Below are 57,671 nucleotides of genomic sequence, written 5' to 3'. Positions count from 1 at the left end.
ACCGCGCGGCCGCGCTGCACCGGCTCGACCGCGCGCTGGCCGACACCGCGTTGCTGGGCGTCGGCACCAACACCGCATTCCTGCGGGGCCTGCTCGCGGACACCGACGTCCGCGAAGGGCGTCTCGACACCGAGCTGGTCGACCGCCGGCTGTCCACTTTGGTCTCTTCGGACGTCCCGGCGGAGTTCTTCGTCGCCGCCGCGCTGGACCGGTTGCTGGAGCTGCAGCCGTCGGGGTCCGTTGTGGACCCGTGGGACATCCCGGACGGCTGGCGGATGGGCGGTTCCGGCGGGGTCACGTTCCGGCTGAAGTCCGGCCAGGCCACGGCCGTGGTCCGGGTGCAGGGCACGCCGTCGGCCGCGGTCGTCCAGGTCGACGACACCGCGCCGGTGGAGGTCTCCGCGCGTCGCGAGGGTGACGTCCTGGAGGTCCGGCAGGCCGGTGGGTTCCACCGCTACCGCCAGGCCTGCGGTCTGGACCGGACGGTCTGGCTGGCGCGCGACGGACTGAGCTTTCCCTTCGGAGAGCAGGAGTTCGTGCTCTCGGCGCGGGGTGAGGCCGCGGGCGCCGGGCCGGTCACCAGCCCGATGCCGGGCACGGTGCTCGTCGTCAAGGTCGCCGCGGGTGACGTCGTGAAGGCCGGGACGCCGTTGCTGGTCGTCGAGGCGATGAAGATGGAGCACACGGTCACCGCGCCGATCGACGGTGTGGTCAGCGAACTTCCCGTCCGGGCGGGCCAACAGGTCGCGCTCGACGAAACCCTTGCCATAGTTACGCCCCAAGAGGAGCAGCAGTGATCGACTTCCGCCTGGACGAGGAGTACGAGTCCCTTCGCAAGACGGTCGAGGACTTCGCGCACGCCGAGGTCGCGCCCGTGATCGGCGAGCTGTACGAGAAGGAAGAGTTCCCGTACGAGATCGTCGCGAAGATGGGCGAGATGGGCCTGTTCGGCCTGCCGTTCCCCGAGGACTTCGGCGGCATGGGCGGTGACTACTTCGCGCTGTGCCTGGCGCTGGAGGAGCTCGCCCGGGTCGACTCGTCGGTCGCGATCACCCTGGAGGCCGGGGTTTCGCTCGGCGCGATGCCGATCTTCCGCTTCGGAACGCAGGAGCAGAAGGAAAAGTGGCTGCCGTCGCTGTGCGAAGGCACGGCGCTGGGCGGCTTCGGCCTGACGGAACCGGGCGGCGGCTCGGACGCGGGCGCGACCCGCACGCGTGCCGCGATGGACGGCGACGAGTGGGTCGTCAACGGCAGCAAGGCGTTCATCACGAACTCGGGCACCGACATCACGAAGCTGGTCACGGTCACCGCCGTCACGGACGTGATGGAGAACGGCCGCAAGGAGATCTCGGCGATCCTCATCCCGTCCGGCACCCCGGGCTTCGAGGTCGCGCCGAAGTACTCCAAGGTCGGCTGGAACTGCTCCGACACGCACGAACTGTCCTTTTCGGACGTCCGCGTCCCGGTCGAGAACCTGGTCGGCGTGCGGGGCCGCGGTTACGCCCAGTTCCTGTCCATTCTGGACGAGGGCCGCGTCGCGATCGCCGCGCTGTCGGTCGGCCTGGCGCAGGGTTGTGTGGACGAGTGCCTGCAGTACGTGAAGGACCGCGTGGCGTTCGGCAAGCGGATCGGCGAGTACCAGGCGATCCAGTTCAAGATCGCCGACATGGAGGTCCGCACGCACACCGCGCGCCTGGCCTACTACCAGGCGGCGTCCAAGATGTTGCGCGGCGAGCCGTTCAAGAAGGAGGCGTCGATCGCGAAGCTGGTGGCGTCCAACGCGGCGATGGACAACGCGCGCGACGCGACGCAGATCTTCGGCGGCTACGGGTTCATGAACGAGTACCCGGTGAGCCGCTTCTACCGCGACGCGAAGATCCTCGAGATCGGCGAGGGCACGAGCGAGGTCCAGAAGATGCTGATCTCGCGCCACCTCGGAGTCGCCTGAAAGCGGCCCGCGCGTGCCCGCCGTCCGGTAGACAAGGGGCATGGACAACACCGTCATCCGATCGGGTGACTCTGGGGACGTCGGCACGTTGCTGCGCTTCTTCGACGAAGCCGTCGAATGGCTGGTCGCCCGGGGCAGCTCCGGGCAGTGGGGCACCGAGCCGTGGAGCGGTGTCCCGAAGCGCGTCGAGCGCGTCACGGGCATGGCCGCCGACCCCGGCCTGCGGATCGCGATGGTCGACGGCGAGCCCGCCGGCGCGCTGATCGTCTCCGAAGAGCACGACCCGCACGTGCCCGCCGTGGACGAGCGTGAGCTGTACGTCCGGTTCCTGATCACGTCGCGGCGGTTCACCGGCCGGCGTGTCGGCGCGCGGCTCGTCGAGTACGCGCTCGACGAGGCGCGGCGGCGCGGCATCGACCTCGTGCGTGTCGACTGCTGGGCGGGTGGCGACGGCGCCCTGCAGCGCTACTACGAGGGCCAGGGCTTCAAACCGACCGTCCGGTTTTCCGTGGACGAGTGGGTCGGCCAGGTGCTGGAGCAACGCGTCGGGTAGCGCGATCGGGCTTCGCGAGCGACACTGTTGACGCGGTGCCAACAGACGAAGGAGTCGCCATGGCCGAGACGCTCGCGGGCAAGGTCGTCGTCATCACCGGCGGCGGGCAGGGGATCGGCGCGGCGACCGCGTCGGCGCTGGCCCGCCTGGGCGCGCGGGTGGTGATCGGCGACCTCGACCAGGTCCGCGCCGAGAAAACCGCCGGGGAGCTGGACGCCGAGGCGCTGCCGCTGGACGTCACCGACACCCGCGGCTTCACGGAGTTCCTCGACGAGGTCGAGCGCCGCCACGGCCGCATCGACGTGCTGGTCAACAACGCCGGGATCATGCCGCTGGGCCTGCTCGAAGAGGAGAGCGACGCGACCACCCGGCGTCAGCTCGAGATCAACCTGCACGCGGTCATCCACGGCACGCGCGAGGCGGCGAAGCGGATGCGGCCGCGGCGCAGCGGGCACATCGTCAACGTCGCGTCGTTCGCGGGCAAAGCGGGCTTTCCGGGCGCGGCGACGTACTGCGCGACCAAGCACGCCGTGGTCGGGCTGTCCGAAGCGGTGCACCTGGAGCTGCACGGCACCGGCGTGCACGTCTCGTGCGTGATGCCCGCGATCGTGCGGACGGAGCTCGCGAGCGGCCTCGGCGAGGCGAAGCTGTTCAAGTCGGTGCGCGCGGAAGACGTCGCCGACGCCGTCGTGGCGACGTTGCGGAAGCCCCGGTTCGACGTCTTCGTGCCCCGCTCGTTGGGTCCTATGGGCAAACTCACGGGACTGCTTCCGCGGCGAGCCGCCGAAGCGCTCGCGCGAGCCCTGAAGGCGGACCAGCTTTTGGCTTCAGCGGCCCATTCCCCGGCTCGCGCGGACTACGAGGCGCGCGCCGCGGAGAGCGCTCCCGGGACGGCCCCGGAGTAACTCGGACGGCCTAGCGTCTGTCCGAATTGGACGGGGCGGGTGTTGAGTCCACCGGCCTGACCCGGCAAGATTGGCGGGAAGTGCCCGGGGGACGTCCAGGAGGACCGAGAAATGGCTTCACCGCCCGCACGGCTGGCCGCCGCGGCGTCGAACGTGGTCGGCAAGGTGCTGCACGGCGGCGTCGCCGACCTGCGCCCGATGCCGCGGGTGCTGATCGACCAGGGGCCCAACCGCTCGGTGTACCGGATGACGCACAGCGGCGGGAAGGTGTCCGGGCCGCCGGTGCTGCTGGTGCCGCCGCTGGCCGCGCCGGCGATCTGCTTCGACCTGCGCCGCGGGTGCAGCCTGATCGAGCACCTGGTCGAGGACGGGCGCAACGCCTACCTCGTCGACTACGGCATGGTCGCCTTCTCCGACCGGCGCCTGGGCATCGAGCACTGGATCGACGAGGTGCTGCCGCGCGCGATCCGCAAGGTCAGCGCGGACAACGGCGGGCAGGCCGTGCACCTGGTGTCGTGGTCGCTCGGCGGGATCTTCTCGCTGCTGGTGAACGCCGACCAGCCGGACCTCCCGATCGCGTCGATCACCGCGATCGGCTCGCCGGTGGACTTCACGGCGATCCCGATCGTCGCGCCGTTCCGCCCGCTGGTGGACCTCACGGGCGGCCACCTGCTGACGCCGATCTACCGCGCGTTCGGCGGCGCACCGTCCTATTTGGTCAGCCGCGTGTTCCGCGCGACGGGCATCAGCAAGGAGATCACGAAGCCGATCGCGATCCTCTCGCACCTCGACGACCGCGACTACCTCGCCCAGATCGAGGCGGTCGACCACTTCATGAGCAACATGTACGCCTACCCGGGCCGCACGTTCGGCCAGCTGTACCACCGGTTGTTCCGCACGAACGACCTGGCGGAGGGCAAGGTGGACCTCAACGGCCGCATCATCTCGCTGTCGTCGGTCCGCGTGCCGACGCTGGTGGTGGCGGGCGAGAACGACACGATCGCGCCCCGGCCGTCGGTGGAGCGGGTCGTCGAGCTGCTGGACAAGGCGCCCGAGGTCCGCTTCAAGACGGCCCCGGGCGGTCACCTGGGCGTCCTGACCGGCCGCAAGGCCCGCGGCACGACGTGGCGCTACCTGGACGAATTCCTCGATGACCGGATCTCAGCCGACTAGGTCGATCTCGAACGGCTCCGCCGCGCTGTAGCGGACGTCGGCCCACACCGCGCCGGGTAGTTCGTAGCGCCGGTGCGACGTCAGCTTCGCGTCGTAACCCGCTCTCTGCGCGGGGTCGTGGCCGATGCCCGCGTGGTCCGAGCCCCACGCCAAGATGCCCGGCACCCACATCGGCCGCGCGGTGCCGTCGCCGCCCAGCCGCGGCCGGACGACCACCGCCGCTCCGGCGCCGCCGGACAGGAAGACCCGGACGATGTGCTCGCCGTTGTCCGGCGGAGTGACGGTGACGCGCTCCAGGATCTCGACCTCCGCGCGTCCGACGGGCCCGGCGCCCGACGGGTTGGCGGCCCGCTCGCGAAGCCACGCGGTGTCGATGCCGACGGGGTCGATCTTGCGGCCGGGCGGAACGCAGACGTCCTTGTGACCGGCGTAGCGCTCGACGCCGCGAGACATGTACCGAAGCAGCGCGCCGACCAGCCTCGGATAGGCGTCCAGCTGCGCTTCGGTCCAGACACCGGCGCCCGCGGACTCCGCTTCGATGCCGAGGAACTCGTCGTTGAGGTCGTAGAACCCGAGCCAGCGCGACGCACCGGCGTGGTACGCGCACCCGGCGGCGACAACGTAGATCGTCCCGCTGCGGCCGAGCCCGAGGTTGCACAACGGCCCGGCGAGATCGGGGCGGCCGTGGGTGACGACGCCGAGCGAGGGGTAGTCCCCGGGCGCGGAATCGGCGGTGGCGGTGTGGTGCCCGACCACCCCTTCGACAACGCGCATCCCGCCGTGCCCGCGCGTCTGCCACCCGGCGACCTCGACCACGGGATAGCCGGTGCTGCGAGCGGCGTCGACGAGCCAGGGGACGTACAGGGCTCAGCCCTCCAGCGCGTCGTAGGCGCCGGCGTCCGCTTCGGGCGCGTCATGTGCGGCGATCCGGGCTGCAAGCGCGGCGCGGGCTTCTTCGAGAGTCTTGGGCTGCTGCCGATCGGCGTCCCAGCCTTCGGCGTCCCACTCTTCGGGCGTCTTGATCGGAGTGACGTCGCCAGGCTCGTACACCATGGCGACCTGGGTCTCGACGGGTTCGGTCACGATCGGCCTCCGGACCGCGAGAGTACCGGAGGCCGACCGCCCACCGCTCATTTCAGTTCGGCGCTGGACTTCCCGAGGATGCGCCTCGCGACGATCAGCTGCTGGATCTGCTGCGTCCCCTCGAAGATGTCGAGGATCTTCGCGTCCCGCGCCCACTTCTCGAGCAGCGACTCTTCGCCGTAAGCGCCGGTTAACTCGACGCACTTCAGCGCGATCTCCACCACCGAGCGGCCCGCCTTGGCCTTCGCCATCGACGCCTGCAGCGAGTTCGGCTTGCGGTTGTCGGCCATCCACGCCGACTCCAGCGTCAGCAGGTACGCCGACTCGTAGTCGGCCTCCAGGCGGAGGAACTCGGCCGCCGCCGCGTGCTGGGTGTTCGCCGGGCGGTCGTAGTCGATCGTGACGCCGGCTTCGGACAGGATCCGCCGCGTCTCCTCCAGCGCTGCCCGGGCGACACCGATCGCCATCGCTGCCACCAGGGGGCGCGTGTTGTCGAACGTCTGCATGACGCCGGCAAAACCCTTGGCGGTGTCGATTTCGGGTGTGCCCAGCAGGTTCTCCGCCGGGACGCGGCAGTTCTCGAAGCGCAGCACCGCCGTGTCGGAGGCGCGGATGCCGAGCTTGTGCTCGACGCGCACCACCTCGAAGCCCGGCGTGCCCTTCTCCACCACGAACGACTTGATCGCCGCGCGGCCCTTGGTCTTGTCGAGCGTCGCCCACACGACCACCGCGTCGGCGCGCTCGCCGGACGTCACGAAGATCTTCTCGCCGTTCAGGACGTAGTGGTCGCCGTCGAGGCGGGCCGTCGTGCCGACCGCCGCCGAGTCCGAGCCGAACGCGGGCTCGGTGATCGCCATCGCCGCCCACATGCCGGAGAAGCGCTCGAGCTGCTCGTCCGTCGCGACCGAGCCGATCGCCGCGTTGCCGAGACCCTGACGCGGCATCGACAGCAGCAGGCCGACGTCACCCCAGCACATCTCGATCGTGCCGAGGACGACGTTCAGGTTCGCGCCGTTGCGGTTGCCTTTCTCCTTCTCGTCCTTCGAACGCCGCACGCCCGCCGCGCCCGCGCCGCCCTCGCCGGAGGAGTTGAGCCCGTCCAGCAGCGCCGCGAACATGTCCAGCTCGGCCGGGTAGGTGTGCTCCGCGCGGTCGTACTTGCGCGAGATCGGCCGGAACACCTCGGCCGCGGCCTGGTACGCCTGGTTGATCAGGGCACCGGCCTTCTTGGGAGCTTCCAGGTTAATCATCGTTAACGCCTTTCGCGAAAGCCTAGAGAAGGACGGCGCCTTCCATGACGCCGATGGCCCGCAGGTCCCGGTACCAGCGCTCGACCGGGTGCTCCTTCACGAAGCCGTGCCCGCCGAGCAGCTGCACGCCCGCGCTGCCGATCTGCATGCCCTTGTCGACGGCCAGCTTGCGCGCCAGCGCGACCTCCCGGGCGTAGGGCTTGCCCTGCTCGGCCCGCGCCGCCGCGCGCAGTGTCACCAGTCGCAGGCCCTCGAGCTCGATCGCGATGTCGGCGACCGAGAACGCCACCGCCTGTCGGTGGCTGATCGGCTCGCCGAACGCGACGCGCTCGTTGACGTAGGGCACGACGTAGTCGAGGACGGCCTTCGCGGTGCCGGCGGCCAGCGCCGCCCAGCCCAGCCGCGACAGCCGGACGAGATCGGTGAAGACGTCGAGCTTGCCGCCGCCGAGCAGCGCGCCCGCGGGCAGCGACACCTTCTCCAGGTGCAGCTTGCCGGTCGCGGCGCCGCGCAGGCCCATCGCCGGTTCGCCCTCGATCGTCACTCCGGTGTTCGAAGACTCGACGAGGAACAGCGCCGGTCCGCGGCCTTCGAGGTCGGCCGAGACGATGAACAGCTCGGCCTGCGCCGCGCGCGGGACCAGCGACTTCACGCCGTCGAGCTGGTAGCCCTTAGGCGTGCGACGCGCCTTCGTCGCGGGCTTGAACGGGTCGTACAGCGCGCGCTGTTCCTGCAGCGCGAGCGCCGCGGCCGGCACGTTCTCGCCGACGAACGCGGGCAGGTAGTCGGCCTGCTGCTGCTCGTCACCCCAGCTGACCAGCGCGGTGCTGACCGCGGACGGCGCGAGCACCGCCACGGCCAGGCCGAGGTCCCCGTGCGCGAGTGCTTCCGCGACGAGCGCGTTGGTGACGACCGAGCGTTCGGTGCCGACCCCGCCGAGCTCCTCGGGGATGCCGACCAGGCTGATGCCCAGCTCGGCGGCCCGGCTCAGCAGTCCTTCGGGCGCCTCGAGCTTGGCGTCGGCGTCCGCGGCGGCCGGGCGCAGCTGCTCGGCGGCGAACTCCGTGACCGTCTCGACGATGAGCTGCTGGTCCTCACTCGGCGTGAGGTCGAACAGCCCGGTGTCGGCAGCCTGCGTGAGCCGGGCGGGCTTGCCCAGCTTCTGCACCGACTTGAACGACCGGGTCGCCGCGCCGGCGACGCGGAAGCCGTTGCGCGTCCCCGCGGTGACCAGGCCTTCGATGGGCTTTCGCAGCCCCGCCCGGTCGACGACCCTGCTCCCGGCCAGCCGGGTCAGCGCGGAAAGGCCCCAGCCCATCGCGTCCCGTTTCCTTGGCGCAGCCATGTGGCCCTCCATCCCGTTACCTACTCGCGAGTAGGTTAACGCGGTATCGGGCTGCGCGCCAGTGTGGGCTCACTTACGAGTGGTCGGCGTGCACCTGCTTGCGCCATTCCGCGAACTGAAGCCGTTCGAAGGTGATGAGCCCGAGCACCACCGCGGCGACGATCAGCAGCAGCACCGCGGCCGGCACGTGTTCGAGCAACGGCGTCGCCGCGACGAGCAGGACGCCGACGACCAGCCGCTGGTGGTTCCAGCTGCCGAGGTTGCGCTTGCGGAGGGCGCTCAGCGCGATCAGGTAGAGCGCGAGCCCGCCGGTGAGCGTCCAGATCGGCACGCCGTGGAGCGCTTCACCGGGGGTGTGGTGCTCGGTGTCGGCGATGTAGAGGAAGGACTTCTTCAGCCCGAGGGCGACGAGCACGATCCCGGCGATCAGCGGCAGGTGCAGGAAGGTGTAGGAGTCCGTGGCGAGCTTCGCCCTTTCGACGCCGGTCGCCCGCGTCAGCCGGTGCTCGGACACGCGCGCGACGACGTCGAAGTAGGTCCACCACATCCCGGCGGCCAGCGCGAGCCCGCACACCGCGGCGCCGGTGACCAGCCACGACATCGGCAGCGCCCCGATCCCGATGCCGATCGCGACGATCGACTCCCCGAGCGCGATGATCACGATCAGCCCGAACCGCTCGGCGAAGTGCGCGGGCGAGTTCAGCCGCCAGCCTTCGGGCCCGGCGAAGTAGACGTTGAGGTAGTCGGCCAGCAACGCGACGCCCCACAGCGCGAGCTGCCACGGCCCGCTCAGGAAGGCGGCGATCCCCAGCAGGACAACGCTCGGCAGCAGCCCGACGAACATCCGCAACAGCACCTTGCGCAACCCGGGATCGTGCTTCGCGGCGCCGAGGTAGGCGACGAGGTGCAACAGCCGCACGAGCGCGTAGCAGACAACGAAGAGCACGGGCGCGTACAACCCGCCGGGGAAGTCGACGAAGGCCTCGGGGATGGTGAGCGAGACGAGGAACATCACGGCCATCGCCCCGAACATCGCCAGCCGCGCGATCCCGTGGTCGACATGGATGGTGGTCCCGAGCCAGGCATAGGAGCACCAGCACCACCACAGGACGGCGAGCATGGTCACCCCCTGCCCGACCCCGAGCGGGCTCAGGTGGTCGGCCATCAGCTGGGTGGTCTGGGTGATGGCGTAGACGAAGACCAGGTCGAAGAAGAGCTCGATGGTCGAGACGCGGTGGTCCTCATCCGCGCTCACCAGGTGCAGTCGTCTCGTGGGCACGCCGAATTATGGACGAAACAAGGACAAGGAGCCCCGCTTTCCCGGTAACGCTGTCCGCGAACATGGCCGGGCGTGCATGTGTCTGGGACAATGGGACCGGGACGTGGGGAGGTGGGTCGTGCATCTGACTCCAGCTGCGCTGCACCGGACCATCATGGCGGTGGACGTCGCCGGCTACAACAATCCGAGACGGACGATGCTCCACCTGCACGAGGTGCACGAGGGCTACTGGAACGTCCTTCGGACGGCTTTCGCGGAATCGGGCGTCCCGTGGGACGTCTGCTTCGTGGAGAACACGGGCGACGGGGCGATGATCCTGCTGCCGCCTCAGGTCGCCAAAGCGGATCTCTTCGCGCACCTGCCGGACCGCATGCTCGGCGAGCTGCGCCGGCACAACGCGGTGCACGCCGACGAGGCGAGGATCCAGCTGCGCGTCGCGTTACACGCGGGTGAGGTCCAGCAGGCGAGTCACGGTGCGGTCAGCAAGGCCGTCAGTTTCACCTTCCGGCTGCTCGACGCGGCCGAGGCGAAAGCAGCGCAGAAGGTGTCCGGTGCCGACCTCGCCCTGATCGCCTCCGACACCATTTACCGGGAGGTCGTCGCGCACGACCCGGCTGCGATGCCTTCGGCTTACCAGCAGATTTCGGTTTCTGTCAAGGAAACGACGACGACGGCCTGGCTGCGTCAGCTCGGCGCTGTCGTCAATGGCGCTGTGGCTGTTGTTTCTTCGACGCACGATGCATTACCTGAGCTCGTGGACGCCCTTCTCGACGTGCCGTGCGTCCGCAGCGCGGAAAGCCGTCGCCTGCTGTTGGAAATGTTCCCGCGCCGGGAGATCGCCGATATCGTTCCCTATCACGCCCAAGATCGGCTGCACGTGATCGCGATGGCCCTCACCTGCCTGCGCTTCGAGCGCGGACTCGGCGACCTGCTCGCGGCCGTGCGCACCCTCGAACCTCGCTCTCCACAGGTCGAACGGTTGGCCGAACTGATCGCGGCCTGGTTGCGGAACGCGGCCGTCTGAATTGTGTCCACCTTTTGCCCTTCAGTGGCGGTTTCGGCTCGGTACAATCACGATCTTCGTTGTGCTGCCGGGAGGTGGTTCGTCAGGTGTCTGCGGGCGAAGGGTCCTACGGGCACGGTCGTGAGTTCCACGCTTTCTCCGGGGCCCGGGTCGCGGTCCGGGAAGCGATCGTCAACGTTCTGGCCGCCGCCGGTCTGGCCGCCGACCGCTCGAGCCGGTCGCTGCTGCTCGAGCTGATTCACGACAACCTGGGCTTTCCGCTGACCATTTCGGATCACGCGACAGGTCGTGATCATCTGATCGAGGTCGTCAACGCCTGCGCGAAGGCCGACGGCGGGATGAACGCGCTGGCCCACGTGGTGCGGATGATGCGGCCGAACTCGCCGGAATCCGACCTGGTGCGCCAGCTGGTGCACGAGCCCCGCATGCACGACTTGCTCCCCGAACAGGAAACGGTCTGGCTGCGTTCGGTTCTGACCGGGTTCACACCGGCCCGGCTGGTCACACTCCTGCGCCGGGCTGCGAGCCCAGCGGTGGTTCCGGTCGCCGAACCGAGGGACGCGTGGGAGGCCTTCTGTTTGTTGTCCGAGCTGAACACGCCGGCGCACGGTCTGCCTCCGGCGCTCGCGTTCGTCGAGCTCATCGCCGGGAAGTGCGCTCGCGCGCTGGGGGACGAGTTACGCGACTGGAACACCGGCCAGGCGCGGCGGCTGCAAGGTGAGAAGCGGCTGCGAGAACTGCGGGCGGAACGGGAACCGGGAGCGCCGGTCGGCAGCAGGCTGCATTTGATGATCATGGTGGAGCTCGACGGCATCGATCCCGGCCGGCACATCGTTTCCTATTGGCGGCAGGAGGACGCAGCCGAATGGCCGCCGGTCCGTGGCGGGATCCTCACCGTCGAAGGCGGTGATCTCGAAGCTTGCGTCGACCGGCTGGTGGTCGACGCGGAGCGGGCCTGGTCGGAATACCGCGGCGAGGTGGCGCTCGAGTTCGTGCTTCCCCGGACGCTCTTGAACCTGCCCGTGCACCGTTGGTGCAAGGAGCGCGAAACGGGAGATCCGCGTCCGCTGTTCCTGGATTATCCGATCGTCGTCCGTTCTCTGGAAAGGATGTTCTCCCGGCAGTGGCACCGGGCCTGGCGGATACGGTGGGAAGCGATGGCCGACGATCCATCGGCCGAACGGGTGTATTACTGCCGGCATGAAGACACTGCGGAACGTCACTTGCTCGACGCCATACTCAGTGATGAACAGTGGGTGATGATGGTGCTCGCTTCTCCGCCGCCGAAACGGCCACGCCCCGGAGAAGACGGTCTGGCAGCAGGATTGCGGTCGGGACTGCCGGCACTACTATGGCATCCCGAGGCTTCCACGGAAGTTCTACGAGAGGTGGTCGCGTGGCTCGTCGACGACGGTGGTCTTGGCGATCTTCCCGCGCGGGCGCTGGCCTCGCGCCGGGCCGCATTCCGGCAGGAGACAATTCCGGTGGACATGCGTATTGCCCGCGACTTGGTGCTCTTGTGGGACGATCCCGGCCGGATGGTCTTTCTCGACGAGGCGCCGTATCAGCCGGGAAATCCCGATGAGCGCGACCGGGCTTCCTGAAACGCCGGACTGGTGGATCTACCACGGCACGGGCCGACCGGGCGGCGACGATCGCGACCTGGCCGAGCGCCTGCCCCCGGCGCCGCCGTGGCGCTCGTTCGACGGTAGCCCGCTTCCCGAGGCCGAGGCCGAGGCCGTTCCGGACGACGAAGGCGAGAGCTTCCGGCGGTTGGGCTCCCAGCAGTACCTCCCCGCCGAGCACGTCGACGCGCACGAGGTCGACATGGTCAACGCTGCTCTCTACCTCCGGCGACCACTGCTCGTGACCGGACGCCCCGGCAGCGGGAAGTCCAGCCTCGCCTACCGGATCGCGAGGGAACTGAACCTGGGACGGGTGCTGCGCTGGCCGATCACCTCGCACACCACGCTCAACACCGGGCTGTACAGCTACGACGCGATCGCCCGTGCCCAAGCTGCCGGCGCCCGGTTCGCGGTTCCCGCCGAGGACGGCGCGAGGCCGGTCGAACCGCCGATCGGGGAGTACCTGCGGCTCAACGAGCTCGGGACCGGCTTTTTGGCCCGGCGGGTGCCCCGCGTCCTGCTGATCGACGAGCTCGACAAGAGCGAAGCCGACCTGCCGAACGACCTGCTCAGCCTGTTCGAGGACGGCGAATTCCTGATCCCGGAGCTCGCTCGCGTGCGCAGCCGGACGCCCGAGGTGGAGGTCTTCACCGCCGACCCGGACGCCACGGCGACGATCACCGCGGGACGGGTGCGGTGCCGGGCGTTTCCGGTGGTCGTGATCACCAGCAACGGCGAACGGGACTTCCCGCCCGCGTTCCTCCGCCGGTGCCTGCGGCTGGAGATGCGCAACCCCGACGTCCGGCAGCTCACCGCGATGGTCGCGGCGCACGCGCTCGATCCCGCGGACGAACATCGCTCCCGCATCATCGAGGACTTCGTCAGCCGCAGCGAGGCGCACGGTGGACTGCCCGCGGACAAGCTGCTCGAGGCGGTGTACTTGGCGACTTCCGGGGCCTACGGCCAGAACACCGAGTCGTGGCCGCGGCTGGTGGACGCGTTGTGGCGGCAGCTGAACTCGATGGTGCCCTGAAGTGGTGGACCGGCCACCGGGGAATCCGGACGAGGCCGCACTCTCCTGGACCGAACTCGGAGACGCACTGTGGCTCGCGGCCGTTCGCGGACATCCCGACCGTGCGTCACCCGCCTCGGCGACGGTCGAGATCCCGGCCGACCCGGAACCGGCCGTCCAGCCGGACAGCCCACCGCCCGGACCTGCCCCGGGGCCCCTGCCGGAACCCGATCCCGCGGAGGCGCCGCCGCCCCAGTTCGCCGCGGGTTTCACCCGTGAGGGGCCGGGGACCGGGCGACCGGGAGCTGCCGGGCGTGCGCCACCGCCGTCGTTGCCCGGCGCGGCGGAGATCCTGCGTGCGCTTCGGCCGCTGAAGCAGTTGCGTCCCTCACCCCGTGCCGAGGACCGCGTCCTCGACGAGGAGCTCACCGCCGAGCGGGCCATCGAGGAAGGGCTTTGGCTGCCGGTGACCAAGCCGGCGCGAACACGGCGTCTCGACCTGACCGTCGTCGTCGACGCCGGACCGTCGATGGCGCTGTGGCAACCGGAGGTCTCGGCCTTCCTCGCGCTGACCGAGCAGCTGGGCGCGTTCCGAGCCATCCGCACCCAGCTCTTGGAGACCGAGAGCCGAACCGGGAACGGACACATCGCGCCGGTACTGCGCGGTGGTACGCCCGGCGCGCCGGAACACAGCACGGGTGAGCTGGTCGATCGAACCGGCCGGCGGTTGGTGCTCGTGCTGACCGATGGCGTCGGTGAGGCCTGGCGCCGTGATCTGGTGTCGCCCTTGCTCGCGAAGTGGGGCCGGACGATGCCGGTCGCCGTCGTGCACCTCTTGCCGCAGCGGATGTGGAACCGCGGGGGACTGCCGTTGCACCGCGCACTGCTGCGCACTCCGGGTGCGTTCCGGCCGAACCGCCATTACGGCTTCGAGCTGCCGGACGCCTGGATGACGTTCCCCGACACGGAAAGGGCGTTCGCCGGAGCGGTCCCCGTTCCGGTCATCGAACTCGCGGGGCGCTGGTTCGCGTGGTGGGCGCAGTTGCTCACCCGGGTCAACACCGAACCCCTGCACGCCACGGTGCTGCTCGCCCGGGACCAGCCGGCGCCGGAGGAAGCCCGGGCGGCCGAGCCCGGCGTACAGCCGACCGGAGAAGAGCGAGTACGGCGGTTCCTCGGTGTGGCGTCGCCGCCGGCGTTCCGGCTCGCCACGCTCCTGGCGGCGGTGCCGGTCAGCCTGCCGATCGCCCGGTTCGTGCGAGCGGAACTGATGCCCGAGGCGGATACGGCCCACCTGGCCGAGGTGTTCACCAGCGGACTGCTGGAGGCGCCGCCGGTCGATCCGGGAAAGTACTGGGACGACGTCGTTTTCGAGTTTTCGGGCTCGGTGCGGGAGGCGCTGCTCGCGGCGGGGCGGCGGGCGGAAACGGCTGAGGTTGTGGTCACGACCCGGCGGAGGTTCGGCGGCCGGCACCCGGCGTTGCTGCGGATCAGCGACGCCCTGGACGATCCTGACAACACTCCCTTTCCCGAGCCACACGCCGATCGAGCCTCGGAAGTGGCACTGGAACGGGCGGTGATGCGCGCGCTCTCCGGCCCGTACGCCCTGCGTGCGGACCGGTTGCACGCGCTGGAACAAGAGACTCGGACCGGGGAAGAGGGTTCAGGAGGCGATCAGGCACCCCTCGACGCGGTGGAGCCGGTGCCGGAGAGGCCGGGTGGAAGCGCCGAGTACCCCGGGGGATCACTGCTGCCGCGCAAAGAACTTGTCACGGACGCCCGGGACGAAGCCGCGAGACCGTTGCGGCAGATCCGTCAGATCGCCACCGACGCCCCTGACGTGTGGGGCTCGGTGCCCGCGCGAAACTCCGAGTTCGTCGGCAGGCAGGCGCTGCTGGATCGCCTCGCGGCCGGACTCCGGGAGGGGACGAGCGCCGCGCTCTGCGGCTGGGGTGGCATCGGCAAGACCCAGATCGCGGTGGAGTACACCTATCGGCACCTGCACGAATACGACCTGGTGTGGTGGGTCAGAGCCGCCCAGGACATGCAGATCCGGGCATCCCTGACCGAACTCGCGCGGCAGCTGCGGTTGCCGGGCGCGGAGGAGACGATCACCGCCGTGCCCGCGGCCATCGAAGCCCTCCGAACCGGAAAGCCTTATCGCCGGTGGTTGCTCGTACTCGATTCGGCGGAGACCCCCGATGCCCTCGAGCCTTTCCTGCCTCTCGACGGTCCGGGCCGGCTGCTGGTCACTTCTCGCGACCCGACGTGGGCACAGGCTGTCCCCGGCTCCGTGGTGGTAGGCCTGTTCGACCGGGCGGAGAGTGTCGAACTGCTGCGGCAGAGGGATCCGGCGATCACCGGTGAGCAGGCCGCCAAGCTGGCGGGCAGACTCGGTGACCTGCCGCTCGCGCTGGCCCAGTCGGCCGCGTGGCGAGCGGAAACCGGGATGCCGGTAGAGGAATACGTGCGGCTCTTCGACGAGAAGGTCGCGGAGATCGTCGACACCTTCGCGCCGACCGAGTACGAGATGCCGATCGCCGCGGCCTGGAACGTGTCCTTCGACGGGCTGGGGACCCGGAACCCGGCCGCCAACCAGCTGCTGCAGGTTTGCGCGTTCTTCGCGCCCGAACCGATTTCGCGCAACCTGTTCTCCGCCGTCCGCGGGGTCTCCATCGCGCCTGAGCTGAACACCGCCATGCGCAACCCGACGCAGCTCGACCGGGCACTGCGTGACATCAACCGGTGCCAGCTGGCGAAGCTCGACCATCGCAGTGGCACGGTGCTCTTGCACCGGCTCGTCCAGCTGGTGCTGCGCAACCGGATGAGCGAGAAACATCGCCGGGTGATCCGTCACGGCGCGCACATGCTGCTCGCCAACCGAGACCCGGGTGACCCGGCGGCGGCGAGGCAGTGGCCGCTCTACCAGATGTTGCTGCCCCACGTCCAAGCCTCCGAGCTCGTCGAATGCGATGATCCGTGGGCCCGGGAACTCGTCATCAACGTGTTGAGGTTTCTCCACTACTGGGGCGACCACGCCGGAGCGGTGACGCTGGCGAAAACGGTGGTCCGGATCTGGATCGAGACCCACGGCGAGGCCGATCCCCAGACCCTCGAGGCATCCGAACGGCTGGGCTTCTTCCTCTGGGTGCTCGGCCGGTACGAGGAGGCCGCCCGGATCAACCAGCGGACGTTGACGCTGTACCAGGAAACCATCGGCGACGACGCCGAGCAGACACTGAACGCCCAGCTCTCGGTCGCCGTGACCTTGAAGGCACGGGGCGACTTCGCGGCTGCTCGCGACCTCAATTCGTCGACCTACACCAGGGCGAGGGACCTCCTCGGCATGGACGACCCGAAGGTGCTGACGGCCGCTCATGACTTCGTCGTTTCGCAGCTGCTGACCGGCGAATACGAAGCGGCTCGCGAACTGGCCGAGCTGACGTACGAACGCTGTTCGGCGTCACTGGGCTACGACAACGCGGCCACGATCAGCACGTTGAACATCCTGGTGATCGCCGGCCGTGAGCTGGGGGAATACTCCTGGGCTCATCGGGAACAGCAGAAGATCGTGGAGCGGGTCCGTCGGCTCTTCAGCGCGGACAACAGCGGCGTCGTCCGACGTGAATACCACCTGGCGGTCGCCCGGCGGAAGGACGGGCACTACGAGTCTGCCTTGGCCCTCTCACGCGGCGCGCTGGATTGGTTCCGGCTCCGCTACGGGCCCGGACACCCCGACACCGTTCCGTGCGTGCTCGCCCACTCGATCGACCTCAGGCACGCGGGGGACCTCGATGCGGCTCGCGACCTCGGCTGGGAGGCAGCCGAGCTGTACCGGGCCGGCCTCGGCGAGACACATCCGCATACCCTCGCGGCTCGCGTCGACGCCGGCATCACTTCGCGGTTGCTCGGAGATGTGGAGAGCGCGCTCGGCATCGACGAGCCCGCCTACCGGGAGCTGCGAAGAAGGCTGGGTCTGGACCACCCGCACACCCTCGCGGCGTCGATCGGCCTGGCGAACGACTGGTTCGCTCTCGGCGACGCGCAGCGCTCGCTGGACCAGGACACCGAAACACTGGCCCGCGCCCGGCGGTCGCTTGGCGAAGACCACCCGACGACGTTGGCAGTGCGCCTGAACCGAGCGCTCGACCTGCAGAAACTCGGCCGGATCCGCGAGGCGGTGGCTCAGCAGCAGGAGGTGCTCACCCGGTATCGCCGCACGCTTCGCCCTGGTCACCCGGCGACGCTGGCCGCGGACAGCGCCCGCCGGGCCGAATGCGACATCGACCCGACCCCGCTGTGAACGGCGTTAGGTCAGGCCACCGGCGAGCCAGCCGGCGACGTCTTCCGGCCCGGCCGCGGAGCCGGACCGGATCCCGCGATGTACCGCGCGCACCAGCTCCGGCCGTTGAAGCAGCGCGCGCGCGGCCGGCTCGTCGCCGCCACGCAACGCCAGGCCGAGGCCGATCAGCGCGCCTGGGCTGTCCGGATCGGCGGTCAGCGTCGCGCGGTACTCCTCGGCCGCCGCCCGGACGCGGCCCTCGACCAGGGCGTAGTCGCCCGGCAGGGCTCTGGGCACCTGCGACCAGACTTCGGCGAGTCGCTGGGCGCCGTTGACTCCGAGCCGGACCCGAACGAGGTCGGCTCGCGCTTCTTCCCACTCACCGTCGGAACAGGTGTCCAGGTCGCCGGAGTCGTCGACCGGCGGGCAGGCGAGCCCTGCCCGCCAAGCGTCGACGAGGCCGGCGACGGTGGCCGCGGGCGGGCGAAGGTGCCGGAGCCGCCAACCCGCGTAGTGATCGGCGGCGAGGGTTCCGGCCCAGGCGGCGGACCGGTCCGGAACGGGTTCGAGCTGCCACTCGGCCAGCCTCGAGGCGATTTCGTCGAGGAAACTGCGGCCGTCCTCGGTCAAGTTCGCATCGTCACGGATCACTCTCAAGGTGCGCCAGACCTGTCCGCGCCAATGCGCGTACTCGAACGAGGCCAGTTCGTCGTCCGGGTGGCCGGCCGAGAAAGCCCGCCAGAACATCGTCACGCCGTAGAACGCGTAGACCCCGTGCAGCACACCGCCGATCGGCCGCGGGTCGTCGCGCCAGGGCGCGTAGAGACGTTCGCTGCGGTCGTCCGAGTGCAACGGGATCAATTGCAGCAGCGCGCCGAGCCGGATGTGCTGGAACTCGTGGACCAGCGCGGCGGCGAGCTGAGCCGGGTCGTCCGGCCGGCATATCACGGCGCTGCCGAAAGCCTCGCCCGTCGACGCGCTCGGCAACCGAAATGGGAACGGGGGGTCCGGCACTATCGAATCCATTCCGGCGGACAACGCGTCGGCGAACTCCGGGAGATGCCCGGCGATCAGCTGCCAGGCCTGGTCGATCATGGTCCGCCAAGTGGCCAGGTCCTGGTCGCTGAGCCTTTCGGGTGCTCGGGGACCGAAAAGGCCGCGATAGGGATCGAGATCGTCGATGCTCAGCTCGAGGTTCCGCTCCGCGGATCGGAAAGTCAGCCGGCGCAGGCCGGACCAGCCTGGCGCGTCGTCACGCGGATTCGCGGGAACCCGCACGATTTCGTCCGAACGGACGATTTCGACGCCTTTGCCGGTGCGTCGCACTTCCGCCGAATCGAATTCGGTCGAGCTGGGGAAGAACGCGAGTCCCAAGGTCGGCAGAACCGCGGAGCCGGCCCACATCGGTATCCGGATCGAGAATTCGATTTCGGCGTGGATGGCGGCCGCGGCGGCGACCGCGTTCAGATATCCGAGGTGGAACCAAGTCGGTCCCGGCGGATTCATTTTCTGATGGACTATTCGCGTCGAATAACCTGCCCATGACCCGGTGTAGGGGTGGGCCAGAATCAGATCGAGGGCTTCAGGCGCCGCTTCTTGGCTGCGAACCATCAAGTTCCACGCGGCTTCCGGTGACGGCAAAGGCCCACTGGACTCAGGACCGGCGGCAAGGTCGACGAGGGCGCGAAGCAGCAGGAGGCGGCGACTGCGTTCTGCCGCGCGCAGTTTGCCCACCGTGACCGGGCCGTCTTGCGCACGGGCGAGAAGGCTGAAGTCGTCCCAGGGCAGTTGGTGCCGGAACAGTGTCGGTTCGTCACTGGTGGTGGGCAAAGTTAACCCTTCCGGTGTGTCAGTCGACCCGCTTTGCACCCTGGCTGCCGCTGGCGGTGACCAGAATGTGTGCGGTTCGCTCGACCGCGTGACGCAATGAGCGGTGAAGTGTCACATCATCGAGTTTCCGCAACGCGGAGAGCGGCACGTTACCGAGATCGACGAGTTCCGATTCGATCCCGGGCTTCCCGCTGCCGCCACGAGATCGCATCAAATCCCTCGCAAGGTGCATGGTAGGACAGAGGCGACGATCCTACTGCGGGTGCCGGTGCTGCCCGGATCCGGGGTCCGGCGACCGTGTTCGTAAGCCGCCGACGCTACCCTGCGTGGCCGACTCGCCGTTCACTGACCGGTGTCAGCCGCAATTCGTGGGTTCTCGACAAAGAGGTTCGTCTTCAGAATGCCCGGATATCGGTGAGATTCTCTTCGTGCAGGTGGCCGGTGGTGGCGTAGAACGCCATGACCCGGTTGACCCGGGAATGCGTGTGCCTTACGCTCGACCACCTTTTCGGCCGCAGGTGCACTCCTTTGAGCATTGTGCGCTCCGTGGCCGAACCGGAATAGGGAGATCGCCCGATGGGGATCATTGGCCGGGGACTACTGTGCGGCCGGTGAGTGCCACGACGCCGCCGAAAGGCGAACAAGCGGATTGCGTACCTCGAACAATCACCGTCCACCGTCTCGTCCGGGTCGATGGACAGTCATCCGATGGGTGGTGGTGAAAGATGTCTGGCAACGGGCAGGGCAACGGATCCGGTGAAGGATTGCCGCCGATCTGGGGGAGCGTGCCGCCGAGGAACCCCAACTTCACCGGAAGGCACGAGCTGCTCGACCAGCTGACAGAGCGGCTTCGCGACAGCACCACGGCCATGCTTCCCGCAGCACTGTACGGAATGGCCGGCATCGGTAAGACCCAGATGGCCGTGGAGTACATCTACCGTCACCTTCAGGACTACGACATCGTCTGGTGGATCCAGGCGACGGAGCCGACCGAAATCCGTGCTTCGCTTACCGAGCTGTCGCAACGGCTGAAACTGCCGGGCTCGGACGCGGTGAGCACGGCGGTTCCGGCGGTCCGCGAGGCGCTGCGGCTCGGCCGGCCCTACCGGCGCTGGCTGCTGGTCTTCGATTCGGCGCAGGATCCCGATGTAGTTCGCCGATTCTTCCCGGGGACCGGCTCCGGTCAGGTGCTGGTGACTTCCCGGAACCCGAGCTGGTCGGGTGCCGCCAGATCGTTCGAGGTTCCTGTGCTCGGGCGCAAGGAGAGTAAGGAACTCCTCAGCCGTCGTGTCCCGAACCTCACGGACGGGCACGCCGACTTGATCGCCCGGACGTTGCATGATCTCGCGCTCGCCATCGAGCAGGCTGCAGCCTGGTTTCTCGCTACCGGCATGCCGATTCCGGAGTACGTACGCCTGTTCAACGCGAAGTCGGCAGAAATCCTGGACACGTCCGCGCCGACGGGCTACGAGCGGTCGGTGGCCGCGGCGTGGAACGTTTCGCTCGATGAACTCGAACGCCGGAACCCGGCTGCCTACACGCTGCTCACCCTCTGCGCGTTCCTCGCGGCCGGGCCTGTCAACCGCAGCTGGTTCGGACAGGTGCGAGCCGGCTCGATGCCCGAGGTCCTCGATCGGCTTCTGCAAGACCCCGTTCGCCTGGGCCAGGCCATCGGCGACATCAACCTGCTGGGGCTCGCGAGGCTCGACCACGGCCACGACACGCTGGAGCTGCATCGGCTGGTGCAGCTCGTGGTGCGGAACCGGCTGGGCGAAGAGCGGCGTTCTCAGCTGCGTCATCAGGCTCAGCGGCTGCTGGCGAACTTGGAACTGGGCGACCCGGCTTCTCCCTCGCAGTGGCCTCGGTACCAGGAGCTGCTGCCGCACGTGGGAGAGGCGGACCTGGTGGCCTCCGTCGACGCGGACGCACGCCGGCTCGTGATCAACCTGATCGAGGTCTTGTGCCGGTGCGGTGACCACGACGGGGCGCTCACGCTCGCGGAAAGCGCCTTCGGCTCGTGGGAAGCCGAGCGACTGGCGCGGAAGTCGCGCGGCGACGCACCGCTTGAAGACTCCCCGATCCAGGAGTTGAAACTCGCTGAACGTGTGGCTTTCCTGCGTTGGAGCGTGGGGCGCTACGCCGACGCCGAGGAGTTCGGCCGGCGGACCCTGGACCGCTACCGGGAGTTGGTGGGGCTGAACTCGGTGGACACGGTCGACGCCGAACTCACCTATGCGCTGATCTTGAAGGCCCGTGGTGATTTCGGCGCCGCGTGCCGGCTCAACGAGGAGATCTTCCGTAACGCTGTCGCACGGTTCGGTCAGGACGCCCGGATCACGCTGGCCGCGTCGCATGACCTCATCGTCGCGCTCTTGCTCACCGGCGACCATCAAGCCGCCGCGGACCGTGGCCGGGACACCTACGAGCGTCGCTGCGAAGTGCTCGGCCGGGACAACGCCGGCACGATGAGCACTTGGGTCCTGGTGATCCTTGCCTGCCGCGAACTCGGCGAATACGGCTGGGCTCGTGCCGAGCAGGAGCGTGTCGTGGAGCTGTGGTGGGGACGCCAGGGCGATGACGATCTGGGAGTCCTGCGCCAGCAGTTGCACCTGTCGATCGCGTGTCGCAAGGACGGTGCTCGCGAGAAGGCCCGGGACCTGTCCGGCCGGGTCTTCGAGCGGTCGCTGCGCCGGCACGGCGCCGACCATCCGAGCACGCTTGCCGCCGCACTGGGACATTCGGTGGACCTTCGCCTCGCCAACGAGTTCGAACCAGCTCGAACGCTGGGCGAAGACGTGCTCGAGCGCTATCGGCGGAGACTCGGAGAGAATCACCCGCACACGCTCGCCGCGGCTGCCGATCTCGGCGTGACGCTGCGTCTGAAGGGTGATCCGGCGCGCGCCCGCGCGTTGGACGAGCACTCGTTCGAAGAGTTGAAGAGGCGGCTCGGCGAAGACCATCCGTTGAGCATCGCGTGCGCGATCAATCTCGCGAGTGACTTGTTCGCGCTCGGCAGGATCGAGGCGGCCGCGAGGCTCGATGCGGAGCTGGCGGCGCGTTCTGAGCGCGTACTCGGTGCAGGCCACCCAACGACTCTGGCCGTCCGCCTGAACCGGGCGCTGGACCTGCGAGAGCTGGGCAGCGAGTCCGACGCGGACGTGCTTCTCGAAGATGTGCGGAGGAGCTACCGTCGCGTGCTCGGAGAGTCGCACGCTGCGACGGTGTCGGCGGTCGCCGGCGTGCGGGCGGATTGCGATCTCGACCCCCTGCCGCTGTAACCGATCAGCCGCGTTCCTGCACACCCAAGGCGGTGTGCAGGAGCGCGGTCAGCTCGGCTTCGAAGTTCGGCCGGGCCGCCACTCGCCGTGTCCGGGCCAGGTCGTTAGCGATCGTTAACGCCGCGTGCACGGTGATCTTCGCTTCACGCGGGGGTAGTGCAGGGCGCACCTCCGACAGCAGCGTCACCCACTGGGCCACGTAGTCCCGCTGCACCCGCAGCAGGTCCGCCTTGTCGCGGTCCGGCATCGTCACGCGGTCCGCCGAGAAGGACACCAGCAGCTCCGGCGTGTGCAGAATCGTGTGCACGTACGACGCCGCCAGGCGGCGCAGGGCTGTGCGCTCGTCCGGGGCCTGCAGTGCCCGCTCGGCCGCCAACGCCAACCTGTCTGCCGCGCGATGTCCGATTGCGACCATCAGGGCCGCCTTGCTCGGGAAGTGGCGGTACACGCTGGGGCCCGCGATGCCCGCCGCCGCTCCGATGTCCTCCATGCTCACGTCGTGGAAGCCGCGCTGGGCGAACAGCGTCGTCGCCTCCGCCAGGACCTGCTCGCGGCGGGACGGGGTGCCGAGGCGCGACAACGGCGGCTCCGACACCGCCGGTGGCGGGAGTGTGGTGTCGAGCACACCCAGGGCCAGTTCGACGAGCAACTGGGCGAAGCGGCGGCGCGCCACCGACGTGTGGTGGACCGACACACTGCCGAACACGGACAGTGCCGCCCAGCAGAGCAGCTCCGCGTCCTCGCCCGGTAGATCGGGGCGCCGGACCTGCAGCGCCTTCGCCCACGCCGTCAGCGCGAGCGCCGACCGGCGGGCGATCTCCCGCTGGTCCTCCTTCGGGAGATGACGCCCTTCCCAGCGCCACAGCGCGGCGATCTCGCGGCGTTCGACGGCCTGCGTCGCCAGCCGGCCCAGGAGCGATTCCAGCTGCTCAGCGGGCGAAACGGAGTCCGACAGCGCCTCCGCCGTCGCAGACTCCAGGTCTTCGAACCCGCTGAGGACGACGTACGCCAGGATCGCCTGCTTGTCCGCGAAGTGGCGGTACAGCGCCGGCCCGGTGACGCCCGCCGCGTCCGCTATGTCCTTGATGCCGACTCCAGGGAAGCCGCGGGCGCGGAACAGCTCCGCCGCCACCGCGGCCAGCTGGGCCTTGCGGTCGCGGGGGCGCGCATTGCGGACTTCGGTCATGGTGAGTGAACGATAGCGGCTAACGGCACACCCGCAACCCATTGACACCATGGGGTTATCCGGCGATATGTTAATGGCCATTAGCACTACCGGTCGGTATCATCGGCCACGGAACGACGACGTCCACCGCTCGCGAGGAGAGGTTCTGTGAGTAGCGAGGCCTACATCTACGAGGCGATCCGCACGCCTCGCGGCAAGAACAAGGGCGGTGCCCTCCACGGCACCAAGCCGGTCGACCTGGTGGTCGGCCTGATCGAAGAGCTCAAGGTCCGCCACCCGAACCTCGACCCCGCGGTGATCGACGACGTCGTGCTCGGCGTCGTCTCCCCGGTCGGCGAGCAGGGCGCGGTCATCGCGCGCACCGCCGCGCTGAACGCCGGCCTGCCCGAGACCGTCGCCGGCGTGCAGCTCAACCGCTTCTGCGCCTCCGGCCTGGAGGCCACCAACACCGCCGCGCAGAAGGTCCGGTCCGGCTGGGACAACCTGATCATCGCGGGCGGCGTCGAGTCGATGTCGCGCGTGCCGATGGGCTCCGACGGCGGCGCGCTGTTCATGGACCCGGCCACCGCGTACGACAACTACATCGTCCCGCAGGGCACCGGCGCCGACCTGATCGCGACCATCGAGGGCTTCTCGCGTGAGGACGTCGACCGCTGGGCCGTGCGCTCGCAGGATCGCGCCGAGGCGGCCTGGTCCGGTGGCTACTTCGCCAAGTCCGTCGTCCCGGTCAAGGACATCAACGGCGTCACGGTCCTCGACCACGACGAGCACCGCCGTCCCGGCTCCACCGTCGAGGGCCTCGGCAAGCTCAAGCCGGCCTTCTCGATGATCGGTGAGATGGGCGGCTTCGACGCCGTCGCGCTGCAGAAGTACCACTCGGTCGAGAAGATCAACCACGTCCACACCGGCGGCAACTCCTCCGGCATCGTCGACGGCGCCGCGCTGGTGCTCGTCGGCTCCGAGCAGATCGGCAAGACCTTCGGGCTGACGCCGCGCGCCCGGATCGTGGCCACCGCGTCGATCGGCTCCGAGCCGACTATCATGCTCACCGGCCCGACCCCGGCCACCGAGAAGGTCCTGAAGACCGCGGGCCTCAAGCCCGAGGACATCGACCTGTGGGAGCTCAACGAGGCGTTCGCGTCCGTCGTGCTCAAGTGGATCAAGGACCTGCACCTCGACGAGGAGAAGGTCAACGTCAACGGCGGCGCGATCGCCATGGGTCACCCGCTCGGCGCCACCGGCGCGATGCTGGTCGGCACCGTGGTCGACGAGCTCGAACGCCGCCAGGCGCGCCGCGCCCTGGTGACCCTGTGCATCGGCGGCGGCATGGGCGTCGCCACCATCATCGAGCGGGTGTGAGGACACTAATGGCTGAGAGCAAGACCATCCGCTGGGAGCAGGACGCGGACGGCATCGTCACGCTGACCCTCGACGACCCGAAGCAGTCGGCGAACACGATGAACGCTGATTTCCGCGAGTCGCTGGGCGTCACGGTCGACCGTCTGGAGGCCGAGAAGGACTCCATCACCGGCGTTGTCATCACGTCCGCGAAGAAGACCTTCTTCGCCGGCGGCGACCTGAACGACCTCATCCAGGCCAAGCCCGAGAACGCGGTCGAGTTCACCGAGTCGTCCGGCCTGATGAAGGGCCAGATGCGGCGGATCGAGCAGCTCGGCAAGCCGGTCGTCGCGGCGATCAACGGCGCCGCGCTCGGCGGCGGCCTGGAGATCGCGCTGGCGACGCACCACCGCATCGCCGCGGACGTCAAGGGCAGCCAGATCGGCCTCCCCGAAGTGACGCTGGGCCTGCTGCCCGGCGGCGGTGGCGTTGTGCGCACTGTCCGATTGCTGGGTATCCAGAGCGCGCTGCTGAACGTACTTCTGCAGGGTCAGCGGCACCGTCCGGCAAAGGCGCTGGAGCTCGGCCTGGTGCACGAGCTGGTCGGCACGGTCGAGGAGCTCGTCCCCGCCGCGAAGGCGTGGATCAAGGCGAACCCCGAGGGCGGCGTCCAGCCCTGGGACGTCAAGGGCTACAAGATCCCGGGCGGCACGCCGTCCAACCCGAGCTTCGCGGCCAACCTCCCGGCGTTCCCGGCGAACCTGCGCAAGCAGATCAAGGGCGCGAACATGCCGGCGCCGCGGGCGATCCTGGCCGCCGCGATCGAGGGCGCGCAGGTCGACTTCGACACCGCGATCCTGATCGAGACGCGCTACTTCATCAGCCTCGCGACCGGCCAGGTCTCGAAGAACATGACAAAGGCGTTCTTCTTCGACCTGCAGACGATCAACTCCGGCGGCTCGCGGCCGGACGGCTTCGAGAAGTACACCGCTAAGAAGGTCGGTGTGCTCGGCGCCGGGATGATGGGCGCCGCGATCGCGTACGTGTCCGCGAAGGCCGGCATCGACGTCGTCCTTAAGGACGTCTCGCAGGAGGCGGCCGAGAAGGGCAAGGGCTACGCGGCCAAGCTCGAGCAGAAGGCCCTTTCGCGCGGCAAGACCACGCAGGAGAAGTCGGACGCGCTGCTGGCGAAGATCAAGCCGACCGCCGACCCGGCCGACTTCGCGGGTGTCGACTTCGTCATCGAGGCCGTGTTCGAGAGCGTCGAGCTGAAGCACAAGGTGTTCGGCGAGATCGAGAGCGTCGTCAACGCCGACGCGGTGCTGGGCTCCAACACCTCGACGCTGCCGATCACCACGCTCGCCGAGGGCGTGCAGCGGACCGAGGACTTCATCGGGATCCACTTCTTCTCGCCGGTGGACAAGATGCCGCTGGTCGAGATCATCTGCGGCGAGAAGACGTCGCCGGCGACGCTGGCGAAGGTCTTCGACTACACGCTGCAGATCAAGAAGACCCCGATCGTCGTCAACGACAGCCGCGGCTTCTTCACTTCGCGCGTGATCGGCACGTTCATCAACGAGGCCGTCGCCGCGCTGGGCGAGGGCGTCGAGCCGGCGTCGATCGAGCAGGCGGGTTCGCAGGCCGGCTACCCGGCGCCGCCGCTGCAGCTGATGGACGAGCTGACGCTGACCCTCCCGCGCAAGATCCGCAAGGAGACCCGCGAGGCGATCGAGGCGGCCGGCGGCACGTGGAAGGCGCACGCGTCGGAGGGCGTCATCGACCGGATGGTCGACGAGTTCGACCGCAAGGGCCGTTCGACGGGCGCGGGCTTCTATTCCTATGACGACGAGGGAAAGCGCGCCGGGCTCTGGCCGGGCCTGCGTGACGCCTTCAAGTCCGGTTCCGCCGAGGTCCCGTTCGAGGACCTCAAGGAGCGGATGCTGTTCGCCGAGGCGCTCGAGACGGTGAAGTGCTTCGACGAGGGCGTGCTGACGTCGGTGGCGGACGCCAATATCGGCTCGATCTTCGGCATCGGCTTCCCGGCGTGGACGGGTGGCGTCATCCAGTACATCAACCAGTACGAGGGTGGCCTGCAGGGCTTCGTCGACCGGTCGCGTGAGCTGGCCGCCCGGTACGGCGACCACTTCGAGCCGCCGGCTTCGCTCGTGGAGAAGGCCGCCAAGGGCGAGATCTACGAATAAGGCGTGAACGACGAAGGCCGTCACTTCGGTGGCGGCCTTCGTCATTTCACGACGAGGTCGACCTCCTTGGCGGCTTCGGCCTCGGTCTTCCAGACGGTGGCGCGGGTGTTGTCCCCGGCATGGAAGCCGTAGCGCGCTGCGCCCTTCTCGATCCCGGTGAAGGTGAACGTGAACGTCCGGTTGTAGACAGCCAGAGCTGCCAGATCGGGGTCGTCGAGCTTCACCAGCTTGAGAGTGGTGACGCCGATGATCTCGTTCTTCTCGTTCGCGACGGTCACTTGGGCGCCGTTGAGGTCGCCGCGCCGCACTCGAGCGTCGCCGAGGTGATCTACTTGTTACTGCGTTGGGCACGGGCGCCAAAGTGCGTGTCCGCCTGTTTGTCCGCTCCAGTTCGCCCGAAGGCCATCGAACGCGGGTTAATCTCCGCCCATGCGCCGTCCCGTCACGGTGGCACTGGCCGCCGCCCTGTTCGCCTCCGCGTTGACAACGATGTCAGCCGCCGCTGATCTGAGCCCTGCCGACTTCGTCGATCCGCTGATCGGCTCCGCCGGGGACGGCAACACCTATCCCGGCGCCACCGCGCCCTTCGGGATGCTCGCTTGGAGCCCGACCAGCACTCGCGGCGACCAGACATCCACCGGCGCCGCCAACGGCTATCAGTACGACACCACCCGGATCCGCGGCTTTGCGTTAACGCACGTTAACGGTGCGGGCTGCAACCCCGGCGCCGCTGGCGACGTGCCGATCCTGCCGTTCGCCGGCGACGTCACCTCTTCGCCGACCGCTGACACCACCGATGCGATCTACGCGAGCAACTTCAGCCACGCGGATGAGGGAGCGTCGCCGGGACGGTACCGTCTCGGCCTGGCCAGCGCCGTGACGACCGATGTCGCCGCCACCGAACGGACCGCGATCGGCACCCTGCAGTACCCCGCGCAGAAGCCGGCCAGTCTGCTCTTCCGCACCTCGAACTCACTCAACGGCAGCGAGGACGCCGAGACCCACATCGACGCGGCGAACCGCAAGGTCACCGGGTCCGTGCTCACCGGCGCCTTCTGCGGCCGCCGCGCGAACGGCGGCGTCAACAACCGCAAGTCCTACTACCGCCTCTACTTCACCGCGCAGTTCGACCAGCCGGTCACCGGCACCGGGACCTGGAAGGACGCGACCCTGCAGCCCGGCGGCACCGACCAGACCGGCGGCGAGGGGTACGCGACCGGCAACGACCGCGCCGGGCGCGGCTCCGGCGGCTACGTCACCTTTGCGCCGGGCAGCAAGGTCACCATGCGGATCGGGATCTCCTACGTCTCCCTCGACGGCGCCGAACGTAACCTCCAGGCCGAGCAGCCCAGGAAGTCCACGGTCGACACGATCGCGGAGCGGACCAAGCGAGCCTGGAACACCGAGCTGAGCCGCGTCGACGTCGGGGGCGGCAGCGCCAACCAGCGGATCGTCTTCACCACCGCGCTTTACCACAGCCTGCAGCAGCCGAACCTCGTCAGCGACATCGACGGCCAGTACCTCGGGATGGACGGAAAGCCCCACAGCGTCGAACGCGGGCAGGACGCGCAGTACTCGAACTTCTCCGGCTGGGACCAGTACCGCGCACAGATCCAGCTGCTCGCACTGCTGGAACCGCGCGTCGCCGGGAACTTCGCGCAGTCGCTCTACAACTACGCGAAGCAGAACGACGGTGTCTGGGACCGCTGGGTGCACGTCAACGGCGCGACCCACGTGATGACCGGCGACCCGTCGGCCGCCACGGTCGCGACGTTCTACGCCATGGGCGTCCGCAACTTCGACTACCGCGGCGCGTTCGACTCGCTGTACAAGCAGGCGACCGTCCCGCGGCCGGAAGGTCTGCAGGACGGCGGCTGCCCGGGCCAGTGCGTCGGCCAGCGCCCGAACCTCGCGCAGTACCTGACCTCCCACTACGCGCCCAACGACGTCTGCCATTGCTGGGGCGGCGCAGCCGAGACGCTCGAAGACGCTGTCGCCGACTCCGCAATCGGACATTTCGCAGAGCTGCTGGGTCGCACTCGCGAAGCTGCAGAGCTGCAGGCGCGCGGGGAGTACTGGCGCAACGTCTTCAACCCGGCCACCGGTTACACGCAGGCGCGCAACGTCGACGGCGGCTGGGTGACGCCGTTCGACCCGGCGAGCGACCGCGGTTTCGCGCAGGGCAGCGCGGCGGCCTACACCTGGATGGTCCCGCAGAACGTCTCCGGGCTCGCCGATGCGATGGGCGGCAAGACCACCGCCGTCACCCGGCTCGACGGCTTCTTCCACGACGCGAACGGCAACTGGCAGCTCAAGGGCGGCGGCCCGCTGAAGTACGACCCGACGAACGAGCCCGACATCCACGCGCCGTGGCTGTACAACGAGCTCGGGCAGCCCTGGAAGACGCAGGAAACCGTGCGCCAGCTGGTCAGCTCCGTCTACACGACCGGGCCGTCCGGCCTGCCCGGCAACGACGACCTCGGCACGATGTCCGCCTGGTACGTCTTCGCCGCGCTCGGCCTCTACCCGCGGACGCCCGGCTCCGCGGAGCTGCTGCTCTCGAGTCCGCTGTTCTCGAGCGCCGTGATCCGGCCGGCGGGCGGCGCGCCCATCCGGATCACGACGTCGGGCAGCGGGAAGTACGTCCAGGAAGTCCGCCGCGGCGGACGGCCGCAGCGGGACTGGAAGCTCGACGCGTCCTTCCAGCGCACCGGCGGCACGCTGGACTTCCGCCTGTCCGAGACGCCGACGACCTGGGGGAGTTAGGGCTCCAGCGCGACGTGCGGGAGCCGGCGGTCCAGCCACCGCGGCAGCCACCAGGCCCGTTCGCCTAGCAGACGCATGATCGCCGGGACGAGCAGGCAGCGGATCACCAGCGCGTCCAGCAGCACCGCGACCGCCAGGCCCAGACCGAACTGCGCCAGCATCCGCGACGGGTCGAGCAGGAACGCGCCGAAGACCAGCACCATGATCGCGCCGGCCGCGGTGATCACGCCGCCGGTCGACGCGAGACCTTCGCGCACCGCCAGCCGTGCGTCGCCGGTGCGGCGCCATTCCTCGTGCATGCGCGAGACCAGGAAGACCTCGTAGTCCATCGACAGCCCGAACACGATCGCGAAGATCATCACCGGCACGAACGCCTCGATCGGGCCGGGCTGCGCGCCGAACCAGCCGTCGCCGAACACCAGCGTCATCACGCCGAGCGAGGCGCCGATGCTCAGCAGGTTCAGCAGCGCGGCCTTGAGCGGGATGAGGATCGACCGGAACACGACCATCAGCAGCAGCGCCGACAACCCGACGACGACCAGCACGAACAGCGGCAGCCGGTCGGCGACGGCGTCGGCGAAGTCCGTCGCGGCCGCGACCGAACCGCCCACCAGGTAGTGACCGGGCAACGTCGGCAGGACGTCGGTACGGAGGCGTGTCACCAGTTCGGCCGTCGCTTCGTCCTGGGGTGACGTCGTCGGGAAGACCAGGACGGTCGGGCCCGTCGGCGGCAGCACGCGCGCGATGCCCGGGGTCGACGCGAGCCGTTGCTGCAGCGCGCCGGGGTCGCCGTCTTCGGTGACGATCGCGAGCGGGCCGCTGAAGCCCGGCCCGAAGCCCTCGGCCAGGAGGTCGTACGCCTGGCGCGTCGTCGATCCGGCCGGGTCGGTGCTCGAGTCGGCGAAGCCGAGCCGCATGCCCGCGGCCGGAAGGGACAGGCCGATGAGGACGGCGAGCCCGAGAGCGAGCGGAGCCAGCGGACGCCGCTGGACGCCGTCGGCGAGCCGGCGCCACGCCTTGCCGTGGTCGCGCTTCGCGGCGTGACGGCGAATGCCGCGTTCGAGCCGTTTGCCGAACAGCGACAGCAGCGCGGGGAGCAGCGTCACCGACGCGAGCATCGTCATCAGGACGGTCAGCGCGACGGCCACCGCCACCCCGCGCAGCCCGCCGAGTCCGAGCGCGAGCAGGCCGAGCAACGCGATGATGACTGTCGTCCCGGCGAACAGCACCGAGCGGCCGGCGGTGTCGAGGGCTCGCCGCGCCGCGCTGTCGCGGTCGTGTCCGGCGAGGATCTCGCCGCGGTAGCGCGAGAAGATCAGCAGCGCGTAGTCGACGCCGACACCGAACCCGACCAGCATCATCAGCGGCGCGGTGTAGCTCGCGATGTCGACGTAGCGCGAGACGAGCGTGATCACGCCCAGCGTGCTGCCGACGGCGAACACCGCGGTGATCACCGGCAGACCGGCGGCGAGCAGAGAGCGGAACAGGAAGACGAGGATGACCAGCGCGGCCAGCAGCCCGACGCCCTCCGCGGGGCCGCCGCCTCCCGAGACCCGCTCGACCGGATCGCCGGCGAGCGCGACCTGCACGACGCCGGTCTGCTTCGCGACGTCGGTGAACTTCACGAGGTCGTCGTACGGGAGGTCGGCCGACGCCGCGTCGAAGGTGACGGTCGCGTAGCCGATCCGGCCGTCGGGCGACAGTGTCTCGAACGGCTCGGTCACTGCCCTCACGTGCGGCTGCAATCGGACATTTCCCAGAACTGCATCGACTGCAGCGCGCTGACCTGCGAGCCCGTTCTCGGCTTTGAAGACGATCTGCGCGCTCGCGCCCGATTGCGCGGTGTGCTGCAGCAGGTCGACGACCTGCTGGGATTCGGTGCCCGGAAGCGAGTTGTCGTCGTGGTAGGAGTCGCCGGCGAGGCGAGAGGTGAACGTGACGCCGATGAGAACCAGCGCCCAGAGTGCGACGGCGAGCCACCGGTGACGCTGCGCCCAGCCGGCCAAGCGCGCCAGCCGTCCCCCGGTGGTGCGAGTGATGGTGTCCATGGGCGACAAGGATTCGCCGGTGAGGCCCTACTCCGCGTCGCGCGGCGGAGGACACTTGACGTGCTCCCGGCGGTGTCCCTTAAGGCGTTTCCCGTACCCCCGCGGGAGTACGGCTAGGGGGTGAGCCAGCGCGGCGTCACCGCGCCGGACTCGTACGCGAGGACGACGAGCTGTGCGCGGTCGCGCGTGCCGGTCTTGGTCATGATCCGGCTGACGTGCGTCTTCGCCGTCGCGGGGCTGAGCGTGAGCTCCCGCGCGATCTCGTCGTTCGACAGGCCTGCCGCGACCAGGGAGAGCACTTCGCGTTCGCGGTCGGTGAGCCGGTCGAGCGCCGGAGCTGCGGCCGGGCGCGTGACCCGCGCGGCGAACTCGGAGATCAGCCGCCGGGTGATCGACGGCGCCAGCAGCGCGTCGCCGCGGGACACCACGCGCACCGCGTGGATCAGCTCTTCGGGCTCGGTGTCCTTGACCAGGAACCCGCTCGCGCCCGCGCGCAAAGCGCCGTAGACGTCCTCGTCGAGGTCGAACGTCGTGAGGATGACGACCTTCGTTCCTTCGAGCGCCGGGTCCGCAAGGAGGTGCCGGGTGGCGGCGAGGCCGTCGAGCACCGGCATCCGGATGTCCATCAGGACGACGTCCGGGTGATGGTCGTGCGCGGCCTGCAGGGCTTCGCGTCCGTCGGCGGCTTCGGCGACGACGTCGATGTCGGCCTCGCCGTCCAAAATGGAGCGGAAACCGGCCCGGACGAGCCGCTGGTCGTCGACGAGCAGGACCCGGATCATCGGCCCATCATCGCACCGGCAGCCGGGCGCGCACCCGGAAACCGCCGCTTTCGAGCGGCGCCGCCGTCACTTCGCCGCCGAGTGCGCGAGCGCGTTCGGCCATGCCGCGGATGCCGTTTCCGGGCTCCGCCGCTCCGCCGCGGCCGTCGTCGTCGACCTGCACGGACAGCTCGTCGGCGCCGTAACGGAGCCGGACGACGACGGTCTTCGCGGCAGCGTGCTTCGCGACGTTCGTCAGCGCTTCCTGCACCACGCGGAACGCGGCGTGCTCGACGTCCGGCGGCAGGTCGCGGGCGACACCGTCGATCTCCGTGCGGACGGTCAGCCCGGACGCGCCCACCGACTCGGCCAGCTCGGCGACCCGCGAGAGACCCGGTTGGCCGGTTTGGCGGAGCATGCCGAGCGTCGCGCGCAGCTCCTGGAGCGCGGTCTTGCTCGCGTCCTTGATGGTGCCGAGCGCTTCTTCGGACTGCGCGGGGTCACGCCGGTGCAGCGCCGCACCGGCCTGGACGTTGATCAGCGCGAGGTGGTGGCCCAGGACGTCGTGCAGCTCGCGCGCGATGCGCAGGCGTTCGTCGGTGGCGCGCGCCCGGGCTTCGGCCTCCTTCGTGCGCTCGGCTTCCGCGCGGTAGTGCGTGACGGCGCCGCCGGCGACCAGGGCCACGAACCAGCCGGTCATCAGGAAGAACGCGAAGTTGTCGACGTGCCGCCCGGTCCGCGAGCTGATCTCGCCGACCACGACGCCCGCCATCGCCGCGACGACGAGCAGCGCGGCGCCGCGGATCCTCCCGGCCGCCGCGGCCGCGTACAGCGCGTACGCGAAGGCCAGCAGCACCAGGCCGTCGGGATCGGTCAGCGGGTAGTAGAGCGCACAGCAGAGGAGCGCGAACCCGGCGATGCCGAGCGGGTGGCGGCGCCGGAAGAACAGAGCGGCACAGCAGAGAACGGTGAGCACCCAGCCCAGAACGGCGTGGTGGCCTGGCTCGTCGTGGTCGCTGAGCACGGCGAAGAGCGTGCCCACGAGCACCGCGACGGTGACCGCGAGCTCGGGTAGGTAGCGCCGCATACGCCGAGTTTAGGGCGCTTCGCGCAGCTTGCGGCCGGGGCCGTGCGCGAAGGGCGGGATTTGCTCACAGCGTAATCGCCGTCCGCGAACGGGATTTTCGTTTGTAACAAAGGGTTTCCCGCCACCGACCAGTCGGCATTGATTCGCGTGGCCAAGGAGTGCGAGTGAGCAAGAAACTGGGGTTGGTCCTGGCGGCAGGCCTGCTGGTCGCGGGCTGTGGTGTCGGTTCGGTGCCACCGAAGGACGTCGGAAACGTCGGTGTCCTCGAAACGCCGACATCGACGTATTCGACGCCGACGTATTCCGTTCCGGTCACGACCGAAGCGCCCGCCACCACTTCCGAAGCGCCGGTTGTGACCACCCCGCAGGCCGTCGCACCGGCGCCGAAGACGACCGCGACCAAGCCGAAGGCCCCGAAGACCACCGCGCAGGCCGCGCCGAAACCCGCCGAATGCGGCGCCGACTACTACGTGAACTCGAGCGGCAACTGCGTCCACCGGCCCAGCGACAACCCGGCCGGCGCGACGGCCCTCTGCAAGGACGGCAGCTACAGCTACAGCCAGCACCGCTCGGGCACCTGCTCCGGACACGGAGGCGTGCGCACCTGGCTGTGACAAGAGCACCAATCGAGACGAAACCCGCCATCCCGTAGGTACAGTGCATGAAGTTGCATGATGTGTACTAACTACACACCGGGGGTGTGCTGGTGTCCCGTCCCGGGCGGTCCGCGCGCGCGATCGTCGTGGTGCTCGCTTCGTGCGGGCTGGTCGCGTCGTTCATGCAGACGCTGGTGGTGCCGCTGATCCCGGTGTTCCCGCGGCTGCTGAACGCCTCCGCCGCCGACGCGTCCTGGGTCGTCACCGTGACGCTGCTCGCGGCGTCGGTCATCACCCCGGTCAGCGGCCGGCTCGGCGACCTCTACGGCAAACGGCGGATGATCCTCGTCAGCCTCGCGCTGCTCATCGCCGGTTCGGTCGTGTCCGCGACGTCGAGCGAGCTGGCGCTGCACATCCTCGGCCGCGGCCTGCAGGGCTGCGCGATGGGCGTGATCCCGCTCGGCATCAGCATCATGCGCGACGAGCTCCCGCCCGAACGCGTCGGCGGCGCGATCTCGCTGATGAGCGCGACGCTCGGGGTCGGCGGCGCGATCGGGCTGCCGGTCGCGGCGATCGTCGCCGAGAACGCCGACTGGCACGTGCTGTTCTGGATGGCCGCGGGACTCGGGCTGTTCTTCGTACTGCTGATCGTCAAGTTCGTGCCGGAGTCGCCGGTGCGCACGCCGGCGCCGTTCGACTACTTCGGCGCGTTCGGGCTGGCCGCCGGTCTGCTCTGCCTGCTGCTGCCGGTGGTCAAGGGCGCCACCTGGGGCTGGACGAGCGCGCCGACGCTCGGGCTCGCCGCGGCGGCCGTCGTCATCCTGGTCGGCTGGGGCGCTTACCAGCTGCGTCGCCGCGACCCGCTGGTCGACCTGCGGGTGTCCTCGCGCCGGCCGGTGCTGTTCACGAACCTGGCGTCGATCATGGTCGGGTTCTCGATGTACGCGATGGCGTTGTCGTTCCCGCAGCTGCTGCAGGCGTCGGCGTCGACCGGGTACGGGCTCGGTCAGACGATGGTGGAGTCCGGGCTGTCACTGGCGCCGAACGGCCTGGTGATGATGCTGCTGTCGCCGGTGTCGGCGCGGCTGATCACGCGGCTGGGCCCGCGCCCGACGCTGATGAGCGGCGCGCTGGTGATCGCGGTCGGGTACCTGTTCGCGATCGTGTTGATGGACAACGCGCTGGAGCTCATCACGGCGTCGGTGATCATCGGCGCGGGTGTCGGCATCGCGTACGCGGCGATGCCCGCGCTGATCATGGGCTCGGTGCCGGTCACCGAAACGGCGTCGGCGAACGGCCTGAACTCCCTGATGCGCTCGGTCGGCACGGCGATTTCGAGCGCCGTGATGGCGGCGATGCTGGCCCAGCTGACGATCAGCGTCGGCGGCCTTTCGGTGCCGTCCCTGTTCGGCTTCCGCGCGACGTTCGCCGTGGCCGCGTTCGCCGCGCTGACCGGAGTGGTGCTGGCCGCGCTCGTGCCGAAGACGCGGGTGGCGCCGGAGCTGGTCGGCGTCGCTTAGTTCTTGCGCGCCACCAGCGCCAGGCCGCCGCACTCCGCGGGGTTGACCGGCACGTCCGCGGGCGAGTCCGGCCGCCATTCCGGGATGAACACCACGCCGGGGTCGACGATCTCGAAGCCGTCGGCCAGCGCACGGAGCTCGTCGGCCGAACGCGGGATGACCGGGTTCGAGCTCTTCTGGTACATCGCGACGGCGCGCGCGGTGCCGTCGCTCTGGAGCTCGTGCGTCGCGGAGGACAGCGCCAGGTAACTGCCGGGCGCGAGCGCGTCGCGGTAGGTGCCGAGCAGCCGGGCCGGGTCGCGCTCGTCCGGGATGAAGTGCACGAACAACGCCATCACGATCATCACCGGCTGGTCCAGGTCCAGCATCATCTCGGTGGTCTCGTGCTCGAGGACGTCGTCCGGGAACTCGGCGTCGGCGAACACCATGGCGGCGTTTTCGTTGTCTTCCAGCACGATCTCGCTGTGCGCGACGGCGACCGGCTCGTTGTCGACGTACACGACGCGCGACCGCGGGTCGATGGCCTGGGCCACCTCGTGCACGTGCCCGACGGTCGGCATGCCCGAACCGATGTCGAGGAACTGCCGGATGCCGTTGTCCATCCCGAACCGGATGGCGCGCCGCAGCCACTGCCGGTTGAGCTGCGCCCGCTCGCGCGCGTTCGGCTGGGCGGTCAGGACCTGCTCCGCGAACATCCGGTCGACGGCGTAGTTGAGCTCGCCCCCGAGGATGTAGTCGTACACGCGCGCGGCGTTCGGCTTCTCGAGGTCGATGCCGCGCCGCATGAGCTCGTCTTCGGTCATCCGCCACTCCAGGGCTCGGGGGATGACGCGAGAATAGCCGGACACGCAGGGCAGTGAGCTGATCACCGGCCCTCGGTCAGGTGGCCGGTGTCGTTCAGCGTGTGCAGCGTGCGGTTGTGGAAGTGGTCGTCTTCGTGCAGCACTGTGATGCCGTCGGGGCTCGACCGGAACGACACGTGCGCGCACGCCGAGAGCGGCAGGCCCAGCCACGCCGCGACGACCCAGCTCAGCGACCCGCCGTGGGTGACGACCACCTGGTGCTCGCCGCCGGACCGGAGGACGCGGTCCATCGCGCGGTACACGCGAGTGACCCACTCCAGCTTGGTTTCGCCGCCTTCGATGCCCTCGTTGTGGTCGAGCCGCTCGCCGGTCGCCGGCGGCGGGACGAAGCGTTCGTCGAGCCAGGACTGCGGGCGTCCGCCTGCGAGACCGTAGGACTTCTCGCGGAGGTCGCGCACGAGCACGGGTTCGACCCCGAAGAGGCTCGCGATCGGTTCCGCGGTCTCGACGGTCCGCCGGAGGTCGGAGCTGTACAGCTCGATCGGCGCGGCCGCCGGGATCAGCTCGCGCAGCCGCGCCGCGATCGCCGCCGCGTCGACGCGGCCGCGGGCGGTCAGTGCCGAGTCGAACCAGCCGCCGACCCGGCCCTCCACGTGATGCGTCGCCTCGGGATGCGTGACGACGTAGAGCCGATTCAGTTCTTCCGCCCCACCAGAGCCAGCTGGCTGGCCAGCTCCGGGTGCTCTCCCACTTCGCCGGGGTCGTCCGGCCGCCACTCGGGCGTGAACACGATTCCCGGCGGCAGGATCTCGAACCCGTCCACCAGCGCGCGCAGCTCTTCGCGCGAGCGCGCGAAGACGTTCGTGCCGCTCTGCTGGTAGAGCTGCGCCGCGCGGCGCACCTCCTCGCCCTGCCCCTCGAACGTGCCCGACGACAGCGCCAGGTAGCTGCCCGGGACGAGCGCGTCGCGGTACGCCGCGACCAGCCCGGCCGGGTCGCGCTCGTCCGGGATGAAGTGCACGAACGCGGCCATGACCACCATGATCGGCTGGTCGAAGTCCAGCAGCCGCTCGGTGGTCTCGTGCTCGAGGACGTCGGCCGGGACTTCGGCGTCGGCCTGCACCATCTCCGCGTTGTCGTTGCCCTTCAGCACGATCTCGCTATGCGCGACGGCGACCGGTTCGTTGTCCACGTAGACCACCCGTGACGCGGGGTCGATCGCCTGGACGACCTCGTGCACGTGCCCGACGGTCGGCATGCCGGAGCCGATGTCCAGGAACTGCCGGATGCCCTGTTCGGCGCCGAACCGGACGGCCCGCCGCAGCCACCGCCGGTTCAGCAGGGCCAGGTCCCGGGACTCCGGCCGCACCGCGAGGATCTGCTCGGCGAACATCCGGTCGATGGCGTAGTTGAGCTTGCCGCCGATCAGGTAGTCGTAGACGCGCGCCGCGTTCGGCTTGTCGAAGTCGATCCCGCGTTTCGCGTGCTCGTCGGTCACCGACGCGCCACCAGGGAGAGGCCGCCCGACAGCGCCGGCGGGTCCTCGAGGGGTTCGTCGGGACGCCATTCCGGCGTGAACACCACGCCCGGCGCCAGGATTTCGAAGCCCTTCACGAGCGCGCGCATCTCGTCGGGGGAGCGCAGGGTCAACGGCGTGCCGCTCTTCTCGTACAGCGCGACCGAGCGCCGCGACTCCTCGCCCTGTCCTTCCCACGTGCCCGACGACAACGCCAGGTAGCTGCCCGGCGCGAACGCGTCGAAGTAGCTCGAGATCAGGCCGGCGGGGTCGCGGGAGTCGGGGATGAAGTGCACGAACGCGGCCATGACGACCATGACCGGCTGGTCGAAGTCCAGCATCGCCTCGGTGGTCGGGTGCTCCAGCACGTCGTCGACGTACTCGGCGTCGGCCTGCACCATGGCCGCGTTGTCGTTGCCCTCCAGCACGATCTCGCTGTGCGCGACGGCGATCGGTTCGTTGTCGACGTAGACGACCTGCGACTCCGGGTCGATCGCCTGGACGACCTCATGCACGTGCCCGACGGTCGGCATGCCGGAGCCGATGTCCAGGAACTGCCGGATGCCCTGCTCCGCGCCGAACCGCACGGCCCGCCGCAGCCACGCCCGGTTGACCAGGGCCATGTGCCGCGCGTTCGGCAGCACCCCGATGATCTGGTCGGCGAACATGCGGTCGACGGCGTAGTTGAGCTTGCCGCCGATCATGTAGTCGTACACGCGCGCCGCGTTCGGTCTCTCGAGATCGATACCGCGCTTCGCGTGTTCGTCTTCGCTCATCGCCACTCCTCGTCCTCGGTGTGACGGGAGAATAGTCCGGTTCAGAGCAGCGGCGGCACCACGGCGTCGATCAGGTGCGGACCGGGTTCGGCGAACGCGCGCTGCAGCTGCTCGGCGAGCTCTTCGGCGGTGGTCGCGCGCGTCGCGGGGACGCCCAGGCCTTCCGCGATCTTCACGAAGTCCATGTCCGGCCGCGACAGGTCGAGCAGGTCGTTCGCCTTCGGCCCGCCCGACGCCGCGCCAACGCGCTGCAGCTCCAGCCGCAGGATCGCGTACGCGCGGTTGTTGAGCAGCACCGTCGTGACGTTCAGGTTTTCCCGCGCCTGCGTCCACAGCGCGGAGATGGTGTACAGCGCGCTGCCGTCCGATTGCAGGTTCAGGACGGGACGGTCCCGTCCCGCCACCGCCGCGCCGGTCGCGACCGGCATGCCGTAGCCGATCGCGCCGCCGGTGAGCGTCAGCACGTCGTGCCGCGGCGCGCCGGCCGTCGCAGTCGGCAGCAGCAGGCCGGACGTGTTCGCCTCGTCGGCGATGATCGCGTTCTCCGGGAGCAGCGCGCCGATGACGTCGACCCAGTTCTGCGGGGTCAGCGGACCGCTCGGCAGCGCGGGCCGGGACGCCTGCTGCAGCACCGGCTCGGTGTCTGCGGCGACGAGGTCGGCGACCTCGTTCAGTGCGCGCGTGACGTCCTGGCCGACGGACGCGAGCGTGTGCACCTGCGCGCCTTCGGGCACCAGGTCGCTCGGCTTGCCGGGATAGGCGAAGAACGACACCGGCGCTTTCGTCCCCGCGACGACGAGGTGCTTGACGCCGTCGAGCTGGTAGGTGACCTGCTCGGCGAGGTACCCGAGCCGCTCGATCGCCGGCAGTCCCGCGCCACGCTCGAGACGAGACGGGAACGTCTCGACGAAAACCTTCGCGCCGGTCGCGGCGGCGATCCGGCTGGCCGCGCGCAGACCTTCCTCGCGGCACGCGCTGCCGCCGACGAGCAGCGCCACCGGCTCACCGGCGCCGAACACCGCGGCGACGTCCTTGACGGTCGTCGCGTCCACGGCCTGCGGCACGCGCGGCGGGATCGGCGCGCACGTCTCGCCGCCTTCGCCCCACGAGGCGTCGGCGGGCAGGATCAGCGTGGCGACGCGGCCGGGCGCGTCCTGCGCGGCGGCGACCGCGGCGGCGGCGTCGGCCCCGACGTCCTTGGTGTGCTCCGAGCGGCGCACCCAGCCTTCCAGCGAGCCCGCGACGGCCTCGATGTCCGATTCCAGCGGCGCGTCGTACTGCTTGTGGTAGGTCGCGTGGTCGCCGACGATGTTGACGATCGGCGTGTGCGCACGACGTGCGTTGTGCAGGTTCGCGAGGCCGTTGCCCAGGCCGGGGCCGAGGTGCAGCAACGTCGCGGCGGGCTTGCCGGCGATGCGCGCGTAACCGTCGGCGGCGCCGGTGACCACACCTTCGAACAGCGCGAGCACTCCGCGCATCTCCGGAACGGAGTCGAGTGCGGCGACGAAGTGCATCTCCGACGTGCCGGGGTTCGCGAAGCACACATCGACGTCGGCGTCGACCAGCGTGCGGATCAGGGACTGGGCGCCGTTCATCTCGCTCATGCGGTTCCTTCGGGGAAGAGAACGCCGGGGTTGAGGATCCCGGCAGGGTCGAAGCTCTGCTTGATCTGGCGCATCAGCTCGATCTTCGCCGGATCCTCGAGTGCCTGGTGGTAGCCCGCCTTGGTGCGGCCGAGGCCGTGCTCGCCGGAGATCGCGCCGCCCAGCTCCATGGCGTAGGAGAAGATATCGGTGAGCAGCTGCTTCCGCCGGTCCGCGTCTTTACAGAAGATCCCGAGGTGGACGTTGCCGTCGCCGGCGTGCCCGCAGCCGAGCGCGCCGCCGCCCGCGGCCATCGCGAGCTCCCGCGCCTTGGTGATGAACTGCGGCATGGCGGTCCGCGGCACGACGACGTCGATCACGTCGTCGGCGCCGACCGCCTTCGCGGTCCAGAAGGCCTTCTCGCGGGCCTCGATGAGTTTGCGCGCGGCGCCGCCGTCCAGGACGTAGACGTCGACCGCGCCCAGCTCGCTGAGCAGCTCGCCGACGGTTTCGACGTCCTCTTCGAGTCGCCCGCCCTCGCGGTTCTCCAGCGCCACGACCAGGTATGCGTCGCATGTCTCGCGGATCTTGTCCGGGACGCCGAGCTCGAGCTTCTCGTTGTAGACGATGGCGGCCATCGTCATGTTGTCGATGTACTCGAGGATGTGCGGCGCGAGGCCGCTGGAGACGATCGCCGGGACGGCGGCCATGACCTGGTCGAAGTCGCCGAAGGGGGCGAGCACGGTGGCGCCGTGGGTGAGCCGCGGGTGCAGCTTGACGGTGATTTCGGTGGCCAGCGCGAGGGTGCCCTCGGAGCCGATGATCAGCTGCGTGAGGTCGTAGCCGGTGGAGATCTTCGACGTCTTGCCGCCGGTCCGGATGATCTCGCCGGTCGGCAGCACGGCCTGCAGGCCGAGCACGTTGTTGCGCGTGACGCCGTACTTGACCGCGCGCATCCCGCCCGCGTTCGTGCCGACGTTCCCGCCGACGCTCGCGCTGAGCTCACCGGGATAGACGGTGTAGCTGAGCCCGGCTTCGGCGGTCTTGACGTCGAGCTCGGCGAGCGTGACCCCGGGCTGCACGACGGCGACGTGGTTCCCGGTGTCGACTTCCAGGACTGCGTTCATGCGCTCGAAGGAGATCAGCAGGCCGTCCGTGCGGGGACGTGCAGCTCCGGACAAGCCGCTTCCGGAGCCGCGCGCGGTTACGGGCACGTTGTGCTCCGAAGCGGCTTTCAGCAGCTCCGCGACTTCTTCGGCGGTTGCCGGCTTCGCGACGTACGCGGGCTTCTGCGGCTCCGCCGTCAACGCTTCGTCGTGCGCATAGTCCTCGGAGATCGCGTCGCCGGTCAGCAGGTTCTTGTCCCCGACGATCTCGGCCAGCCGTGCTGCCACGTCGCCCATCGACAGTCTCTCCTCCGCGCCGTTGCTGTGGTTACCGCAGCGTAGTACGTACCGCCGGTACGCCGCTATGAAGGATTTTCATGTTCTTCAGGCGCGGACGAGGCCGGGCGGGCACCGCACCCGGCGCCCGCCCGGAGGAGCGACTCAGCCGATCGGCCAGGGCGGCCGGCAGTCCTGGCGCGGCAGCTCGATCGACGAGTTCGTGTAGACCCCGTCGGCGAGCGTGTCGGCCATGATCGGGCGTTCGACGTAGCACCAGTGCTGGGCGAAGTAGCCGCCCGGCGCCTCGGGCGTGTTGAAGTGGCAGACGCCGTCGGTCTGGATGCAGTAGCGGATGTACGGGATGCCGCCGAAGTCCGTTCGGCCCGGGCCGAACGAGACGTACCCGCCGAACGGCGACGGCGCGCCCGCGCCGGCCGGGATCACCGCGCTGATGCCGAGCCCGGGCGGGCCGACCGGCTGCATCGGGTCGGCGTACAGCTTCGCGTTGAAGTGGCCGCGGTCGACGTTCACGACGCCGTCCGCGATGTCGTTCAGCAGGAAGTTCGCGACGATCGCGCCCTGCGAGTACCCGACGACGGTGAACTCGCCGCCCGGGTCCTCGTTGAACGAATCCTGGGCGACGCGCTTCGCCTCCTCACGGCCGATGGCGACGCTCTGGTCCATCGGTGTCGCGCCGCACGGTCCCGGGAGCCCGGACGCGCCGGCCGGGTAGTTCACGACCTTGCGGATCCCGCCGCGCAGCCACGGTTCCTGGTACTGGTCCGCGTTCCCGTTGCAGGTGCCGCCGATCAGGATGTAGTAGTGCGCGCCTTCGGCGTGCGCGGCCGGTGCGGTGACGAATCCGGTGACGAGCGCCGCCACTGCGGCGCCGATCAGCGAAAGCCGTTTCAACCTCTTCACTTCGCAGTCCCCTCCGTCAGTTGATCACTGCCGCGGCGGACGCTAGGGAGGGTTGATGAAATCCGGATGAAACCGGTGATCAGGCGATTACAGACGAGGATTTAGTCCTGACTAAATCTCTGGTGGGTGACTCCGCGCCAGGTGATGCTTCCCGGCATGACATCGACGCACACCTTCGAAGACGGCTTTTCCGTGCGGCGGCTGGGTTTCGGCGCCATGCGGCTCACGGATTGGGACCACGTGCCCGACGGCGCCGCTGCCGTCGCGCGCCGCGCGGCCGAGCTCGGCGTGACCTTCTTCGACACCGCCGACGCCTATGACCTGGGATTGAACGAAGAGCTGCTCGCCGACGCGCTCCACCCCTATCCGGGACTGCTCGTGGCGACGAAGTGCGGCCACACGCGCCCGAGCCGGGGCGAGTGGGTGCCGCTCGGCCGGCCTGAGTACCTGCGGCAGCAAGCGGAACTCTCGCTGCGGCGGCTGCGCGTTGAACGGCTCGAGCTGCTGCAGCTGCACCGCCTCGACCCGCAGGTGCCGCTCGCCGACCAGATCGGTGCGCTCGCCCGGCTGCGGATGGAGGGCAAGGTCGCCCGGATCGGGTTGTCCGAGGTCAGTGTGGCGCAGCTGGCCGAAGTGCGGGCCATCACGCCCATCGCGAGCGTGCAGAACCGCTACAACCTGACGGACCGCGCGTCGGACGACGTCCTCGAGTACTGCGAGCGCGAGGGGATCGCGTTCGTCCCGTGGCTGCCGATCGCACGGGGTGACCACGCGACGGCGGGCGGCGTGCTCGGAAAGGTCGCGGCCGGCCTCGGCGCGACACCCGCTCAGGTGTCCCTCGCCTGGTTGCTGCGCCGTTCACCGGTGGTGGTTCCCATTCCTGGAACGTCTTCGATTCCGCACCTCGAAGAAAACTGCGCCGCCGTCGGAATCACGCTTTCCGATGACGATTTCCAGCGCTTGGACGCGCTGGCGTGAAAGCGGCCCGGCCGCGGTTTCCCGCGGCCGTGCGTCCGGCTCCCGCCTGGGTCAGACGAGCCAGCCGAGAACGTGCGCCAGGTGCGCCAGCGCGCCGGTGAGGATGTCGTGGCAGTAGTGGGCGTGCTGGGCGAACATCTGCATGGAATGGCTCCTTGTCGAATAACTCATGGATTCCCTGGAGTGCTCTCCGTGGAGAGCGGAATCAGGTTTTCACCGTGCTGGCGAGGTGTCAAAGAGCCATTCCTGAACGACGCCGCCACCGCGGAATCTTCCCATGCTAAACGCGTAATCCCTTCGTGTTTGACGCCGGGGTGCCCGCTTTGGCGGTCAACCACTCTAGGTAGCGAGCGGGGTGAATATCACCGTCGGTAGTTCCGACCTTGATCCGGCATCCTGGGCACTCGCGTAGCTCGATGTGGTGATCACCGGACACGAAAGGTGAATTCGCGATGATCACCCTTTCGGGTGGCGGGCAACGCAAAAAGGGGACGCCGGGTGCGGAGTTCCGCACCCGGCGTCCCCTTGCCGGGTAAAGGATTCAGGCTCGCGCGAACGAGAGCGTCTCGCCCTCGACGCCCCGCAACCAGAGGTCCTGCGCGGCCGCCGCCATCTCGGCCAGGCCCTCCTCGATCGTGGCGAACACGTTGCCGGGCACCCAGCCCGCGTCCCCGTTGATCAGCAGGTTGTTGCGCCCGTAGAAGATCGCGAGGTCGGTCGCGCCCTGGTCGCTGTGCGCTTCGCTGTCTTCGTCGTAGCCGTACGCGGGGTTGCCGATCTCCCAGGCTTCGAACCCGAAGTACACGACGTCGCCCGGGATCGGCGTGATCGTCGGGTTCTCGCGCCCGGGCTTCGGCTCCGCGAACGGCGGCACGAGCGTGTAGACCTCGTTGCGCGCGTACTTCGCGTGATAGGCCGAGCCGCTCTGCGGCAACGCGTCCCACACCGCTTTGCAGGTGCGCGGCGCCTCGTCGTCGAGCAGCCTTGCCCGGCAGGTCACCCCGCGCTTGTCCAGGGTGATCGTGATGTACCGGGCCATGCTCAGCTCCCCGTGACGGAGGCGACGACCTCGCCCCAGGTGCGCAGCGCGTCGTCGACCTGTTCGGCGTTGACGATCAGCGGCGGCACCATGCGGACGACGTTCATGTACGGCCCGCAGGTGAGCAGCAGCAGCCCGTTCTTGGCGGCGGTCTGCTGCGCGGCGGCCGCGGTCGCGGCGTCCGGCTCGCCGTCGGCGGTGGTGAACTCCGAGCCGACCAGCAGGCCGAGCCCCCGCACCTCGCCGATCGCCGGCGTCTTGTCCGCGATCACCCGCGCGCCTTCGAGCAGCTGGCGCCCGCGCTCGGCGGCGTTCTCCACCAGGTTCTCCTGCTGGATGACCTCGAGCGTCGCGATCGCCGCGGCGCACGAGACGGCGTTGCCGCCGTACGTGCCGCCCTGCGAACCCGGGAGCGCCTTCGCCATCAGCTCCTGCGAAGCGGCGATGCCAGACAGCGGGAAGCCGCTGGCCAGGCCTTTCGCGATGAGCACGATGTCGGGGGAGACGTCGAAGTGGTCGTGCCCCCAGAACTTCCCGGTGCGGCCGAAACCGGTCTGGATCTCGTCGACGACGAGCAGGATCCCGTGCCGGTCCGCGCGCTCGCGCAGGCCGGCCATGAACTCGGTGTTCGCCGGGACGTACCCGCCCTCGCCGAGCACGGGCTCGACGAAGATCGCAGCGGTCTCGTTGGGCGCGCTGACCGTCTGGAACAGGTAGTCCAGCTCTCGCAGCGCGAACTTCGTCGCGGTCTGCTCGTCCCAGCCGTAGTGGTAGGCGTAGGGGAACGGCGCGACGTGCACGCCCGCCATCAGAGGGCCGATGCCGGCGCTGAACCGCGTTCCGGACGTCGTCATCGACGCCGCCGCGACGGTCCGGCCGTGGAAGCCGCCCTGCATGACGATGACATTCGGACGTTTTGTCGCCTGCCGCGAAAGCCGCAACGCAGCTTCGACGGCTTCGCTGCCCGAGTTCGAGTAGAAGAGCGAGTCGAGCCCGCTCGGCAGGACCTCGCCGAGCCGTTTCGTCAGCTCGAGCAGGGGCTGGTGCATCACGGTCGTGTACTGCCCGTGGACGAGCTTGCCGATCTGCTCCTGTGCCGCGCGCACGACGTGCGGGTGACAGTGCCCGGTGCTCGTCACGCCGATGCCGGCGGTGAAGTCGAGGTGGCGTTTGCCGTCGACGTCGTAGAGGTAAACCCCTTCACCGTGGTCGACCACGACGGGCGTTGCCTGCTTGAGCAGCGGAGATAGCTGGGCCATGGCAGCGTGCTCCTTGGTCGGTTGAGCGGGTTGTCGATTGTTGACAATATCCATAGCATGGCCCTCGGGACAACACGTGAGGAGCAGTCGGGATGAGCGCGAGCACCGAGTCCGGCGTCGTCGACGCGGTCGGCAAGGAACTGTTCATCGGCGGCAAGTGGGTCGCCGCCGGGTCCGGGAAGACGTTCCCGGTGGTCGACCCGGCCACCGGCAAAGAGCTGTGCCAGGTCGCCGACGCCTCCCCGGCGGACGGCGTTGCAGCTCTGGATGCCGCCGTCGCCGCCCAAGCGGACTTCGCGAAAATGGCGCCGCGGGAGCGCGGAGAGATCCTGCGCCGGGCGTACGAGCTGCTGATGCAGCGCCAGGACGAGCTCGGCCTGCTCATGACCCTCGAGATGGGCAAGCCGCTCGCCGAGTCGAAGGGCGAGATCGCCTACGCCGCCGAGTTCTTCCGCTGGTTCGCCGAGGAGGCCGTCCGGATCGACGGCGGCTTCGCGACCGCCCCGAACGGAACGGGCCGGTTCCTCATCACCAAGCAGCCGGTCGGGCCGACCCTGCTGATCACGCCGTGGAACTTCCCGATGGCGATGGGCACCCGCAAGATCGGCCCGGCCATCGCCGCGGGCTGCACTTCGGTGATCAAGCCGGCTGCGCAGACGCCGCTGTCGATGCTCGCGCTGGCCGGCATCCTCGCCGAGGCCGGACTGCCCGAAGGCGTGCTCAACGTCATCACCACCAGCGACTCCGGCGGCGTGATGGAGCCGCTGATCCGCGACGGGCGGGCGCGCAAGCTCTCGTTCACCGGGTCCACCGGAGTCGGCCGGAAGCTGCTGGAGCAGTGCGCCGACAAGGTGCTGCGGACGTCGATGGAGCTGGGCGGCAACGCGCCGTTCCTGGTCTTCGACGACGCCGACATGGACGCGGCCATCGACGGCGCGATGCAGGCGAAGATGCGCAACATCGGCGAGGCCTGCACCGCCGCCAACCGGTTCTACGTGCAGCGCGGCGTCGTCGAAGAGTTCTCCCGGCGGCTGACCGAGCGCATGCAAGCCCTGCCGATGGGCCGCGGCACGGAGAAGGACGTCGTGGTCGGACCGCTGATCGACGGCAAGGCCGTCGAAAAGGTGACGGAGCTGGTCAAGGACGCCACCGACCGCGGCGCGAAGGTGCTCACCGGCGGCTCCGGCGTCGACGGTCCGGGCCACTTCTACCAGGCCACCGTGCTCACCGACGTTCCGCAGGAGGCGCGGCTGACGCACGAGGAGATCTTCGGGCCGGTCGCCCCGATCACGCCGTTCGACACCGAAGAAGAGGCGGTGACGAAGGCGAACGACACCGAGTTCGGCTTGGTCTCCTACGTCTACACCAGCGACCTCAAGCGCGCGCTGCGCGTCTCCGAGGCGCTCGAAGCCGGCATGATCGGGCTCAACCAGGGCATCGTGTCGAACCCGGCGGCGCCGTTCGGCGGGATCAAGCAGTCCGGGCTCGGTCGCGAAGGCGGCACGGTCGGCATCGAGGAGTTCCTCGAGACCAAGTACATCGCGGTGGCCCTGTGAGCTCCTACCGCATCGCGAGCATCCCCGGCGACGGGATCGGCGTGGACGTCACGGTCGAGGCCCGCAAGATCCTCGACCGGGCTTCCGCGCTCTTCGGCTTCTCCTTGGAATGGACGGGGTTCGACTGGAGCTGCGAGCGGTACGCCCAGCTCGGCGCGATGATGCCGGACGACGGCGTCGAGCAGCTCTCGGCGTTCGACGGCATCCTGCTCGGCGCGGTCGGCTTCCCCGGTGTCCCGGACCACGTTTCATTGTGGGGCCTGCTGATCCCGCTGCGGCGCGCGTTCCAGCAGTACGTCAACCTGCGTCCGGTGCGGCTGCTGCCGGGCACGACGTCCGTGCTGGCCGGCCGGAAGGCCGAGGAGCTGGAGCTGGTCATCGTCCGCGAGAACTCCGAAGGGGAGTACTCCGCGATCGGCGGGCGGCACAACGCCGGGCGTCCCGACGAGTTCGTGCTGCAGGAGTCGGTCTTCACGCGCGTCGGTGTCGAACGGATCATCCGGTACGCGTTCGAGCTGGCGCAGACGCGGTCTTTGCGCGTCTGCTCGGCGACGAAGTCCAACGGGCTCATCCACTCGATGCCCTTCTGGGACGAGATCTTCGCCGAGGTCGCGGCCGGGTATTCGGATGTCCACAGTGAACAGATGCACGTGGATGCCTTGGCGGCGCGGATGGTCCAGGCGCCGGACCGACTCGACGTCATCGTGGGGTCGAACCTCTTCGGCGACATCCTGAGCGACCTCGCGGCCGCGATCACCGGCGGACTCGGCATGGCGCCGTCGGGCAACATCAACCCATCGGGTGAATTCCCGTCGATGTTCGAGGCCGTCCACGGGAGTGCTCCGGACATCGCGGGGCAGGGGATCGCCAACCCCGTGGCGCAGATCCTGGCGGCCGCGATGCTGGTCGAACACCTGGGCGAAACCGTTGCCGCGCAAGCGATCCGGACCGCGGTGGACCGGGTGCTCGACGAGGGCCGCGTGCGGACCCCCGACCTCGGCGGCACGCATACCACAGAACGGCTCGGCACGGCGGTGGCCGAAGCGCTGGGCTGAGTTTTTGTCGGTGCCCTCCGGCACGGTGGCCCCAAGTCCACCAAGGGGGAGGAGGCACCGATGTGCCGGCAATGCGAGGACCCGGACAGATCCGGGTACGTGGAACGGCTTCGGGACGGCGTGGCCGACCGGGGCTGGCTTGTGCAAGGCGTGGAAGGGAGCGGGCTGTACCCGCCGTGGGCCTACACCATCGGCCTCAGCGGGTACGGCCTGCCCGAACTGGTCGTGACCGGCCTGCCCGTGCCGGAGGCCGCGCAACTGCTCAACGACATGGCTTTGCACGCGCTGCACGCAACGCCGCCCTCGCCGGGAGAATCCGTTGTGTTGCGCGGCAAACCGCCGATCGAGGTCGTTCCGGTCACGGAGCCGTCCGCGCACCTGGTGTTCGCGGTGGCGCTGTACGGCCCGGGAGTCCGCGCGCTGCAACTGGTGTACGCGGATCCGGAGGGCCGTTTCCCGTGGTCCGCGGATTTCCGTGACGGCCGCGGTGGCCAGCCGGTCCTGGGAGTCCGTCATGCGCGCTGACTGCGGGTGCGGCGTGCCTGTGGGCTGCTTCCCGATACCGGTGCCGTCCGTCCAGGTACGCGTGCCGTTCTTTCCGGTGCGCGAAAAGACCGTCCGGGTGCGCGCGTCATCCGTTCCGGCACGCGAACCGTTCGTCCGGGTGCGTGTGCCGACCTCGCAACCACGCATGTCGGCTCTGCGATCACGCGTGTCGGCCGTCAGATCACGGGCGTCGGCGCTCCGATCCCGCGTTTCCCGGCACCGGCGGGGCTTGCCCCTCCTTGAGGCTCGTCCCCGGCGCGAGCCGCTGAACCGCGTCCTCCATGTGCGAGTCGAGCAGGGCCAGCGCCGTCTCCTCGTCGCCGTCGCGCAGGGCCTGGATGAGCTTCGTGTGCTCCTCCACCCGTTCCTCGACCCGCTGGTAGGTGCTCTGAAGCGCGGTCAGGCACATCCGCGTCTCGATGAGCAGGGTCCGGGCCATCCGGACGAGCCGTTTGCTGCCGGAGGCGTTGATGAGGGCCTCGTGGAACTTGAGGTCCGCCGTGGAAAGCGCGCTCGGGTCGTCTTCGCTCGCGGCCGTCGCCATCTCCGTGACGGTGTGCTCGAGGACGTCCGCGATCCGGTCCCGTTCCCCGCCACGCACGGCGCGAATCATCGCGGCGCGTTCGATCGCAGAGCGGGCGGCGTAGATGTCGTAGACGTCGCCGGGCTCGAGGTCGATCACGAACAGCCCACGGTGCCGCTCGCTGCGCAGGAGGCCTTCGGATACCAGGTGCTGCATCGCTTCCCGGAGTGGCCCCCGTGACACCTGGAACCGTGAGGCCAGCTCGGTTTCGCCGAGCTGGGTGCCCGGCGGGAGGGCGCCGGTCATGATCGCGTCGCGCAGCTGACGCGCGATGACCGCGGCCGTCGACTCGCGGCTCACCGGCTCGATCTCGGGCAGCATGCCCGGTGGCAGGGCCATCTCAGGCGCTCCCGTCCGGCAGATGCCGGAAGAGCGCACCGAGCGAGCGGACGAGCCGGTGCTGCCCGGTCAGGCGCAGGCCTTCCCAGACGGTGACCTGGTTCGCGGTCAGAACGGGCTTCTTCAGCGCGAACTCGACGGCGTTGATCTCCTGGAGGGTCCGCATCGCGGTGTCCGGCACCAGCACGGCGTCGGCGTCCGGGTGGTCGTGGCTGACGGCGAGTTCAATGACGGCCTCCGGCGTCATCGAGCCGACCTCCGCGGCGGTGATGATGTCGGCGCTGGCCATTGCGACGACTTCGACGCCACCAGCTTTGAGGAAGTCCACGAACAGCTGGGCGATGTCGTCCGGGTAGCTCGCGGCGACGGCGACCCGCTTGACGTTCAGAGCACGCGCGGCGTGCACGAACGCGAAAGAGGTGCTGGAGGCCGGCACCCCGGCGACGGCGGCGAGGCGGTCGGCCTGGTCGCGCGCGCCGTCCCAGCCGTAGACGAAGCTGCCGCTGGTGCACGCCCAGACGACCGCGTCCGGTTCGTGCTTCCCGAGGAGGGCGGCGCCGTCGGCGAGACGGGCTTCGCTGCCGAGGTCGAGCAGTTCGGCGACCGCGTGCTTGTCGGTGCCGTAGATGTGCTCGACCGCCAGCCGGATGTCGCCCTCGTCGGCCGCCGCGCCGCCGAGCAGCTGCTCGGCCAGCGGGTAGTCGTCTTCGGCCGCGTGGTCGGGGTAGATGAAACCGATGGTGGTCACGAAACCTCCGGAGGGACGCAAATTGTCGACAATCCTAGAGGGCCGGTCAAGGAAATCCTTCACGACACGTCACGAAGCCACTTCCCGGGTCCGACGATCGGCAGGTTCATCCGGCGCAGGCACGCCCACATGGTCAGCTGGTTGGCCGTGAGCACCGGCTTGCCGAGCGCAGCTTCCAGCGGCTCGATCAGGTCGTAGGTCGGGAGGTTGGTGCAGCTGACGAAGATCGCCTCGGCGTCGCCGTGGTCGGCGGCGAGGATGCGCTCGGCGATCGTCCGGTAGCTGACCTTCCAGATGCCGCCGCCCAGCCCGAGGTGGTCGCTGGCCACCGTCTCGACGTTCAGTTCGCCCAGGAAGTCGTGCAGAGCTGCGGTCAGGTCGGCGTCGTAGGGCGTCAGCACCGACACACGGTGCAGGTCGAGCTGGTGCAGCACCTCTGCGAGCGCACCCGAGGTGGTGACCGCGTCCGGTGCGCCTGCGTCGCAGATCGCCTTGGTCAGGGAGCGCTCGTAGTCGACGCCGTTGACGAAGCTGCCCGACGTGCAGAGATAGGCGACCACCTCGGGCTCGACGTGCAGCACGTCGCGGGTGGCGCCGGCCAGGTGGTGGCTGTCGCTGACGAGACGTGCCATCTCCATGCTCACCGGCACGGGCTCGTACGGCGTCCGGGCGAGGTGCAGCGACACCTCCATCGGCACCCATCGCCAGAGCTCGCGCTCCAGTGCGAGGTCGAAGGGCGCGATGACCCCGATGCCGCGTTGCGCCAGCGGGCCGTCGAACGCCAGGAAGTCGAAATCCAAGGCTCAGCCTCCGGAATACGTCTGAACTTGACACGTCCGGTGCTCCGGGGGTCATTCCTCGGATTGTTGACAATCATACGAGCCGCTTTTACCGTGTCAACGTGATCGCCTCGGAAAACCGGGAAACTCCCGTCCTGGCCGTGCTCTGCGGCGAGCACCGTCCACCGGACATGCGTGCTGTCGAATCCGGGGCGGTTGTGCGTTACACGGACGCGGCCGGCCTCGCAGATGCGCTGGCCGGAGCGGATGCACTCTTCGTCTACGACTTCCTCTCCACGGCGGTGCCGGGCGCCTGGCACGCCGCCGACCGGCTGCGCTGGCTGCACATCGCCAGCGCGGGCGTCGACCCGGTGCTGTTCCCCGGGCTGGTCGAGAGCGACGTCGTCCTCACGAACTCGCGCGGAGTCTTCGACGACGCCATCGCGGAGTATGTCCTGGGTGTCGTCCTGGCGTTCGCGAAGGACTTCGCGAAGTCTCGCGACCTGCAGCTCGCGGGTCGCTGGCAGCACCGCGAGAGCGAGCGCATCGCCGGGCGCGAGGTGGTGGTCGTCGGCACTGGGCCGATCGGCCGGGCGATCGCGCGGCTGCTGCGCGCCGCAAGGATGCGGGTCAGTGGCGCAGGCCGGCGGGAGCGTACCGGCGACCCTGACTTCGGCGTCGTGCACGAGTCTTCGCGGCTCACCGAGTTTCTGCCGCACGCTGACTACGTCGTCGCCGTCGCACCGCTGACCGAGCACACCAAAGGCATGTTCGACGCGCGTGCGTTCGCCGCGATGAAGCCGTCCGCGCGGTTCGTGAACGTCGGGCGGGGCGAGCTGGTGGTCACCTCGGACCTGGTCGCGGCGCTCGCGGACAAGACCATCGCCGGCGCGGCGCTCGACGTCTTCGACACCGAGCCGCTGCCCGCGGAGAGCCCGCTTTGGCGCATGCCGGACGTGCTGGTCTCACCGCACATGTCCGGGGACTTCATCGGCTGGCGGAACACGCTGGTCGAGGTGTTCGCCGAGAACTTCCGCCGCTGGCGCGCTGGGGAGCCGCTGCGCAATGTCGTCGACAAGTCGCTCGGCTACGTGCCGTCGGGGAACCAGGGAGCCGGATGAACGACAGGATGCTGACCGCCAGCGAGCTCGTCGCCGCGTACGCGACCGGCGAACTCTCGCCGGTCGAGGCGACGCAAAACGCGCTGCAGGCCATCGAGGACCGGGACGGCGAGTGCAACGCCTACTGCCTCGTCGACGCCGACGGGGCGCTCGAACAGGCCAAGGCGTCCGAGATCCGCTGGCGGGACGGCAACCCGATCGGCCTGCTCGACGGCGTGCCGTCCTCGATCAAGGACATGTTCCTCACGCAGGGGTGGCCGACCGTCCGGGGTTCGAAGAGCATCAGCCCGGATCAGCCGTGGGACGTCGACAGCCCGGTCGCCGCGCGCATGCGTGAGGCCGGCCTGGTGCTGCTCGGCAAGACGACCACGCCCGAGATCGCCTGGAAGGGCGTCACCGACAGCCCGCTGCAGGGCATCACGCGCAACCCGGTCGACCCGTCGAAGACCTCGGGGGGCTCGAGCGGCGGCAGTGCCGCGGCCGTCGCGGCGGGGATGGGCGAGCTGTCGGTCGGCACCGACGGCGGTGGCTCGGTGCGGATCCCGGCGTCGTTCTGCGGGATCGTCGGGCTCAAGCCGACCCACGGCCGGATCCCGCTCTACCCGGCGAGCCCGTTCGGGCCGCTGTCGCACGCCGGACCGATGGCGCGGTCGGTGGACGACACCGCGCTGCTGCTGGACGTGCTGTCGATGCCCGACCACCGTGACCCGGCCGCGCTGGCGCCGCCGGTGACGTCGTTCCGCGAGGCGGTCCGGCGGGACGTGCGCGGCCTGATCGCCGCCTTCTCGCCGACGCTCGGGTATGTCGACGTCGACCCGGAGATCGCCGAGATCGTCGCGGCGGCGGTGCGCGCGCTGAGCGACGCGGGGCTGCACATCGAGGAGACCGACCCGGGGTTCGCCGACCCGAAGCCGGCGTTCGACGTCCTGTGGTCGTCGGGTGCGGCGAAGCTGCTCGATTCGTTCCCGCCGGGCTCCGAGGACCGGACCGACCCGGGCCTGCGGAAGGTCTGGGAGCTGGGCAAGACGTGGAGCGCGAGCGACTACCTCGACGCCACGGCCGAGCGAGCAGCGCTGGGCATCCTGATGGGCGAGTTCCACACGCGCTACGACGTGCTGATCACCCCGACGATCCCGATCGCTGCGTTCGAAGCCGGGCACAACGTGCCGCCGGGCAGCGGGCTGAGCGAGTGGCCGGAGTGGACGCCGTTCACGTACCCGTTCAACATGACGCAGCAGCCGGCGATCAGCGTCCCGGCCGGGCGCACGTCCACGGGGCTGCCGGTGGGCCTGCAGATCGTCGGTCCGCGCCACTCGGACGACCTCGTGCTGGCCGTGGCGAAGCTCCTGGAGGAAGTCCGGCCCTGGGCGCCCGCCTGACCACACTTGAGGGTGAAACCCGGGCCGTCGCGGAGAAAGCTGTGCCACTGTCGGCCGGGTGAACGCTCCAGGCTGGCGGTACGAACGAGCCATTCCCACGGTAGACGCGGCCGGACAGCCAACCCGGGTGGTGGTCGGCCTGATCGAGCAGGGCGACCGCCTGGCGGCAGCGGTCCGGGTGGACGACGGCAAGGCGGCGCTGGTCCCGCTGGAGACGGGCGGCGAGTTGCTGAAGGCGTTGCGCGAGACGCTGGAGAACTGGTGGCGCCTCGACGGCCACCGCGACCTGACGCCGGAACCTCGCGCGGGACGTTGACCGGAGCAGCTCTCGCGCCGGGCGAACCTGCAGCTCTCCGCGACCCGAGCCAGCAGCTCTATGTGGCCAAAGCGAGTGCACCTCTCGCGCTTGAGCGATCCCGGCCAGGGCCCGCCCTATCCCGGGGGTCGGCCCCCTGGCCAGTCTATCGGGCGGTGTGGGCGGTTCTGGCTTTTCGGGGGTTTCGCGCCGGAGTTGTCCACAACCGGCTGAGGGTGGGGACAACCGCGTGCCGTGGGAGCAATCGATCCTGAGCCTTTCGTCTGTGGCACGCTGCGGCCATGACGAGCGATCGCTACTTCGAGGACTACGTCCAGGGCACGACCTACGACTGCGGCAGCGTTGAGGTCACCGAGACCGAGATCCTCGAATTCGCCCGGCGCTACGACCCGCAGAGCTTCCACACCGACGCGGCCGCCGCGGCCGAGGGGCCGTTCGGCGGGCTGATCGCCAGTGGCTGGCACACCGCCAGCCTGATGATGCGGCTCTACGCTGACCACTACCTGTCCACTGTGTCCAGTCTGGGGAGCCCGGGCGTCGACGAGCTGCGGTGGCCGCGTCCGGTGCGGCCGGGGGCCGTGTTGCGGTTGCGGGCGACCGTCACCGAGGCGCGGCTCTCCCGCTCGAAGCCGGATCGTGGGCTGGTGCGCACGCACGTCGAGCTCGTCGACGCGGGGGACGATGTCGTCTTCAGTGCGAGCCTGCTGAACTTCATCCTGGTTCGCCCGAGCTGATCGGTGCGTGGCGGACCAGGCCGCGCACCTGCGGGTTGACCAGCACCAGCGCCGTCGTGGCGACGACCAGGGCCGCGCCGCCGAGCAGTGTTGCCTCGTGGCCGGCGGCTTCGGCTAGGGGACCGGCGCTGATCTGGCCGAGCGGCATCGCGACGAACGAGCCGAGCATGTCGTAGGAGTAGACGCGGGCGAGCTTGGCGGGCGGGATGTTCTCCTGCAGGGACACGTCCCACGCGACGGAGAACTGCTCGATCGCGATCCCGGACAGGAACATCGCGAACAACAGCGGCAGCAGGTACGGCGTCTCGCCGAGGGCGAGCATCGGCAGCGCGTCGACCATGACCAGTGCGACGCCGATCAGGAGCATCCGCCGCGGTTGCCAGCGTGCGGCGACGATGCCGCCGAGCAGTGACCCCGCGGTCTGCACGGCCAGTGCGAGGCCCCAGCCGGTGCGGCCGAAGGTCTCGTCGGCGACGAGCGGGCCGATCACCAGGAGCGCGCCCGCGTTCACGGCGTTGACCACCATGAACTGCAGCACCACCAGCCACACCCACGAGCGGGCGCGGAACTCGTGCCAACCCACGGCGAGCTCGGCGAGCGGACGGCTGCCCGGGATCCGCTCTCCGCGCGGCAGCCGGATCCGGCGGTACGACAGCGCGGCGGCGAGGAACAGCACGGCGTTCCCGGCGAGCGCCCAGCCGGAGCCGACGAAGGCGACGAGGATCCCGGCGAGCCCGGCGCCGGCGATGCGGCCGACGTTCGACAGCAGCCGGACCAGCGCGTTCGCCTGGGCGAGCAACGGGGAAGGCACCGTCAACGGCGTGAGCGAGGCGGCTGCGGGCAGGGAGATCGCCGAGACGGCGCCGTTGAGCAGGCTGAGCCCGACCAGCAGCGGGATCGAGGCGAATCCACAAAGGACGCTAGCGGCGATGGCGGCCTGGGTGAGCGCGGCGGCGGTTTCGGTGCCCTGCAGGATCACCGACCGCGGCAGCCGATCGGCCAGCATGCCGCCGAACAGCACGAGCAAAACGTTGGCGATCGACCGCGCCCCGACGACGATCCCGAGATCAACGGCCGACCCGGTCAGATCGACAACCGCGAAGGCCAGTGCAAAGGGCGCGACGGCGTTGGCGAAGTCGGCGAACGTCCGGCCGGTGACGAGGGCGCGGAAGCGGGTCTCGCGTAGCGGGGCGAGCAGTGGGTTCATGGGAGAAGCTCCGGGGGCGTGGGTGACAACTCGACGGCGAGGGTGACGACCGGCGGGACAAGAGGATTCGCGCGAAGCTTGGCGGCGGGGTTCAGGTGGCTCGGTTAACGAGCGTTCACGCGGCTGCTTGTGGTTGGTCGCGGACGCGGGCGTAGCCGCTTCGCCGCGACGACGGCCAATAGAGATGCTCTAGCCGCTCCGCGAGCGCGCCGACGGGCACCGGCGTCGTACCTCCCAGGCCGCGCGCTCACGGCGGTTCGCCCAGTTCGAACAGGGCCACGCTTGCGCTGACCCGCACCGTCCCCGGGGTTCGCGGTGGCTGCGCCGCGTCGTGCAGCTCTTGGCTCAACGCCGTCGCCCGCTCGAGCAACCCCGCCCAGACCGCCGGGTCCACCCACAGCTCCGCGTCCGTCAGCGATGCCGGGCGATCCGCCGCACGGGAACTCGCCCGCCGGAGCAGCTCGCCCGCGATGGCCTTCGTCAAGAGCTGCTCCTCCGCCGGGTCGTGGCGCGTCAGGCGGCGGCCCGAGTCCGGGTGGTGGCGGTAGCGCTTCGCCCGGCCGCCGCGGATCTGGACCTCCTCGGCCACCGCCACCAGGCCCGCTTCGTGCAGGCGGCGCAAGTGGTAGCTGATGTTGGCCTGCGTGTCGTCCAGCTCTCGCGCCGCTTCGGCCGCGCTCATCGCCGTGCCCGTCAGGAGGGACAGGATGCGCATGCGCAGCGGGTGGGCCAGGACACGCAGGTGGTCGTAGGGCACGGTGCGAGTCTGCCACGACTGTCAAAGACGTATTTGGGGGTTTCGTTGGCCGGGAAGACTGACGCATTGGTCTGATCGCCGCCGGCGCCGCTCCCGAAGGCGTCGGCTAGGGCGTGTCCTGTAAGCGGTTGAGCTGGACCTCTGGTAGTTGTGCTGGGTGGTTGGTCGCGGTGAGCTCACGGACAAAGCGTGGGCGGTGAT

Annotated in this window: 48 protein-coding genes (1 of these 48 running past the window's edge); 23 read left to right on the top strand and 25 right to left on the bottom strand. The window is 69.5% G+C overall.

Annotation, left to right across the window (positions count from 1 at the left end; all coding sequences use genetic code 11):
- The 5 genes from ACZ63J_RS44000 to ACZ63J_RS43980 form a co-directional block, all read left to right on the top strand.
- Window positions 1-797 carry the end of an acetyl-CoA carboxylase biotin carboxylase subunit gene (locus ACZ63J_RS44000; RefSeq protein WP_465402657.1) on the top strand. The gene continues 1,189 nt to the left of window position 1, outside the view, so the window shows 797 of its 1,986 coding nt (coding positions 1,190-1,986); its start codon lies beyond the left edge, outside the window; its stop codon occupies window positions 795-797.
- Window positions 794-1,948 (top strand): acyl-CoA dehydrogenase family protein, encoded by a 1,155-nt coding sequence (locus ACZ63J_RS43995; RefSeq protein WP_465402659.1) that lies wholly within the window; start codon window positions 794-796, stop codon window positions 1,946-1,948. The genes ACZ63J_RS44000 and ACZ63J_RS43995 overlap by 4 nt, the downstream gene beginning before the upstream one ends.
- Window positions 1,949-1,988: 40 nt before the next feature.
- Window positions 1,989-2,501 (top strand): GNAT family N-acetyltransferase, encoded by a 513-nt coding sequence (locus tag ACZ63J_RS43990; protein WP_465402661.1) that lies wholly within the window; start codon window positions 1,989-1,991, stop codon window positions 2,499-2,501.
- 59 nt (window positions 2,502-2,560) lie between these two features.
- Window positions 2,561-3,406: an SDR family oxidoreductase gene (locus ACZ63J_RS43985; RefSeq protein ID WP_465402663.1), complete on the top strand. Its 846-nt coding sequence runs from the start codon at window positions 2,561-2,563 to the stop codon at window positions 3,404-3,406.
- Window positions 3,407-3,517: 111 nt separating this feature from the next.
- Window positions 3,518-4,579: an alpha/beta fold hydrolase gene (locus ACZ63J_RS43980; protein WP_465402664.1), complete on the top strand. Its 1,062-nt coding sequence runs from the start codon at window positions 3,518-3,520 to the stop codon at window positions 4,577-4,579.
- Here the strand turns inward: ACZ63J_RS43980 and ACZ63J_RS43975 are convergent.
- The 5 genes from ACZ63J_RS43975 to ACZ63J_RS43955 form a co-directional block, all read right to left on the bottom strand.
- Window positions 4,568-5,395: an N-acetylmuramoyl-L-alanine amidase gene (locus ACZ63J_RS43975; protein WP_465402666.1), complete on the bottom strand. Its 828-nt coding sequence runs from the start codon at window positions 5,393-5,395 to the stop codon at window positions 4,568-4,570. The genes ACZ63J_RS43980 and ACZ63J_RS43975 overlap by 12 nt on opposite strands.
- 51 nt (window positions 5,396-5,446) lie before the next feature.
- A complete protein-coding gene (locus ACZ63J_RS43970; RefSeq protein ID WP_465336281.1) occupies window positions 5,447-5,662 on the bottom strand; it encodes a hypothetical protein in 216 nt (71 codons plus the stop codon).
- Window positions 5,663-5,709: 47 nt separating this feature from the next.
- Window positions 5,710-6,912: an acyl-CoA dehydrogenase family protein gene (locus tag ACZ63J_RS43965; protein ID WP_465336282.1), complete on the bottom strand. Its 1,203-nt coding sequence runs from the start codon at window positions 6,910-6,912 to the stop codon at window positions 5,710-5,712.
- Between the two features lie 22 nt (window positions 6,913-6,934).
- A complete protein-coding gene (locus ACZ63J_RS43960) occupies window positions 6,935-8,230 on the bottom strand; it encodes an acyl-CoA dehydrogenase family protein (protein WP_465402744.1) in 1,296 nt (431 codons plus the stop codon).
- A 100-nt stretch (window positions 8,231-8,330) separates the two neighbouring features.
- Window positions 8,331-9,536: a low temperature requirement protein A gene (locus tag ACZ63J_RS43955; RefSeq protein WP_465336283.1), complete on the bottom strand. Its 1,206-nt coding sequence runs from the start codon at window positions 9,534-9,536 to the stop codon at window positions 8,331-8,333.
- A 118-nt stretch (window positions 9,537-9,654) separates the two neighbouring features.
- Here ACZ63J_RS43955 and ACZ63J_RS43950 point away from each other — a divergent pair, with 118 nt between their 5' ends.
- The 4 genes from ACZ63J_RS43950 (at window position 9,655) to fxsT (ACZ63J_RS43935) (ending at window position 17,500) form a co-directional block, all read left to right on the top strand.
- A complete protein-coding gene (locus ACZ63J_RS43950) occupies window positions 9,655-10,560 on the top strand; it encodes an effector-associated domain 2-containing protein (protein WP_465402668.1) in 906 nt (301 codons plus the stop codon).
- An 86-nt stretch (window positions 10,561-10,646) separates the two neighbouring features.
- Window positions 10,647-12,164, top strand: a complete 1,518-nt coding sequence (locus ACZ63J_RS43945) for a VMAP-C domain-containing protein (protein ID WP_465402670.1) — start codon at window positions 10,647-10,649, stop codon at window positions 12,162-12,164.
- A complete protein-coding gene (locus ACZ63J_RS43940; protein WP_465402672.1) occupies window positions 12,142-13,218 on the top strand; it encodes an AAA family ATPase in 1,077 nt (358 codons plus the stop codon). The genes ACZ63J_RS43945 and ACZ63J_RS43940 overlap by 23 nt, the downstream gene beginning before the upstream one ends.
- A gap of 1 nt (window position 13,219) precedes the next feature.
- Window positions 13,220-17,500: an FxSxx-COOH system tetratricopeptide repeat protein gene (gene fxsT / locus ACZ63J_RS43935; protein ID WP_465439928.1), complete on the top strand. Its 4,281-nt coding sequence runs from the start codon at window positions 13,220-13,222 to the stop codon at window positions 17,498-17,500.
- 6 nt (window positions 17,501-17,506) lie between these two features.
- Here fxsT (ACZ63J_RS43935) and ACZ63J_RS43930 read toward each other — a convergent pair whose 3' ends face one another.
- Window positions 17,507-19,309: an aKG-HExxH-type peptide beta-hydroxylase gene (locus ACZ63J_RS43930; RefSeq protein WP_465402676.1), complete on the bottom strand. Its 1,803-nt coding sequence runs from the start codon at window positions 19,307-19,309 to the stop codon at window positions 17,507-17,509.
- A 725-nt stretch (window positions 19,310-20,034) separates the two neighbouring features.
- On the opposite strand from ACZ63J_RS43930, the gene fxsT (ACZ63J_RS43925) reads away from it, so the two are divergent.
- Window positions 20,035-22,587, top strand: a complete 2,553-nt coding sequence (gene fxsT, locus ACZ63J_RS43925) for an FxSxx-COOH system tetratricopeptide repeat protein (protein ID WP_465402678.1) — start codon at window positions 20,035-20,037, stop codon at window positions 22,585-22,587.
- 4 nt (window positions 22,588-22,591) lie between these two features.
- Here the strand turns inward: fxsT (ACZ63J_RS43925) and ACZ63J_RS43920 are convergent, their stop codons facing one another.
- A complete protein-coding gene (locus tag ACZ63J_RS43920; RefSeq protein ID WP_465402680.1) occupies window positions 22,592-23,773 on the bottom strand; it encodes a TetR/AcrR family transcriptional regulator in 1,182 nt (393 codons plus the stop codon).
- Between the two features lie 147 nt (window positions 23,774-23,920).
- On the opposite strand from ACZ63J_RS43920, the gene ACZ63J_RS43915 reads away from it, so the two are divergent.
- Complete coding sequence (locus ACZ63J_RS43915) at window positions 23,921-25,132, top strand: acetyl-CoA C-acetyltransferase (protein ID WP_465402682.1); 1,212 nt, start codon at window positions 23,921-23,923, stop codon at window positions 25,130-25,132.
- An 8-nt stretch (window positions 25,133-25,140) separates the two neighbouring features.
- Window positions 25,141-27,312, top strand: coding sequence for a 3-hydroxyacyl-CoA dehydrogenase NAD-binding domain-containing protein (locus tag ACZ63J_RS43910; RefSeq protein ID WP_465402684.1), 2,172 nt, complete (start codon window positions 25,141-25,143; stop codon window positions 27,310-27,312).
- Between the two features lie 41 nt (window positions 27,313-27,353).
- Here ACZ63J_RS43910 and ACZ63J_RS43905 read toward each other — a convergent pair whose 3' ends face one another.
- Window positions 27,354-27,620: a hypothetical protein gene (locus ACZ63J_RS43905; protein WP_465402686.1), complete on the bottom strand. Its 267-nt coding sequence runs from the start codon at window positions 27,618-27,620 to the stop codon at window positions 27,354-27,356.
- A gap of 121 nt (window positions 27,621-27,741) precedes the next feature.
- Between ACZ63J_RS43905 and ACZ63J_RS43900 the strand changes: the two genes are divergently transcribed.
- Entirely contained in the window at window positions 27,742-30,078 is a 2,337-nt protein-coding gene (locus ACZ63J_RS43900; protein ID WP_465402688.1) for a GH92 family glycosyl hydrolase, read from the top strand.
- On the opposite strand, the gene ACZ63J_RS43895 is transcribed toward ACZ63J_RS43900, so the two are convergent.
- From ACZ63J_RS43895 to ACZ63J_RS43885, 3 genes are all read right to left on the bottom strand, one after another.
- The gene (locus ACZ63J_RS43895; RefSeq protein WP_465402690.1) at window positions 30,075-32,126 is read right to left on the bottom strand and encodes an MMPL family transporter; all 2,052 of its coding nucleotides are present in this window, start codon (window positions 32,124-32,126) and stop codon (window positions 30,075-30,077) included. The genes ACZ63J_RS43900 and ACZ63J_RS43895 overlap by 4 nt on opposite strands.
- A 113-nt stretch (window positions 32,127-32,239) precedes the next feature.
- Complete coding sequence (locus ACZ63J_RS43890) at window positions 32,240-32,908, bottom strand: response regulator (protein WP_465402691.1); 669 nt, start codon at window positions 32,906-32,908, stop codon at window positions 32,240-32,242.
- Between the two features lie 7 nt (window positions 32,909-32,915).
- Window positions 32,916-33,974 (bottom strand): sensor histidine kinase, encoded by a 1,059-nt coding sequence (locus ACZ63J_RS43885; RefSeq protein WP_465402693.1) that lies wholly within the window; start codon window positions 33,972-33,974, stop codon window positions 32,916-32,918.
- Between the two features lie 164 nt (window positions 33,975-34,138).
- Here ACZ63J_RS43885 and ACZ63J_RS43880 point away from each other — a divergent pair, with 164 nt between their 5' ends.
- Window positions 34,139-34,588 carry a DUF3761 domain-containing protein gene (locus ACZ63J_RS43880; protein WP_465402695.1) on the top strand — a complete coding sequence of 150 codons (450 nt, stop codon included), beginning with the start codon at window positions 34,139-34,141 and terminating at the stop codon, window positions 34,586-34,588.
- Between the two features lie 86 nt (window positions 34,589-34,674).
- Window positions 34,675-36,090 (top strand): MFS transporter, encoded by a 1,416-nt coding sequence (locus tag ACZ63J_RS43875; protein WP_465402696.1) that lies wholly within the window; start codon window positions 34,675-34,677, stop codon window positions 36,088-36,090.
- Here ACZ63J_RS43875 and ACZ63J_RS43870 read toward each other — a convergent pair.
- The 7 genes from ACZ63J_RS43870 to ACZ63J_RS43840 form a co-directional block, all read right to left on the bottom strand.
- Window positions 36,087-36,893, bottom strand: a complete 807-nt coding sequence (locus ACZ63J_RS43870; protein WP_465402698.1) for an SAM-dependent methyltransferase — start codon at window positions 36,891-36,893, stop codon at window positions 36,087-36,089. The two genes, ACZ63J_RS43875 and ACZ63J_RS43870, sit on opposite strands and share 4 nt — an antisense overlap.
- A gap of 62 nt (window positions 36,894-36,955) precedes the next feature.
- Window positions 36,956-37,591, bottom strand: a complete 636-nt coding sequence (locus ACZ63J_RS43865; protein WP_465402746.1) for a histidine phosphatase family protein — start codon at window positions 37,589-37,591, stop codon at window positions 36,956-36,958.
- Window positions 37,588-38,391 (bottom strand): SAM-dependent methyltransferase, encoded by an 804-nt coding sequence (locus ACZ63J_RS43860; RefSeq protein ID WP_465402700.1) that lies wholly within the window; start codon window positions 38,389-38,391, stop codon window positions 37,588-37,590. The genes ACZ63J_RS43865 and ACZ63J_RS43860 overlap by 4 nt, the downstream gene beginning before the upstream one ends.
- The gene (locus ACZ63J_RS43855) at window positions 38,388-39,185 is read right to left on the bottom strand and encodes an SAM-dependent methyltransferase (RefSeq protein WP_465402702.1); all 798 of its coding nucleotides are present in this window, start codon (window positions 39,183-39,185) and stop codon (window positions 38,388-38,390) included. The genes ACZ63J_RS43860 and ACZ63J_RS43855 overlap by 4 nt, the downstream gene beginning before the upstream one ends.
- A 41-nt stretch (window positions 39,186-39,226) precedes the next feature.
- Window positions 39,227-40,780: an acetolactate synthase large subunit gene (locus tag ACZ63J_RS43850; RefSeq protein WP_465402748.1), complete on the bottom strand. Its 1,554-nt coding sequence runs from the start codon at window positions 40,778-40,780 to the stop codon at window positions 39,227-39,229.
- 5 nt (window positions 40,781-40,785) lie between these two features.
- The gene (locus ACZ63J_RS43845) at window positions 40,786-42,171 is read right to left on the bottom strand and encodes an FAD-binding oxidoreductase (protein WP_465402704.1); all 1,386 of its coding nucleotides are present in this window, start codon (window positions 42,169-42,171) and stop codon (window positions 40,786-40,788) included.
- A gap of 144 nt (window positions 42,172-42,315) precedes the next feature.
- Window positions 42,316-43,074, bottom strand: coding sequence for a PE-PPE domain-containing protein (locus ACZ63J_RS43840; RefSeq protein ID WP_465402706.1), 759 nt, complete (start codon window positions 43,072-43,074; stop codon window positions 42,316-42,318).
- Between the two features lie 156 nt (window positions 43,075-43,230).
- Between ACZ63J_RS43840 and ACZ63J_RS43835 the strand changes: the two genes are divergently transcribed.
- Window positions 43,231-44,052: an aldo/keto reductase gene (locus tag ACZ63J_RS43835; protein ID WP_465402750.1), complete on the top strand. Its 822-nt coding sequence runs from the start codon at window positions 43,231-43,233 to the stop codon at window positions 44,050-44,052.
- Window positions 44,053-44,593: 541 nt separating this feature from the next.
- Here ACZ63J_RS43835 and ACZ63J_RS43830 read toward each other — a convergent pair.
- Both ACZ63J_RS43830 and ACZ63J_RS43825 read right to left on the bottom strand, forming a co-directional pair.
- Complete coding sequence (locus ACZ63J_RS43830) at window positions 44,594-45,091, bottom strand: DUF3830 family protein (RefSeq protein ID WP_465312772.1); 498 nt, start codon at window positions 45,089-45,091, stop codon at window positions 44,594-44,596.
- A gap of 2 nt (window positions 45,092-45,093) precedes the next feature.
- Window positions 45,094-46,350 (bottom strand): aspartate aminotransferase family protein, encoded by a 1,257-nt coding sequence (locus ACZ63J_RS43825; protein WP_465402708.1) that lies wholly within the window; start codon window positions 46,348-46,350, stop codon window positions 45,094-45,096.
- A 92-nt stretch (window positions 46,351-46,442) separates the two neighbouring features.
- Here ACZ63J_RS43825 and ACZ63J_RS43820 point away from each other — a divergent pair, with 92 nt between their 5' ends.
- The 3 genes from ACZ63J_RS43820 (at window position 46,443) to ACZ63J_RS43810 (ending at window position 49,486) form a co-directional block, all read left to right on the top strand.
- Window positions 46,443-47,906: an NAD-dependent succinate-semialdehyde dehydrogenase gene (locus tag ACZ63J_RS43820; RefSeq protein WP_465402710.1), complete on the top strand. Its 1,464-nt coding sequence runs from the start codon at window positions 46,443-46,445 to the stop codon at window positions 47,904-47,906.
- A complete protein-coding gene (locus ACZ63J_RS43815) occupies window positions 47,903-48,961 on the top strand; it encodes a tartrate dehydrogenase (protein ID WP_465402712.1) in 1,059 nt (352 codons plus the stop codon). The genes ACZ63J_RS43820 and ACZ63J_RS43815 overlap by 4 nt, the downstream gene beginning before the upstream one ends.
- Before the next feature lie 99 nt (window positions 48,962-49,060).
- Entirely contained in the window at window positions 49,061-49,486 is a 426-nt protein-coding gene (locus ACZ63J_RS43810) for a DUF4262 domain-containing protein (RefSeq protein ID WP_465402714.1), read from the top strand.
- A gap of 202 nt (window positions 49,487-49,688) precedes the next feature.
- On the opposite strand, the gene ACZ63J_RS43805 is transcribed toward ACZ63J_RS43810, so the two are convergent.
- The 3 genes from ACZ63J_RS43805 to ACZ63J_RS43795 are packed head-to-tail and all read right to left on the bottom strand — an operon-like array spanning window position 49,689 to window position 51,977.
- Window positions 49,689-50,429: a GntR family transcriptional regulator gene (locus tag ACZ63J_RS43805; RefSeq protein ID WP_465402716.1), complete on the bottom strand. Its 741-nt coding sequence runs from the start codon at window positions 50,427-50,429 to the stop codon at window positions 49,689-49,691.
- A 1-nt stretch (window position 50,430) separates the two neighbouring features.
- Window positions 50,431-51,177 carry a maleate cis-trans isomerase family protein gene (locus tag ACZ63J_RS43800; protein ID WP_465402718.1) on the bottom strand — a complete coding sequence of 249 codons (747 nt, stop codon included), beginning with the start codon at window positions 51,175-51,177 and terminating at the stop codon, window positions 50,431-50,433.
- A gap of 59 nt (window positions 51,178-51,236) precedes the next feature.
- The gene (locus tag ACZ63J_RS43795; RefSeq protein ID WP_465402720.1) at window positions 51,237-51,977 is read right to left on the bottom strand and encodes a maleate cis-trans isomerase family protein; all 741 of its coding nucleotides are present in this window, start codon (window positions 51,975-51,977) and stop codon (window positions 51,237-51,239) included.
- Between the two features lie 101 nt (window positions 51,978-52,078).
- On the opposite strand from ACZ63J_RS43795, the gene ACZ63J_RS43790 reads away from it, so the two are divergent.
- The 4 genes from ACZ63J_RS43790 (at window position 52,079) to ACZ63J_RS43775 (ending at window position 55,506) form a co-directional block, all read left to right on the top strand.
- The gene (locus ACZ63J_RS43790; RefSeq protein WP_465402722.1) at window positions 52,079-53,077 is read left to right on the top strand and encodes a D-2-hydroxyacid dehydrogenase; all 999 of its coding nucleotides are present in this window, start codon (window positions 52,079-52,081) and stop codon (window positions 53,075-53,077) included.
- On the top strand, window positions 53,074-54,456 hold the full coding sequence (locus ACZ63J_RS43785) for an amidase (RefSeq protein ID WP_465402724.1): 1,383 nt from the start codon (window positions 53,074-53,076) through the stop codon (window positions 54,454-54,456). The genes ACZ63J_RS43790 and ACZ63J_RS43785 overlap by 4 nt, the downstream gene beginning before the upstream one ends.
- A 127-nt stretch (window positions 54,457-54,583) precedes the next feature.
- Window positions 54,584-54,772: a hypothetical protein gene (locus ACZ63J_RS43780; RefSeq protein ID WP_465312760.1), complete on the top strand. Its 189-nt coding sequence runs from the start codon at window positions 54,584-54,586 to the stop codon at window positions 54,770-54,772.
- A gap of 281 nt (window positions 54,773-55,053) precedes the next feature.
- Window positions 55,054-55,506, top strand: a complete 453-nt coding sequence (locus tag ACZ63J_RS43775; RefSeq protein ID WP_465402726.1) for a MaoC family dehydratase — start codon at window positions 55,054-55,056, stop codon at window positions 55,504-55,506.
- Here the strand turns inward: ACZ63J_RS43775 and ACZ63J_RS43770 are convergent.
- On the bottom strand, window positions 55,484-56,713 hold the full coding sequence (locus ACZ63J_RS43770; RefSeq protein ID WP_465402728.1) for an MFS transporter: 1,230 nt from the start codon (window positions 56,711-56,713) through the stop codon (window positions 55,484-55,486). The two genes, ACZ63J_RS43775 and ACZ63J_RS43770, sit on opposite strands and share 23 nt — an antisense overlap.
- Before the next feature lie 247 nt (window positions 56,714-56,960).
- Window positions 56,961-57,470, bottom strand: a complete 510-nt coding sequence (locus tag ACZ63J_RS43765; RefSeq protein ID WP_465402730.1) for an ArsR/SmtB family transcription factor — start codon at window positions 57,468-57,470, stop codon at window positions 56,961-56,963.
- Window positions 57,471-57,671 lie beyond the last annotated feature (201 nt).

This window comes from Amycolatopsis sp. NPDC104863, from assembly GCF_055582965.1.
This window is presented reverse-complemented; position numbering and strand designations above follow the sequence as displayed.

Coding starts and splice junctions, on each gene's coding strand:
- ACZ63J_RS43990 (WP_465402661.1), top strand. CDS start 1,989: ATGGACAACACCGTCATCCGATCGGGTGACTCTGGGGACGTCGGCACG.
- ACZ63J_RS43985 (WP_465402663.1), top strand. CDS start 2,561: ATGGCCGAGACGCTCGCGGGCAAGGTCGTCGTCATCACCGGCGGCGGG.
- ACZ63J_RS43980 (WP_465402664.1), top strand. CDS start 3,518: ATGGCTTCACCGCCCGCACGGCTGGCCGCCGCGGCGTCGAACGTGGTC.
- ACZ63J_RS43965 (WP_465336282.1), bottom strand. CDS start 6,912: ATGATTAACCTGGAAGCTCCCAAGAAGGCCGGTGCCCTGATCAACCAG.
- ACZ63J_RS43960 (WP_465402744.1), bottom strand. CDS start 8,230: ATGGGCTGGGGCCTTTCCGCGCTGACCCGGCTGGCCGGGAGCAGGGTC.
- ACZ63J_RS43940 (WP_465402672.1), top strand. CDS start 12,142: ATGAGCGCGACCGGGCTTCCTGAAACGCCGGACTGGTGGATCTACCAC.
- fxsT (WP_465402678.1), top strand. CDS start 20,035: ATGTCTGGCAACGGGCAGGGCAACGGATCCGGTGAAGGATTGCCGCCG.
- ACZ63J_RS43920 (WP_465402680.1), bottom strand. CDS start 23,773: ATGACCGAAGTCCGCAATGCGCGCCCCCGCGACCGCAAGGCCCAGCTG.
- ACZ63J_RS43910 (WP_465402684.1), top strand. CDS start 25,141: ATGGCTGAGAGCAAGACCATCCGCTGGGAGCAGGACGCGGACGGCATC.
- ACZ63J_RS43900 (WP_465402688.1), top strand. CDS start 27,742: ATGCGCCGTCCCGTCACGGTGGCACTGGCCGCCGCCCTGTTCGCCTCC.
- ACZ63J_RS43895 (WP_465402690.1), bottom strand. CDS start 32,126: ATGGACACCATCACTCGCACCACCGGGGGACGGCTGGCGCGCTTGGCC.
- ACZ63J_RS43890 (WP_465402691.1), bottom strand. CDS start 32,908: ATGATCCGGGTCCTGCTCGTCGACGACCAGCGGCTCGTCCGGGCCGGT.
- ACZ63J_RS43885 (WP_465402693.1), bottom strand. CDS start 33,974: ATGCGGCGCTACCTACCCGAGCTCGCGGTCACCGTCGCGGTGCTCGTG.
- ACZ63J_RS43870 (WP_465402698.1), bottom strand. CDS start 36,893: ATGACCGAAGACGAGCTCATGCGGCGCGGCATCGACCTCGAGAAGCCG.
- ACZ63J_RS43855 (WP_465402702.1), bottom strand. CDS start 39,185: ATGAGCGAAGACGAACACGCGAAGCGCGGTATCGATCTCGAGAGACCG.
- ACZ63J_RS43850 (WP_465402748.1), bottom strand. CDS start 40,780: ATGAACGGCGCCCAGTCCCTGATCCGCACGCTGGTCGACGCCGACGTC.
- ACZ63J_RS43845 (WP_465402704.1), bottom strand. CDS start 42,171: ATGGGCGACGTGGCAGCACGGCTGGCCGAGATCGTCGGGGACAAGAAC.
- ACZ63J_RS43835 (WP_465402750.1), top strand. CDS start 43,231: ATGACATCGACGCACACCTTCGAAGACGGCTTTTCCGTGCGGCGGCTG.
- ACZ63J_RS43830 (WP_465312772.1), bottom strand. CDS start 45,091: ATGGCCCGGTACATCACGATCACCCTGGACAAGCGCGGGGTGACCTGC.
- ACZ63J_RS43825 (WP_465402708.1), bottom strand. CDS start 46,350: ATGGCCCAGCTATCTCCGCTGCTCAAGCAGGCAACGCCCGTCGTGGTC.
- ACZ63J_RS43820 (WP_465402710.1), top strand. CDS start 46,443: ATGAGCGCGAGCACCGAGTCCGGCGTCGTCGACGCGGTCGGCAAGGAA.
- ACZ63J_RS43805 (WP_465402716.1), bottom strand. CDS start 50,429: ATGGCCCTGCCACCGGGCATGCTGCCCGAGATCGAGCCGGTGAGCCGC.
- ACZ63J_RS43785 (WP_465402724.1), top strand. CDS start 53,074: ATGAACGACAGGATGCTGACCGCCAGCGAGCTCGTCGCCGCGTACGCG.
- ACZ63J_RS43775 (WP_465402726.1), top strand. CDS start 55,054: ATGACGAGCGATCGCTACTTCGAGGACTACGTCCAGGGCACGACCTAC.
- ACZ63J_RS43770 (WP_465402728.1), bottom strand. CDS start 56,713: ATGAACCCACTGCTCGCCCCGCTACGCGAGACCCGCTTCCGCGCCCTC.